The sequence below is a fragment of the Nesterenkonia sp. AY15 genome (assembly GCF_022565855.1).
In the GTDB taxonomy this organism is placed as follows: domain Bacteria; phylum Actinomycetota; class Actinomycetes; order Actinomycetales; family Micrococcaceae; genus Nesterenkonia.
In genome coordinates this window covers 1-56,204 of the sequence record NZ_JAJOYV010000008.1, presented here as the reverse complement: position 1 = coordinate 56,204, position 56,204 = coordinate 1, and the positions used below count along the sequence as shown (strand labels likewise).

The window sequence follows — 56,204 nt, the reverse complement described above, 5'->3', positions numbered from 1 at the left end:
CCGACACAGCCCCGGCCGCCGTCGCCGCATGGACGGTGCCGATGCCGCCGTGATGCACCGCGGCCGCGGCTTCCGGCAGCACTGCGGCGTGGGCCACGGCATCGGTGACCAGGATGTCGTCGTCGCGCAGCTCAGAAGGTACCTCGAGGCCGCCGAGCCCGGTCGCCAACAGCCCACGGAAACCCGCGGCGCGGATCCCGCCGATGACCTCCCGTGCCCGAGCATGTGGGTTCCCGGCCGCCATCGAGCCGAATCCGGCGTAGACGAAGTTGCCCTCGGCCATGAACTCGGCCACCTCCGGAGACACGATCTCCGGACCATCCAGCTTCCACGGCCCGGTCATGTGCACCGTGTCGTCCCAGTTGGCGGGACGGTGGAGCAGCGCGGGACTGATCGGCATCAGCGTGGAGGCGGGCGGTGTGGGGCTCCTGGTGGAGCTGCCGACCATGCGCGACACGTCCTTCAGATCCCTGCGGAACATCTCCTCGCCTGCGCTGGCGAGACGGTAGGTGGAGCGGTTGAACCGGCCGAGATCTCGAGTGATGGTTCCAGCGGCGGGGAACGCGCTGGTGGGTGTCAACGCGGGCACTATCTCGACTCGAATGTGGGGGATCGAGAGTGCGTCCGCGACCAGCCCGGCAGAGAGGATCTTCGGGTGCGCCACGAGGACATCGGGCTCGAAGTCCAAGGCGGCCCTGGCGGACTCGATGATCACCGCCCGCATGAGCGGTTGGATGATCGAACGATAGGAGCGAAGCGCGGCGGCCGCTGAGACCCCCTGCTGGGTGATCATGGCCGTGTAGTCCACGCTCATGCTCACGACATCGAGCCCATTGAGGTCGACTCCTGAGTTATCGGGAACCACCAAACGCACCTCATGGCCCGCGCTCACGGCGCGCCTGGTCAGCGCCGCGAACGGTTCGACGTCGCCGCGCGAGCCAGCGGCAGCCAGAAGCAGTCGCATCGCATCCACCCACCCTTTGGTCTGGCCGATCTAGCCCAGCCGCTGACCCCGCTGCGGCGGAGCAAAGACCGTGGTCACCGCCGGAGCGTAGAGCACCGAATCGGGTGCCCGCGTGCTGAGCCCGGGGAAGCCCGCCGCGGCCAGCAGCCCGTCCTCGAGGTGGACCAGCTCCGCGTGCTGCAACGGCCACGGCTCATGGCTGTTCCTGCAATAGATGGTGCGCCCCAGATGCCGCTCATGGAAGCCCCAGCGGGCGGTCAGAAATTCCGCCACCGGGTCCTGAGCCAGCTCAGCGTCGGCCGCGGGGTCAGGAATAGGACGAACCCGCAGCGTGGAGGCGGCGTCGCGCTGGCCATGCCGGCGCGTCGTGTACTCGACCTCGCCGTCGGAGGCCTGGATCTTCATCGACGCCCACTGATACCGCAGCCCGAACGCCGCCCGCGCGACCAGCACCGGGATCAGGTGGGAGGCTTCCAGGCTGCGGAAGACCACTCCGCGGCGACCGTGCTCGTCGATGGAGTAGAGCCGCACATTGACCTCCGGAAAGTCACCGAGCCACGGAATGCTCGGCCCGCCGAAGAAGGAGCTCTTCGACATCTGGAACCCGATGAGCCCCACCCAGGAGCTGCCATCCAGCACGTCCGGGGAACAGCCTTCAGGCATATACGGCGCGACGGCGCCGGGGTCGACCCGCCAATGCACGAAGGACACCTCGCTCCACCGCTGCCTCAGCACGGCGGGGCCGCCCAGCGGTGGGGCCTCTCGGGAGAGTGCGTTGAAAGCCATCATGAAACCTCATCATCGGCGCAGGGAGGTCGATGCTCGAAAGAGCAGCGGCAGTTCATCAGCATCTTATCCAGCGTGGATCTGCTCAGGGCACGGTGCCGCGCGTCCGGGACTCATACGGCGTAGATTTATCCAGTAGTGCAGGAGTGAGATGTGCTGACTTCTCAAGACGGGCGGCGAGGGCTGCGATCAAGTAAGGGACGGGGCCGATATGAGCATCAACGACGAGAATCTCGACGAGCGCGCAGCGCCGAACACCGCGCCGGTCACCGTGTCGGTGGTCATCCCGGTCAAGGACGACAGCGCAGAACTGACCGTCTGCCTCGCGGCGCTGGCGGCACAGACCCGGACCGCGGACGAGATCATCGTGGTCGACAACGCCTCTGTCGATGACTCCGCCGCGGCCGCCCGCGCTGCCGGCGCGACGGTGCTGAGCTGCCTGCAGCCGGGGATCCCCGCCGCGAGCGCCGCCGGCTACGACGCCGCCACTTCTGAGCTGATCCTCCGGCTCGATGCTGACTGTGTGCCGGAACCGCGATGGATCCAGGATGTGGTCTCCGCCTTCGAGCAGCAGCCCCACGTCGCCGCCTTGACCGGTCCAGCCAAGTTCATCGACGGACCGGTGCTGCTGCGGCGTCCACTGGTGCATGCCTATCTCTTCGCCTACAGAAACTTCTCCCGGCCCGCGCTGGGGCATCGGCCGCTGTTCGGCTCCAACATGGCCATGCGGCGCGAAGCGTGGGAGCAGGTACGGCTCTCCGTGCACCGCGACGACCCCGAGATCCACGACGATCTGGACCTGGCCTTCCACCTCGGAGAGCGTCATCGTCTCGGCGCGATGGGCGGAGAGCCGATGGGCATCTCGATGCGCCCCTTCAGCGACGCCAGAGCCTTCCAGCGCCGGATCAAGCGCGGATTCCGGTCCGTGACGGTGCATTGGCCACACGACTTCCCGCCCTTCCGATGGCGCCGGGCGTCTCTGCGCAGACGCGGTCATGCTTCGGAATCGGGACGCGCACGCACATGAGTGCGCCTGACGCGCACGCGGATCCCCGCCCAACGGCCGTCCACCCAGCCGTCGCCCCTGACGCTGCCCTGATCGGGCCCATGCCGGCCCCAAGGCTCCACGTCATGAGCTGGAACATCCGGCGGCGCACCTTCGCCTTCCATCCGCGCCGAGCCGATCGATGGGAGCGCCGGGCCCCCGGACTGCGCAGCCTGCTGCAGACCGAACGTCCGACTCTGCTCGGCGTTCAGGAAGCCCTCGCCGATCAGGTGAGGTTCGTCGCCGACGTGCTGGGCGGCTCCTACCGATCCGTCGGGCACGGGCGGGGGTCTCAAGGGGGAGGGGAGGCCTCGCCGCTCTACTACGACACAGACCGCCTCGAACTTCTGGACTGGGAGCAGAGCGCCCTCTCGGACACCCCGCACCACCCGGGTTCCCGAACCTGGGGAAATCTCATCCCGCGCAGCCTGGTCTCGGCGAGATTCCGGGACCGTGCCACATCCACGGCCTTCCTCGCGATGAACACCCACCTCGACCACCTCTCCCACCGCTCCCGGCTTCGTGCCGCGCAGAGCATCCGGCGCCGGGTGACCACCAGTACGCTGCCGGTGGTGCTCACGGCGGATATGAACGCTCAGCCCAGCAGCGCACCGATTGCGGAGCTTCTCCGCGGCGAGGTGCTCGCCGACACCTGGGCCGCGGCTGCGCAACGCGACAGCGAGGAATGGGGGACCTTCGCCAACTACCGTGAACCGCGCCTCGACCGCCGCAGGATCGACTGGATCATGGCCTCACCGGAGTTGGGCGTGGCCCGCGCGGCGATCAATCCGGTGCGCCATCGCAGCGGGTGGGCCTCGGATCACCTGCCGGTCCAGGCGGTGCTGCACCTTCCCCGCCCCGGCAGACATCACCATCTCGGTGATTCTGCTGATCGCGGCCTGGAGTAACGTCTTTGACCTCTACACGCGCATCCCGAGCTGGGATCTGCTGGTGCACTTCTTCTGCACAGGTGTCCTGGCCGTTCCTCCTGTCGAACCGACGCGTGTCAGACGTTCGGCCTAGACTGACCACCACGCGACGGGATGGGGACTCATGGACACCGACGTCATAGTCATCGGCGCAGGACTCGCCGGGCTGCAGTGCGCCCGCCGCCTGCAGCGCAACGGACACCGGGTCACAGTGCTCGAAGCCGGGGACGCCGTCGGAGGACGGGTGCGCACCGACCTGATCGAGGGCTTTCGCTGCGACCGCGGGTTCCAGGTGCTGAACCCGGCCTACCCTGCCGTGCAGGATTGGATCGACATCGGTTCGCTCGGCCTTCAAGCATTCGGGGTCGGCGCCGTGATCCGCACCTCCACGACCACCGCCACGCTGGCCCATCCGCTGCGGCACCCGCAGCATGCCCTGTCCACGCTGCGGAGCAGGCACACCCCGCCCTCAGACCTGCTCGCCTTCGCCCGCTGGATCGCCCCGACCCTGCGACAGTCCGCCACCGGGCCGCGTCCCGCGCAGGATCAGACGCTGCACGACTCCTTCGAGGAGGCCGGCCTCACCGGACGGCTGCGACGGGACGTGCTCGACACGTTCCTGGCCGGCGTCCTCGCCGACAGCACCGGGGAGAGCTCGGCGAACTATGTTCGCCTGCTGGTCCGCTACTTCGCCCTCGGCGCCCCCGGGCTGCCCCGCGGAGGGATGCAGGCGCTCCCCGAACAGATGGAGACCTGGCTTCACGAACCGGTGCGGCTGAACACGTCCGCCCGGGACCTGCGGCACAGCGGCGACGGCGTCCAGGTCAGCACCGACGCCGGGCCGCTGCGCGCCCGGGCCGCCGTCGTCGCCGTCGGACCGCAGGACATCCACGAGCTCACCGGCCAGCCGGCGCTGCCCACCCATGGTCTGACCACCTGGTGGTTCCGCGCCCCGGAGCTGCCCCAGCCCGGACCCTTCCTGATGCTCGACGCCAGCCGGCGCGGCGGAGGCCCCGCCGGTCCGATCTGGAACACCGCTGTGGTCTCGCAGGCCGCTCCTTCCTACGCCCCGGAGGGTCAGCACCTGATCCAGGCGACCACGCTGCTGGACCGTCCCGACGGCCTCGCCGAGGAGGCCGCCGTGCGCCGGGATCTGGAGCGGCTCTACCAGGGATCCACCGCAGACTGGGAGCTGCTCACCCATCACCTCGTGGAGCACACGCTCCCGGTCCAACACCCGCCCCTGCTTCAGGCCCGTCCCCAGCAGCTGGGGGATCGCGTGCTCATCGCCGGTGATCACCGCGACCATGGCTCGATCCAGGGGGCGCTGGTCTCCGGCGACCAGGCCGCGCAGTCGCTGACCAGACTGCTCGCCGGCTGAGCCCATGACGAGTCCTCCCGTGCTTCGTCTGGTGCTGCCCCACCAGCTCTTCAAGGAGCACCTCGACGTCGACCCTGACACGGTGTTCGTGCTGATCGAACATGACCTGCTGTTCCGGCAGTACTCCTTCCACGCTCAGAAGCTGGTCCTGCACCGCGCCTCGATGGACCAGTTCGCGCGGCGCCTGCGGGCCCGCGGTCACCAGGTGTCGGTGCTGCGCAGCCAGGCCGACCGCAGCTCCCACGCACAGCTGGTGGAGCTGATCCAGAAACTGGCCCCGGCACGGGTGACCGTCTACGACGTGGTCGATGACTGGCTGGAGCAGGATCTGCGCGCCGCGCTCGATGAGGGCGGATGCTGGCTGCGTGAGCAGGATGTGCTGGAGACGCCGAACTTCCTGACCAGCCGCGCGCAGGTCGATGACTGGTTCGGGTCCCACGGTGCCCGGATGCACGAGTTCTACGTCTGGCAGCGCCGCCGGTTCAAGCTCCTGCTCGACGCCGACGGGGAACCTGTCGGTGGGAAATGGTCCTTCGATGCGGAGAACCGCAAGAAGCTGCCGCGCGGGTACACGCCGCCCACGGTGGGGCGCTTCGCGAGTCATCCGATCCTGCAGCGGGACGGAATGTTCGATCTCGACGCGCTGAGGCGCGATGATGACAGCGGCAAAAGTTCTGAAAGTACTGAACGTACAGTCAGTGCCGAAACAGTCCAAGGGTCTGGCACTTCAGCCGATGACGACGGCGCGGCCGACGACGTCCAGCGGGCCATCGCCTGGGTGCGCGACGAGTTCCCCGACGCCCCGGGGGATCCCGCGCTGTTCGCCTGGCCCGTCAGCGCGGAGGAGGCGCGCGAGCATCTCCGCGAGTTCGTCCGGGAGCGTCTGAACGACTTCGGCCCCTATGAGGATGCGATCTCAGCGGAGCACCCATTCATCGCTCATGGGCTGCTGACCCCGGCGCTGAACATCGGACTGTTGGATCCCCGTGAGGTGGTGCAGACGGTTCTCGAGGCTGCCGACGAGTCCACCCCGCTGGCCTCCGTGGAGGGATTCATCCGTCAGGTCATCGGCTGGCGGGAGTACATGCGCGCCACCTATCGCACCCGGGGGCGTCAGCTGCGCAGCGCCAATCGGCTGGAGCACCACAACACATTGGGAACGGGCTGGTGGGATGCCAGCACCGGCCTGGCCCCGGTGGACCTGGTGATCTCCCGCGTCCTGGCGACCGGGTATGCCCACCACATCGAACGCCTGATGGTGCTGGGCAATGCCATGTCGCTGCTGCGGATCCACCCGGACGCGGTCTACGAGTGGTTCATGGAGCTCTTCATCGACGCCTACGACTGGGTGATGGTGCCCAACGTCTATGCCATGAGCCAGTTCGCGGCGGGAGAGGCGATCACCACCAAGCCCTATGTCTCTGGCAGCAACTACCTGCGCAAGATGTCGGACCTGCCCAAGGGGGACTGGGCACAGGAGTGGGACGGGCTCTACTGGACGTTCATCAGGGACCATCGCGAGATCTTCGAAGCTAACCCGCGCGCCCGCATGGTGGTCTCGCTGCTGGACAAGATGGACCAGGAGAAGCGACGCGCCCATCACGAGCGTGCTCAGCACCTGCTGGAACCCGGGCAGCCCAGCAGGCTGCTCCAACAGCCAGGGTGATGCCGATTCAGCTGCCGTCTGGAGCGGCCCCGCCGCGCTGCGTCCCTTCACGCTTCAGGGCTGCACTCCAGCTGCCGTAGGTGTTGCGGATGCTCGGGCCAGAGGGAAGATCGGTGCGCCCACGCTGCTGCTGGGCCTTCCGCCAGTCCACGTAGCTCTGATAGCTGGTGGTGAAACCCTCCCTGGCTCCTTGGCCGGTGAAGTCCCGCAGCGCCGCGCCGAACTGAGCTGGAGTGAACCGGGCCGTGCCGAAACCGGAGGGCCGCGCTCGGCTCGAAGGGGCCAGCCCGACATTTTTCAGCGCCGCGCTCCAGGACCCATCGGCACGCTTGAGGATCGTGCTCGCGCCGATGGGCCAGACGTTCCGGCCCCTGTTCGGCGCTGCCGACTGGGCGGCGAGGAGATGACTGCGCAGCTCCTCGTACTTCTTCGCCGAAAGGCTCAGCGACGGGTCGCCGGCCACTGCGTCGCGACCTGCCCGCACGGCGTCGAGCACCTCATTGACGCTGTCCCCCGCACCCTGGTCCTGCAACATGCGAGTGACGGTGTCACGCAGATCATCGGCGAGTGCGGGGGACTGGCTGCTCGGAATGCGCCCCACCCCGATCGCATAGAACAGGCTGGCCGTGATGGCGCTCTGGCTCACTGGTGATGCGGCCATACGGTTCACCCTCCACGTTGCTGTTGATCTGCGGACTCCGGACGCTGCGGGATCAGGCGCAGCTGCCATGCGCGGAGTCTATAGGCTGGCCCGATGGTCGAATCAGAGGCGCTCAGCTGGGGCTGCTCGGGTCGGGCGCGGTGCTGCTGATCATGCAGATCCTCAGCATCGTGCTGGTGCTGGTGTCATTGGGCCCCGTGAACCTGCTGCTGTGAAGCGAATCGGTGCTGCACCCCTGAACACGCCCTGGAAGGTTCACTTTGTGGACCCCCTGAGCGCCCGGTAGGTTGCGAGAATGCATCTTTCCCGTCGCACTTTGATAACAGCCGCCGCCGCTGGGGCCACCGCCGCCGGAGTCACGGTCGCCTCGGCACTGCCCGCCTCGGCGGCTCCGGGACGGTTCCGCACTCGGCCGCGCCCGCGCATGCGGCGCCAGCCCACCGACTATGACCGCACGCGGAAGCGGCAGAACCCTTCGAACAACCTCGGCTGCCCGCTGGGGAGGGGATTCTGATCGCCTCCCCGCAGGTCGGCTCCAGGAGCGCTCTGGGAAGCACTGACACCGCGGACCGCTGCTGGGCCTGGGTCGGGGAAAGCAGCGGCGAGTCTGTGACGATCCTCGGCGAATGGTTCTCCGCCAGCGCCCGCACCACCGAACAGCTTCCGGCCCTGCTCGCCGGAGCGCAGCTCGAGCTCTCCGCGCAGGACGCGGACACGCTCACCGCCGTCTCACACGATATGGAGAACTGACCCGTGAAACAGAACGTGATCTGGAAGACCTCCCCGAACTCCACCGTGGGTCGGGGCGGGACCGCCGTGGACCGCATCGTCATCCACTACATCGTGGGAAACCTGGCTGCCTGTGACGCCACCTTCCTGAACCCCAACTCCCAGGTCAGTGCGCACTACGGGATCGGCGAGGGGCGCATCCACCAGTACGTCAGCGTGCACAACACCGCCTGGCACTCCGGGAACTGGGCCTTCAATCAGCGCAGCATCGGGATCGAGCACTCCGCGGACCCCGAGCGCGCGCCCACCACGCAGACGCTGAACATGTCGATCCAACGCTGTGTGACGCTGTGCCGGCAGTTCAACCTGAATCCGCGCACCGCCATCGTCCCGCACGAGTCTGTGGTCCCCACCGCCTGCCCGGGCACCGTGGACTGGGAGTACATCCGGGACCGCACCGCCGCCCTGATCTGAGCGGTGCGGGTGGGCTACAGCCAGTCCTCCCCGGCGTTCACCGACTCCCGATTCAGCAAGGCCAGATTCGCTGACTCTCGAGCCGACGCATCCCGATTCAGAGCTCCCGGATCGGACGCACCCTGGTCGAAGGGTCCCTCACTGACGGCGCCCGGATGGCTGACATTGTGGGTGGCGTGCAGCGCGGCGGCGATCACGTCGCGGGGGTCACCGGCGTGACGGAAGGCCTCCCTCTGGTGGTACGCACCGGTCCCGTTGCGCAGAATCTCGCTGATCAGCGCATCCACCTGGCGGTCCTCTCCGTACTCCGAGAGCACCGGTGCGACGGTGTCGAGCAGGTGGGTCACCACTTCCCCGGCCGGAGCTGGCATCGCGGTGAAGGGATCCACCAGCAGAGACTCGATTCCGCAGCGACTGGCCCGCCAGGTCCACGCCCGCAGCACTGCGGTATCCACCGGCAGCGGGGGAACACCGGCGCGCCAATCTCGCGCAGCAGTCTCCACCAGGGCGCGAGTCAGGGTGGCGATCACCGCGGCGTGGCTGGCGAACAGGCAGACATCGGGGACCCGCACCTCCACCGTGGAATGACGTTCGCAGATTCGGGCGTCGAAATAGATCATGCCGTCATCCAGCGGCACCCGGGAGCGCAGCAGGGATTCGCGCTGCCGGTCGTAGGCGTCGATGGACTCGAAGAGATCGGGTGGCCCGGTGTTCGGCCAGCGGCCCCAGGTCTGATAGCGGTAGCTATGGAATGCGGTGTCGCTGTCGTCCCAGAAAGGGGAGTTGCTGCTGAGCGCCAGCAGCGTGGGCAGCCAGACCCGGATCCGGTCCAGCACCGCCACAGCCTCCGCCCGGGAGTGCACCTGCACATGGACGTGCATCCCACCGGTCAGTTGCTGCAGTGCCGTGATGCCCGCCCATCCAGCCATCTGCTGAAACCTCTGGTGCGGGACCAGGTGTGGAGTCACTGCCCCGGGAGCGGTGGCGAGGGCCACCACACGGCCTCCGACGTCGGCGGCACAGGAGTCCGCCCAGGCGCGGCCCGAGCGGATCGTCGCCAGCTGTTGACTCAACGTGGTCTGCGGCGGGTGGACCACCTCAAGCTGTTCCTGCTGCAGCTCTGAGGCCAGTTCATGCCCGGTCTCGGTCCGGACGCCGTGCCGCTCCGCGACCTGCCACCCCAGCGGCAGGAGCTCCAGCTCAGAGTCGTCCACCAGCAGCAGCTCTTCTTCAACGCCAAAGGTTCGCACGGACAGGTCCCTCACCCTCGAGAGTCATTCGGGTACGGCGACGAGACCGGCGGACAGTCACACCCCCGTGCTGACCGCGCCGGTCTTCGCCCCCGCTGATGAGGCGAGCGTACCTGCGAACCTCAACTCGCAGAAGAGTCGAAAGTACTATGGGAAGGTGGTCCTCGCTAAGGCGCAGGTCAGACCCATTCAGCGGCAGAAACCTGCCACTTTTCAGGCGTCAGTCTCGGCGTGCGCACCTTGCGGCATGCCCGCCAGAAGAGGCGAGGATCATCCCGTGAAGGTATCCGGGTGACCGCCGCGGCGGCCGTCCTCGCCCTTGTCCAGCGTTGCGATGGCGGTCATGTCCTGATCGCTGAGCTCAAAGCTGTGGATGTCCATGTTCGTCGCGATCCGCTCTGCGGAATTGCTCTTCGGGATCGCGACGACGCCGCGCTGCAGGTGCCAGCGCAGCATCACCTGGGCCGCAGTCACCCCGAGCCGCTGCGCGATCTGGGTGAGCACCGGATCACCGAACTGATCCGTGCGGGCCAACGGGCTCCAGGCCTGCACCACGATTCCGCGCTCCTGGCAGAAGCGGCGGGCGTCGTCGTTGGGGAAGTAGGGGTGCATCTCGATCTGGTTCACCGCCGGGGCCACACCGGAGGCTTCGATGAGGCGCTCCAGCTGGGCGGGCTGGAAGTTCGAGACGCCGACGGCGCGGGCTCGGCCGTCCTCGGCGAGCTCTAACATGGCCTTCCATGTGTCCACATAGTCGATGTCCAGCATCGGCATCGGCCAGTGCATGAGGAACAGGTCCACATAGTCGAAGCCCAGCGTCACCAGCGACTCCGTGAACGTCTCCCGGACGGCGGTGGGCGCGTGATTCCCGTTGTTCAGCTTCGTGGTGAGAAAGACCGCGGCTCGGTCGACCCCGGAGCGCCTGACCGCCTCGCCGACCTCCGCCTCATTGCCATACATCTGCGCCGTGTCCAACAGCCGGTAGCCGGCATGCAGGGCGGACACCATCGCTTCGGTGGTGGCCTTGCCGGTGCCGAAGCCGATCTCTGGCATCTGAGTTCCTGAGTTGAGCTCGATCATGCGGCGATCCTACGCTCTCAGCACGCTGCGGAGGTGGCGCTGGCCTGCACCGAGCCGGGTGAGATGAAGCCCAGAACCGCGGCGAAGCCGGTGAGCACTGCCAGCTGCCCGGGGTCGGATTCCGACTCTGGGACACCCGGCGCAGTGCGTGAACGACTTCTCCTGGAGAGTTCACGGTGCCCCGCTCAGCCGAGGCCGTCCCGGAGCGGCTGGTGGCATCGCTGAGGTCGGTCGTGGCCTCGCCCGCGCCCTCGGACTGGAGCTGAGCGTGGCCGGCAGGGATCTGCAGCGGCGCGGAATAGAAACCGCTCACCGGGGGGTTGCCATGACCATGCGTGCAATGAGCTATTCCAAATACGGCGACCCCCAGACCCTCGAACTGACCGAACTTCCGCTGCCCAAGGTGGCGCCCGGAGCCGTCCTGATCAAGATCGAACGCGCCTCGGTGAACCCGGTGGACTGGAAGCTCATGTCCGGCGGGCTGGATCAGCTCATCGACGTCGTCTTCCCGGTGATCCCCGGCTGGGACGTCTCCGGGGTCATCGAGACCACCGGCCCCGACGTGCCGGAGTTCACCGCCGGTGACCGCGTCGCCGCCTACGCCCGCAAGGACTTCACCCACGGGGGGACCTACGCCGAGTACGTCTCGGTGCCTGCCGCCTCCGTGGCACGGGTCCCCGACGGGGTGGACTTCGACTCCGCCGCTGGACTGCCGCTCGCCGGCCTCACCGCGCTGCGCTCGCTGGAGACCCTCGAGATCACCGCCGAGGACACGCTGCTGATCCATGCCGCCTCCGGCGGGGTGGGCCACCTGGCCGCTCAGCTTGCAGTCGAGCGCGGGGCCACCGTGCTGGGCACCGCGTCGGAGCACAACCACGCGAAGCTGCGCGAACTCGGCGTGACACCGCTGACCTATGGCGAAGGCCTGGCCGACCGGGTCCGCGAAGCCGCGCCCCAGGGCGTCACCGCTGTGGCCGACTTCGTCGGGGAGGTCCTTGACGACACGCTGGCAGTGCTGGCCGACGGTGGCCGGCACATCTCCGTGGCCGACCCCTCCGTCGAGGAGCACGGCGGCCACTGGATCTGGGTCCGCCCTGATGGAGACCGGCTGCGCTCGCTGCTGGAGAAGGTCGCCGCAGACAACCTGCGCGTGGCCGTGGATCGCGTCTTCCCGCTGGCAGAATCCGCCGCGGCCATGGAGGCCAACCAGTCGGGATCCAACGGCAAGATCCTCATCGATACCACCCGTTGAAGCGCCGACGGTCGGCACCGCGCCTCACGCGTCGTGCCGACCACCAGCCAGCGGGTCTAGCCTGACCACGCGAGGTCTCATCCCAGGGGGAGAGGGCCAACCGGTTCTTCTGTGAGACCAGCTCTGGTCGAAAACCACAGAGAAGAGTTGCGATGAATGACATCCATATTCCAGGCGCGCCACAGGCCGAACCTCCCACGGAGGGCCAGCCGGTCGAGCCGCGCGAGCCGCTTCCGCCCAAGCAGGACCAGCGCGCGGCAGCACCGGTCAGCCCCACGGGCGCCGAAGTGCCGGGCAGTGACACGGGACGCGTGCAGCAGGGCAGGTACCTGACCACCGCGCAGGGAGCCCGCGTCCGCGACACCGACCACTCATTGAAGGCCGGCAGCCGGGGACCGACTCTGTTGCAGGACCACCACCTGCGCGAGAAGATCATGCACTTCGATCACGAGCGGATCCCGGAGCGCGTGGTCCACGCCCGCGGCGCCGCCGCGCACGGCGTCTTCGAGTCCTACGGCACCGCCGGTCACCTGACCTCAGCGAAGTTTCTGGCGGAGAAGGCCACGACCGAAGTGTTCACCCGCTTCTCCACCGTGCTGGGCAGCCGAGGCTCCGCTGACACGGTGCGTGACACCCGTGGCTTCTCCACGAAGTTCTACACCGACGAGGGCAACTATGACCTCGTGGGCAACAACATCCCGGTGTTCTTCATCCAGGACGGGATCAAGTTCCCGGACATCATCCACGCCGGCAAGCCCCACCCGGACCGGGAGATCCCACAGGCGCAGAGCGCGCACGACACCTTCTGGGACTTCGTCTCGCTGCACACCGAGGCGCAGCACCACACCATCTGGAACATGTCCGACCGCGGCATTCCGCGCTCGCTGCGCATGATGGAAGGCTTCGGCGTCCACACCTTCCGGCTGATCAACGCCGCGGGCGAATCTTCGCTGGTGAAGTTCCACTGGAAGCCCAAGCTGGGCGTGCACTCCATCACCTGGGAGGAAGCGCTGATGACCAACGGCGTGGACCCGGACTTCCACCGCCGGGACCTCGCCGACGCCATCGAGGCCGGCGCCTTCCCGGAATGGGAGCTCGGCGTGCAGGTCTTCCCCGACACCGAGGATCAGATGTTCGAAGGCATCGACCTGTTGGACCCCACCAAGTTCATCCCCGAGGAGCTCGCCGAGGTGCAGATGCTCGGCAAGATGACCCTGAACAAGAACCCGCAGAACTACTTCGCGGAGACCGAACAGGTGGCCTTCCACCCGGGACACCTGGTCCCCGGCATCGAGGTCACCAATGACCCGCTGCTGCAGGCCCGGCTGTTCTCCTACCTGGACACCCAGATCACCCGCCTGGGCGGCCCGAACTTCGCGCAGATTCCGATCAACCGGCCCCGCGCGGCGGTCAATGACATGCTCCGCGACGGCTTCCACCAGAGCGCCGACCACGCCGGAGTGGCCCCATACCACCCGAACTCCTTCGACGGCGGCAACCCATACCCGGTCAAGGACATCTCGGCCGAGTCCGGCGTGCCCAGCGCGCTGATCGACTTCCCGGAACCCGTGGCGGCCAGCGTGAAGGTGCGGGAGAACCCGCAGAGCTTCGATGACCACTACACCCAGGTCACGATGTTCTACCGCAGCCTCACCCGCACCGAGCAGCTGCACGTGATCCAGGCGTACACCTTCGAGCTGGCCAAGTGCTCCGAGCCTAGGATCAAGGAGCGCCAGCTGCAGCAGCTGACCCACATCGACGCGGACCTCGCCGCCGGAGTGGCCGAGGGCCTCGGCCTTCCGGTGCCCGAGCCGCTCCAGACTCCGGTCGAGCCAGAGGTGCTCAGCCCCACGCTGTCCCAGATCGGCGGCACCTGGCCGATCGAAGGTCGGCTGGTCGGCGTGGTGGTCGATGAGTCCAGCGACATCGACGCGATCCAGAAGATCCGCAGGGCCATCGATGCCCAGGACATGGTCCCGCTGGTGGTCGCCCCCACCGGTGCGCCGCTGTCCGACGGCACCCCGGCCCAGCGGACCTACCTCACCGCACGGTCCATCGAGTTCGATGCGATCGTCTTCCTCACCGCGACCGCCGCCGGCGCCGCCGGGGCCAGCCCGGACACCGACCACAAGCTCGGTGACCCCACCGGTGACCCGCAGGTCGATCTGCGGCTGACGCTGATGGCCGCCGAGGCCTATCGCCACGGCAAGGCAGTGGTGTTCCCCGCGGGCACCCCGTTGCTGGCCGCCAGCGGCGTCTCCCCCACGGCGCCCGGCGTCCTGGTGGGCACACCCGAGAAGCTCACGGACGAGCTCTTCACGCTCATGGGCGCCCACCGCGCCTGGGAGCGCTTCGCCTGATCCCAGCTGGTCGTCCTCAGCGACGGCTGCGCTGCATCAGCCTTTCGGCCCCTCCGTGAGACGTCACCGACCTCTCGCGAAGGGGCCGATCTGTCGTGCCCACCACTGGTGGAACTCCGCGATGTGGTGCTCGCTGGGGACCAGCGCCCCGCCGTCGTCGTAGGCCTTCGAGGACATCGACGGCTGGGTCTGCTCGCAGGCCTCGAAGTCCTGGAGGTTGACCCGGTGGAAGAGCTCCACCGACCGGGAGACGTCCAGCTGCTTCTCCACGACCTCGGGCAGGAACAGCCAGTCGCATTCCACGATGGTCTTCGCCGCTGACACCGGGTACATCCGGTGGAAGATCACGTGATCGGGCACGGTGTTGATGAACACCTGCGGGCGCACGGTGATCGCATAGTACTTGCGGTCCTGGGCTTCTGCGATGGCCGGCAGCGCCGCGACGCCGGCGGAGCCGTCCACGGTGAAGCCCTCGACCTGCGCGCCGAAGGAGGCGCCGTGGATCTCGTCCTTGGCCTGGGAGGCCCAGCCCTGCGCGAACTCCGGGATGACCTCGGTGAGCTCGGGGTGGATGGTGGCGCAGTGGTAGCACTCCATGAAGTTCTCGATGATCAGCTTCCAGTTCGCCGCGACCTCGTAGCGCCGGGTCTGCCCGACCCGAAGCTTCTCGATGCCGTAGTTCTCCAAGCTCTGGACCTCTCCGAAGCGCGTGGAGACCTCCGTCATCACGGTCTCCTCGAACGACGGCGGGGCTGAGCTCCCCGCCGCAGGGCTCACACAGAGCCAGATGTAGCCCAGCCATTCGCGCACGTGGACGGTCTTGAGCCCATGTTCTCCGCGATCGACATCGGGCATCGAGGTCAGGTTCGGGGCGGCGACGAGTTCGCCCTCCAGGGCATAGGTCCAGGCGTGATAGCCGCACTGCAGGGTCTTGGACCTGCCCTCCGCGGTGGTGCAGACCCGCATGCCGCGGTGTCGGCAGACGTTCAGATACGCCTTGATCCCGGCCTTGCGGGTGCGCACCACGATGATCTCCTCCCGGCCCACCGTGACCGTGCGCCACTGTCCGGGGCTTGCCAGGCTGTCTGCGCGGAGCACGGCGTTCCACATCTTCTCGAAGATCTCGGCCTGCTCACGAATGAAGATCTCCGGGTCGGTATAGGCGACCCCGGCGGGGGTCGGTTTCAACGAGGTGCCGGTCAGCGGGGTGTCGAGCTGGTCGATGATCATCGGTTCGTCCTTCGTGAGGGGCTCAGCAGGTCGGGGGTCCACCAGGTCAGGAGGGCCCAGCGGATTCAAGAAGATGCGGGAAGCCTCAGGCAGCCAGGACGGCCGGGCGGATGCGGCGGGACTTGCGCCAGCGCACCACCTCGCGCAGCCGGTTCATGCCCAGGATCCCGATCTCGGTGCCTCCGCGCAGGTAGCTCACCAGCAGGTCGTTTCCTTCGATGCTTCCAGCCAGCACCTGGACCTCGTCGGCGAGCGCGAGCATGCCGGCGGCCTGGATGGTCACGTGATGCTGGTCTGACCAGAGGTAGGGCTCCTGCATGGGGGAGGGGGACCCGCCGAGCAGCGCGGCGGCCAGCGCCTGAGCCTGATCCACGGTCTCCTGCCAGTGCCCCACTGGACGCAGCCCGGTGCGCTGGGCCGACCACAGTGCGCAGTCTCCTGCGGTCCAGACCCCCGGGATCCCGGTGAATCCGGTGTCGTCGGCGAGCACCGCCTGAGTGCCGGGATCCAGGGCGAGGGCGCTGCGACTCAGCCACTCGGTGGCTGGACTCGCGCCGATCGCGCTGATCACGACGTCGGCCGGGATCCCTCGGCCGTCACTGAGCGTGACCACCTGATCCGCCTGCGGATCACCGGGTGCCCGAGTCACGCCCAGCGCGCGGGCAGCGCCGGTGAAGCGCACGCCGTGCTGCTCATGCAGACTGTGCAGCGCGCGCGCCACCGGCCGACCCAGTCGGCGCAGCCCGGGCAGATCCTCACCGGCGATGACCGTCACGCTGCCGGCCCCGCGAGTGGTGCACGTGGCGGCGGTCTCCAGCGCCAGGAAGCCTCCTCCGATCACCGCAACCCGGGCGCCGGCCAGTGGAGCTGCGCGCAGTGCGGCGGCGTCCTCCACGCTGCGGATCGCATGACCGCCCAGGCGCCGCGCCTCGGCGCCGGTGGCGATCACCACCGCGTCGCCGAGGTAGAAGGTGCCCGAGGCGGTCTGCACCCCCAGCGGCTCCGTGGAGAGCGCGGTCACCGCATCGGATCTGACCCAGCGCGCATCCAGCGGATCGGAGGGGTCATCGAGGTAGAGATCGCACAGATCCGTGGTTCCGCACAGAAAGGCCTTGCTCAGTGCCGGGCGGTCATAGGCCGGATGGGCCTCCGCGCCGAGGATCGTGATCGGACCGGCGTGACCCTGGGCGCGCACCTGGCGCGCCGTGTGATAGCCGGCGAGGCCGGCGCCGATGATGAGCAGGTGACCTTCTTCAGCGAGACTCATGCGACCTCCACCCCCGGAGGCAGCTTCGGCGCCGCCGTGGAGAGCTCCACCAGGACCTCCCCGTCACGGACGGTGACCTGATGGGCCCGCACTCCACGCTTGGCGGGCGGCTGGTCCACCTCTCCGGTGGTCAGCGAGAAGGTGCTCTCATGCAGCGGGCACTCCACGCGGCAGTCCTCCACCCAGCCCGCCGCCAGCGAGGCGTCCTGATGGGTGCAGGTGTCATCCAGGGCGTGGACGGTGCCCTCCTCGGTGAGGAACACGGCGATCGGTGGACTCACGCTGGTGACTCGCAGGCCTTCGCCGGGAACCAGGTCATCGATGGAACAGGCTCGGAAACTCAATTGCCTTCACCGCCACTCAAGGATATTGTTGCATATAGTGCAACAACGTTCGTGATGCACAACAAAAGTATGCAAGGTCGCCCCGAGGGTGCGTCAAGGGTTTGGCCGAAATTGAAGACGAATTCATCGGAGCGAAACGAAGTCCGAACAACACGACATCAGGCCGACAGGAGTCAGGGGTGCTCACATGAGTGAAGTTCAGTCCGTGGATCGCGCGGCGCAAATCCTGCAGCTGCTCAGTGTCGAATCCCCGCTCAGCGTCAGTGAGATCTCCCGGCGCCTGCAGGTCCACCGGTCCACCGCCTCCCGGCTGATGGCGACGCTGGAGTCCCATGACCTGGTCGAGCAGGAGGGTCAGCGCGGAGCGTACCGGCTCGGGTTCGGGCTGCTCCGCCTGGCCAGCGCGGTGAGCGCCCGGGTGGACCTCTCCCGCGATGCCCAGGTGTGCTGCGACGCCGCTGCGGCTTCGCTGAACGAGACGGTCAACGTTGCGATCCTCGACGCCGGGTATGCGGTGACCATCACACAGACGGTGGGACAGCGGATGGTCGGCGTGGCCCGGCAGTACGTGGGTCAGCGCGCTCCGCTGCATGCCACCTCCACCGGCAAGGTGCTGCTGGCGCATTCCCCGGCCAGCGAGCAGGACCGGGTCCTCGGCGGAGCGTTGGAGGCATTCACCGCCTCCACCATCACTGCGACCGAGGTGCTGGCCGCCGAGCTGACCGCGGTGCGCCAGCGGGGCTGGGCCTCTGCGGTGGCGGAGTGGGAAGAGGGCATCAACGCCTTGGCGGTGCCGGTCCGCGGACCGCAGGGTGGAGTGGTGGCGGCGTTCTCCACCACGGCACCGGCGTTCAGGCTGCCGGAGTCTGCCTTCGTCGAGCATGTGGCGATGCTGCGCGATGCCGCCGGGGAGCTCGAGCATCGACTGGGCTTCCTTCCTCATCCGAACCACCCCTGACGGCACGGCTCCGTTGTGGGGGACGCGTCCCCGGCGGATCAATTCTGACCGACCCCTTGTCCGGGCCTCGAGGTATCCCTAGGCTGGTGCGTAATACACCATAGTGTTGCGAACTAAGCAACAGTAGGTGGCGGCTGAGGGAGCAGGGACATGGCGCAGCACTCCAGGGGTCCGCGCGTGGTGATCGTGGGCCTCGGCGTCGTCGGCGCGGCGGTGGCTGATGAACTGGTGCTGCGCGGCTGGACCGACGTCACCGTGGTGGAGCAGGGGCCCCTGTTCGAGACCGGCGGCTCGAGTTCACATGCTCCTGGCTTCGTCTTCCAGACCTCCCCGAACCGCGCGATGACGCAGCTGGCTCAGCGCACGCTGAGGAAGCTCGACGGCTTGAGCGTGAACGGGGAGTGGGTCTCCAAGCGGGTGGGCGGCATCGAGCTCGCCACCACCGAGGAGCGGCTGCGCGAGCTGCGCCGCCGACAGGGCTTCGCGCAGTCCTGGGGCGTGCCGGCCCAGCTGATCCCACCGGAGCAGATCGCCGCGCTCTGGCCCGGGCTGGACACCACCGGACTGCTCGGCGGGCTGCACACCCCGACCGACGCCGTGGTGAAGGGTGTGCGCGCGGTGGAGTTCCAGGCCCGGCGAGCCGAGGCCGGGGGAGCCACGCTGCTGCCCTGGACCCGGGTCTCTGCGGTGAACACCTCAGGCTCACAGGTGACCGGAGTCCAGATCTGTCCCGTCGATGTCGAGGGATCCGGCGTCGACACGAGCGAGACCCTGCCCGCCGACGTCGTCCTGCTCTGCGCCGGACTCTGGGGACCGGGGATGGCGCGCGATCAGCTGGGGCTGGAGCTGCCGATGCTGCCCGTGGAGCACGGATTCGGGTTCAGCCTGCCCGTCTCCACCGGGGTCGACGCGGCCACCGAGGTCGTGAAGCCGATGCTGCGGCATCAGGACTGCGCGATGTACCTGCGCGAGTGGGGGGATCGGATCGCCGTGGGCGCCTATGAGCATCGACCGCTGCCGGTGACCCCGGATCAGATCGCCGCCGCGGAGGACTTCGCGCGCACCGGGATCCACCCGGCCGTGCACCCCTTCACCGCCGAGGACTTCGCCCCCACCTGGGCCGAGGCGCAGCGCCTGCTGCCCCAGCTGGCCAGGGGCGGGGAGGGTGCGGCGGGACTGGACGCCGCGCGCAGCTTCAACGGGATCTTCTCCTTCACCCCCGACGGCGGTCCCCTGCTGGGGCCCGTGCCGGGCACCGCCGGGCTGTGGATGGCCCAATCGGTCTGGGTCACCCAGTCGGCCGGCGTCGGTGAGGTGATGGCGGACTGGATGACCACCGGAGACCCCGGCATCGACACCCACGGTCTGGACCTGGGTCGCTTCGACCCCGCGGTGGTCTCCTCCCGCTGGGCCCAGGAGCAGGGCGAGGAGTCCTACGACGAGGTCTACGACATCATCCACCCCAAGGCCACCACCCTGCGGATGCGCGGGCTGCGCACCTCGGCCTTCCACCCGCGGCAGCAGGAGCTCGGCGCGGTCTTCGAATCCGCAGCCGGCTGGGAGCGGCCGCTGTGGTTCGAGTCCAACCAGGGACTGGGCGAGGCGCGGCTCGGCGACCAGCCGCTCCCGGATCGAGACGCCTGGTCGGGCAGGCACTGGAGCCCGATCGCGGCCCGCGAGGCCCGGCACCTGCGCGAACACGTGGGGCTGGTGGACATGTCCTCGCTGTCGCGACTGCAGCTGCACAGCACAGGCCACAGCACCGCCGTCGGCACTCAACCCTGCACCGCCGTCGGCACTCAACCCTGCACCGCCGTCGATGCCGACGCTGATCCAGAAGGGCACGGCGCCACCGCCTTCCTGCTGGACCTGCACGCCCGCGGGCTGCTCAGCCGGCGCCCGAGCAGGACCGTGGGCGGCATCGTCTATGCGTTGCTGCTCGATGAGCGAGGACGTGTGCTCTCCGACATCACCCTGGCCCGGACCGGGCCGCAGAGCTATCACCTGGGCATCAACGGCCCCCTGGACACCGCCTGGCTCCGCGCCCGGATCGCGGAGCATCAGCCGGCCGCAGGGGAGACCCTGCAGCTCACCGATGCCGGCACCGGCGCCTGCGGCCTGGGCCTGTGGGGACCACAGGCGCGCACCGTGCTGCAGAAGCTCGTCGCGGAGGACCTCTCCGATGAGGACTTCAAGTTCTACCGTGCCCGGCAGCTGCGGGTGGCAGGGGTTCCGGTGCTCGCCCTGCGGCTGAGCTACGTCGGGGAGCTCGGCTGGGAGCTCTACGCCCCGGCGGAGTTCGGCAGGTTCCTCTGGGACGCGCTGATGGACGCCGGCCAGGCGCAGCAGATCCGCCCCGTGGGGCGGCGCGCGTTCGAGAGCCTGCGGCTGGAGAAGGGCTTCCGACTCTGGGGAACCGACATGACCCGGGAGCACACCCCCGTCGAGGCCGGGGTGGACTTCGCCGTCACCGGGGAGGCGGCGAAGAAGCTCGCCGCGCTCGGGGCTGATGTGCCGCGGCGCCGTCTGCAGTGTCTGGTGCTGGAAGACCCGGCGCAGGTGCTCCTCGGGCACGAACCGGTCTTCGCCCCCGGCGGGACCGACCCGCTGGGCTATGTCACCAGCGCGGATCAGGGCTATACGGTGGGAGAGTCCATCGCCTACGCCTGGCTGGAGGGTTCGGCCCAGGGTGCGGCACGCAGCATCGGAGATCCGGTGGAGATCGCCTGTTTCGGGGAACGGCTGCCGGCCGTCGTCGCCGCGGAGCCGCGCTTCGATCCGGGCAGCACCAGGATGAGGGGATGAGCATGCAGGGTTCAGCCGACTATGACGTGATCGTGATCGGACTGGGATCCATGGGCGGTGCCGCGGCGAACGCGCTCGCCGAACGGGGCGCCCGGGTGCTGGGACTGGAGACCTACCAGCCGGGGCACGACCAGGGGTCCGCCCACGGCGGGACTCGGATCATCCGACAGTCCTATTTCGAGGACTCCGCCTATGTGCCGCTGCTCTTCAGCTCCTATGCCGGATTCCGCAAGCTGGAAGAGGAGTCCGGACGCGACCTGATGCAGCTCTGCGGGGGCATCTACATCGGGCACCCGGAATCCAAGACCTTCGCCGGCTCGCATGCGGCAGCCCTGGAACACGGGCTCGACCATGAGGTGCTCACCGCCGCCCAGATCCGCGAACGCTTCCCGACCATGGACCCCCACGACGAGGCCATGGGCCTCTATGAGGCCAACGCCGGCTATGTGCGACCAGAAGAGACGGTCCGCGCCAACGCCGAGGTCGCCGCACGCAAGGGCGCCGAGCTGCACTTCGAAGAACCGGTCCGCTGGTGGTCCGCCGACGGAGAGGGCGTCACCGTGCGCACCAGCGCGGGCAGCTACCGGGCCGCGCGGCTGGTGATCACCCCCGGCGCCTGGGCGCCAGAGCTGCTCGCCGGGATGCGGCTTCCGCTGAGCGTGGAGCGGATGGTCTTCCACTGGTTCGCCCCCGACTTCGACGCCGTCCCCTACCCCGCCTGGAGCGAGGAACAGCATCCGGTCTACGTGGAGCAGACGTATGAGAACCTGCAGATCTACGGGTTCCCGATGACCGACGGACCCGACGGGGGCTTCAAGCTCGGCTTCTTCCGTGAAGGCATCCCCACCACTGCGAACACCATCGATCGCAGCATCTACCCGGCCGAGAACGTGCGCATGCAGGCCCGCGCGCGGGAGCTGTTCCCGCACCTGAGCGGGGATGTGGTCCAGGCCAAGACCTGCCTGTACACGGTGACCCCGGACGAGCACTTCGTCATCGGCCTGCATCCTGAGCATCCCCAGGTCTCGGTGGCCTGCGGCTTCTCCGGCCACGGCTTCAAATTCGTGCCGGTGGTCGGAGAGATCCTGGCTGATCTGGCGCTGGACGGGCACACCGCGCACCCCATCGGGCTCTTCGACCCGCAGCGCAGTAGTCTGCAGGGATGAGGACCATCGAACTGCCCGCCGCCGGACGCTCCACCTCCCAGCTGGTGCTGGGACTGATGCGGATCGCGGACAAGACCGACCAACAGGTCCGGGAGCTCTATGACCGTGCCCGAGCGGCCGGGGTGGACTTCCTCGATCATGCCGACATCTATGGGGAGACCCCGCACCAGTGCGAACGCCGTTTCGCCGAGGCGGTCAAGCTCACCAGCGCCGAACGCGACGAGGTGCTGATCCAGTCCAAGGTCGGCATCGTCAAGGACGGCCCCTTCTACGACTTCTCCTATGAGCACATCATCACCGAGGTGGAGGAATCGCTGCGGTCGCTGCAGACCGATCACCTCGACCTCCTGCTCCTGCACCGGCCCGACCCCCTGGTCGAGCCCGCCGAGGTGGCCCGGGCCTTCGACGAGCTCCAGTCCGCCGGGAAGGTGCGCCACTTCGGAGTCTCCAACCACACGGTGGGACAGATCGAGCTGCTCCGCACCGCGGTGACCCAGCCGCTGGTGGTCAACCAGATTCAGCTCTCCCTGGTCCACGCCCCGATCCTCACCGAGGGCGCCCAGGCCAACACCCTGGGCCAGACCGGCGCGGTCACCCCGGCCGGGGCCGAGATCGTCGAGTACTGCCGCCGGCACGCGATCACGCTCCAGGCATGGTCGCCGTTTCAATCACCCAGCGGGGTGTTCCTGGACAACCCGGACTACCCCGAGCTCAACACTGTGCTGGAGCGGCTGGCGCAGCAGCACGGGGTCACTCCGACCGGGATCGCCACAGCCTGGTTGACCCGGCACCCCGCCGACATCCAGGTGGTGCTCGGCACCACCCAGGGCAGCCGGGTGGAAGAGGCCGCCGCTGGGTCCGAGATCAGGCTTTCGCGCCGGGAGTGGTACGAGCTGCTGGTCGCGGCCGGGCACCGGCTTCCCTGAGGGCTGGAACCTCTGAGCTTCATCAGCTTCTGAGGACACCGTGTCTCTGCCCGACGCGGGGCGCGGCTCAGGCGCGGTAGCGTCCGGGGCGATGGTTCAGCGCCAGCACCAGGTTCAGCAGCACCGCGCCCAGCGCGGAGTAGAGCACATTCAGCGGGGCGACGACGGTCAGCGCCAGCAGGATGACCACCACGTCCAGGCTCATCTGCACGTATCCGGCGCGCAGACCCAGCCGCTCCTGCGCCACGAGGGCCACGATGTTGAACCCGCCCAGGCTCGCCCCGTGGCGGAAGATCGCGAGCAGCCCCATGCCGATCACGATATTGCCCGCCGGCACCCCGTAGAGCGGGTTGAGCTCGGGCAGGGCCAGCATCGGTCCGTGCAGCAGCGCGTAGCCCGAGACGATCGCGACGGCGGCAACGGTCTTGAGCGTGAAGGTCCAGCCCTTCTTCCAGATGGCCAGCGCGAAGAAGGGCACATTCACCAGCAGGAAGAGCCAGGAGAAGTTCAACGGGGTCGCGTAGGTCAGCAGCAGCGCAAGCCCTGCGGTGCCCCCGGTGACCGCCTCGGACTGCTGGAGCACATAGAGGCCCAGGGACGCGAGGAAGGTGCCGATCAGCACGCCGAAGACGTCTTCGGCGGGTGAATGCGGGATGGTTCTCTCCTCTGGCCAGGGAGGAACGTTCTGGGATCCGGACATGAGCGTCAGCCTATAGCGGGTCAACCCCGGTTCAGCGCGGAACAACGGGCTAAGTGAGCACCGTCACGGCGGCCGGGTGGTTGCGTATGGCATCCATCTGTAGGCGCCGCGCAGCATCGGCGGCGTAAGCTGGAGCTCCAAGACTTCAACGGCGAATCGAGGACATCCCCATGGATCCTGTGACACCTGCGCATGCGGCCCAGTACGGCGAGAACGGCGCAGAGGATCTCTCTTATGATCCCGAGTTCTGCGGACGTGTGGTCTGCGCGCGCGACGTCATCCGCGCGCTGCCCATGGTGGTCTTCGAGTTCCTCGCGGACCCCGCGCTGCAGGTAGAGTTCGACGGCAATGACAACCTCGCGAAGGCCGAGGCCGGCCAGCGGGTGCGCGGCGTCGGCGATGTCTTCCGCATGGAGCTCACCAACGGCAAGGTGCGGGAGAACCACGTGGTGGAGTTCCTCGAAGGGCAGCTCATCGCCTGGAAGCCCTCCACCCTGGGTGAGGCGCCAGCCGGTCATCTCTGGCGCTGGTCGCTGGCGGCCACCGAGGACGGTGGCACCGAGGTCACCCACACCTATGACTGGTCCCAGCTGCATGACGAGCAGCGGCTTGCCCGTGCCAGGTCCACGAGCTCCGCGACTCTGGCCCGATCTGTTGCGCGCCTGAAGACCGTGGTGGAGACCTCCGCCTAAGCTTGGGCTCCATGGAGAGCCAGACCGTCACGCAGTTCACCGAGACCGCCACGCAGTTCAGCAAGACCGTGGTCGCCGCCGCCCTGATGCGTCAGCGGCCCGGTCACGACGTCGAGCTCTTCATCGCCCGCAGAACCGCCCCGGAGCCCGTGGCGGGCATGTGGGAGTTTCCCGGCGGCAAGCTCGAGCCCGGTGAGACGCTGCACCAGGGGCTGCACCGCGAGCTGAGCGAGGAGCTCGGCGTCGCCGTGGCTCTGCATGCGGAAGTCATCGGCAATGGGCACGGCGCCTACTTCGCCGAGGCCGGCTGGTGGCTGAAGGATACGACGGCGATGCGGCTCTTCCGCGGGGAGGTCCTCGCCGGTGAGCCGTTCCCACTTCAAGACCATGACCGTGTGGACTGGGTCCCGGTCACCGCGCGGCTGCTGGACTACCCGTGGATTCCGGCGGACCGACCGATCGTGGAACAGATCATCAGGGACCGAGACTCCTGAGCAAAAACGTATGACGGGCGTCTGAGCAGGACCTTCGCCGCATCTCGCGTGGGGAGATGCGCGCAGAGGCAGTGAGGAGGGCCCCTGCGCGCATCGCGCTTCCCATCGCGCAAGGCCATTAGAACACCTATTCTACGGCCCGGCAAGCGTCCAGGTTGAAACGTCGAAGTTCTGTTCTATCGACGCTTTCTGTGAGAAATCTGTCAGAACGCAGGTTCGATGCGAACGCGCTGTCCCGAGTTCCGGCCGGCACCCCGACCGGTGTCTCGGGCGCCGTTCCAGACGGTGTTCCAACCGGATCTCCAGCCGGTCCCTGAGCCGGTCCTTCAGGCGGAGCCTCGACCCTCGCGCCGGTCCCTGACCCGCCGGGCCCGCTCCAGCCGGGGGAGCACGCGCAGGGCCAGGATGATCGCCCCGGGCAGGGTGGAGGCCAGCGCCAGCAGGCCATAGCTGATCGAAGCCGTCACGCCGAGGTGCGGGGCGAATCCGGCGAGCGAGAATGCCCATGCGGCCGCGGCTTCACGGGGTCCCCAGCCGCCGAATCCCAGCGGGACCGACATTCCGGCGATCGCGACTGCCGCCAGTCCGGGGGCCCAGGCCAGCGGAATCGTGGGGGTCACCACGAGAATCGTCAGCGCGAACAGTGCGGCGAAGGCCGCCCATCCGGTGGCGGAGAGCAGCACCACCTGAATGAGGTCACCACGAGAGAGCGGCTTCAGCCAGCGCCAGGCCACGACGACGGCGGCGGTCGCGACGCCCAAGGAGGCGAGCCCCGCGAGCGGCGCCAGCACCAGGAGGGTCAGTCCAGCAGCGATGAACGCCACCGCGGTGCCCATCAGCCGCTCAGCGGCCATGGCCGCGAACGCCCGGCGCAGCGCGCTGCCGCCAGCCTCGACCTCGGCGTCGCTGCTGTCGTCGGCCGCCCGCAGCGCGTCCCCTGCCAGCCCCCCGGGGAGCACCCCGTTGAGGAAGGCCGCCTGCCAGCAGCGTGCGATCGCGGGGCCGACGCCGATGCTGATCCGGTGGTGGCGGGCGATCACGCGCCAGCGCAGGGCCTGGGTGAGCACACCGATCCCGCCGAGCAGCGCTGCGGCGGGGAAGATCCACACCGGGAGCAGCCTGAACGCGTCCATGAACGGGGTCATGCCCCACTGGGCGGCGAGGAAGCCGAAGATGCCCAGCGTGATCGCGACCTGCAGCCCGGCGAAGAGGAAGGTGTGTCCCCTGCGGACGGTCTGGCTGCGCTGGTCGAGGCTCATCGCGTCACCGGGTGGAGGTGCCTGGCAGACTCAACAGGTCGAGATGTCCCACGCTGACCCGCAGCTCGCCCTGCGACAGCTGCGACTCGCGCGCCGAGAGCCAGTCCTGAGCGACGCCTGCCAGCGACGGGTCATGTTCCACAGCCACAGCGGCGCGATCGCGGAGATACCGCTGGATCAGCGCCGCCTCCGTGGAGTCCAGCGCCCAGTCGGTCGCGATCAGTGTGACCTCTGCGCCGCGATCGCGCAGCAGCTGCGCCACGGTGTGGGCGGCGTCGGGCCCCAGCAGGCCGTCTCGGCGCTGGTGGGCGTCGAAGGCGTCGGTGATGACCGCGTCGCTGGGGTGGCCGGGCTGGATCTCCACGTTCCCGGTCACGGTGAGGCTCAGCAGCGCCGAGACGTGAGCCCCGGCCGCGGGGCCGGCGATCGCGTCGGCGAGCACCTCGGCCTCGCTGGGGCTGAGCAGGTCCAGCAGTGCCGAGCAGGTCACCAGCTGGACCTGCTCGCCACGGGTCAGGCGCGGGAGGTCCTCGATGGTGCCCAGCACCCGGGTGGTCTCACCGGGACCGGCGGCGGAGGGGTCCTCCGCGGCGACCTCGAGGAGATCCGCGTCATGGTCGAGCAGCGTCCAGTGCTGCGCGACGGACAGTCGTGGGGCCAGCCAGGCCTGGTTGGACCCGGTGCCGGCCCCGACGTCGATGACGTGCACGGAGGAGGGTGGCGGCACGGGTGCCGGGGCGGGCACGGAGCCGGCGTCGTCGGCATCTGAACCGGCGGTGTCCGAGCCGGTCGCAGCTGAGCCGGTGGGGATGGGCAGCAGCTCGTCCAGCCGTGCGATCAGCGTCTCGATCAGCGGGGCGGCCTTCTCGCGGGCCTGGTGATCGGCGCGGCGGCGCTGACCCAGCCAATCGGCGGGCACCGGCCGCGTCACCATTCGATCGCCGTTCTGAGATCCTGCGCTGCGTGTGACCATGTCCGAAGTCTAGCCCGGTGCGCCTGCGCGGCGCGGCGCCATTGCTGGCGCAGATGCACATCGCTGGACCAGGCGCGCAGCAGGTCTGACCAGGCGCTGGGGTCGTATGGATCCAGCGCGGCCCCGGGGGTCGGGAGCTCGGACCGAGGCCCCGTCGGGTCACCGCACAGGGCCTCCTGCGCACCGGTCCCGGCTCCCACCAGTGCGGGGATCCCGCGGGCGAGCGCCTCGGTGACCACCATCCCGTAGGTCTCGGCCAGGGAGGGAAGCACCAGGAGGTCCGTCTCACCCCACAGGGTCTCCAGCTGCTGCCCGGACACGGGGCCGATCATCGCGGCACGTCCGTCGGGCAGTGCGTCGGCGGCGGCGCGGACCCGCCCCGCATAGCCGGGATCCTGACCTTCCGGCCCGGCGATCACCACGCTCCAGGGCAGTGCGGTGAGCTCTCCGAGGGCCTGCAGCAGGCCCAGCGGGTTCTTCCGCGGGGTCACCGCTCCGAGGAAGAGCAGCCGCGCCGGCAGGCTGCCCGCCGCCAGCGCAGCAGGGTCGACCCCGGGCTCCGCCACCGAGACCTGTCCCAGTCCGTAACGAGACTGCAGGTCATCGTGCGCCCACCCGCTGGTGCACACGACGACGTGCGCGGCGCTCACCGCTGCGGCCTCGCCGGCGGCAAGTTGCTGCTGCTCGCCGGGGGTCAGCCCCGACTCGGCCGGCAGCGGCAGATGCACCAGCATCGCGACCCGCGTGCCCGCAGCGGCGGCGACGCGGAGCTCCTCCGGGGCGGCGGAGGCGATGATCCCGTCGATCAGCACCCGCCGGTGGTGCCGCAGGCGCTGCGCCAGGATTCGACGGTCCGCGGGGGCGGGTCGGGGCCAGGCTCCGGGGACTGGGACCTCTTCGACGTCGAGGCCCATAGTCCGCCATTGTGCGAGCACCCGCTGGTTATAGGCCAGCCCGCCGCTGGGTCCGGGAAGGTCGGCGGGCACGATGAACGCGTATCGCGCCATCAGCGCGTCTTCCCGGTGCGGGCGGAGCGTTCCAGGCCGATGGTGTCCCGGGCGAAGGAGAGGACCAGCAGGGTCAGCGCGATCGCGGTCACGGCCGCGGCGAAGGGGACAGGGGTGATCGGCAGCAGCGCGACCCACAGCACCGAGGCCTGGATCGCGGCCACGGTCCGGCGGAACAGGCTGTAGCGCAGCTCCCCGCGCAGCGCCGGGCGGATTCGGGCAGCGGCTGCGAAGAGGTAGCGCATCGCGCCGATCGCCACCGCCCACCAGCCCACGGTGGCCGCCGCGATGAGCGACACCACCAGGAGCGCGGCCGCATCGGCCTCCATGTCCAACCGCGCACCCGAGGCGCTGGAGCTGCGCGTGTGCCGGGCCACCCAGCCATCGACGGCGTCGAGCAGCAGTGCGACACCGATGACCACCGCCAGGACCCAGCTGCGGGCGGGGATCGCCTCGGCGAATATCAGCACCGCGGCGGCGGTGAGCACTCCGATCAGTCCCACGCGGAGCAGGGTCACCCGGTCAGCGGTGGTCACCGCGCGGGGCCGGCGCCGCAGCAATGAGACGGCCGCGACGGCCGGGGCGATGAGCGCGACGGCCATGATCACCACGGCGGTCCCCGCATTCGGAGCGAGAGTCAGGGCCAGCACCAGCGCGACGGCACCGGGGGCGAGGATCAGGACGACGGCGTCCCACGCCACCCGGCCGCGACCGGTGCCTCGCGCAGATGCGCCCGCATCAGGTCCTCCGGCGGCTGAGGACCCAGCTCCAGGCGTCCGGCCCCCGTGTCGATCGGGGCCGCGCCCTGTCTTCTCCATGTCAGATAACCTAGCCGGGATTCGGACCACCGGCAGGGACTCTGCGCTCAATGCCCAGGTCCGCTGTTCAACGCCCGGTCCTGTATCCGGTCCACCGCGAGCCGGATCGCTCCACGCCGGACCGCGTCGGCCCCGAGCGTCGAAGCTTCGATCTGCAGCCACGGCGCATAGAGGTACTGGGCGAGCTTCTGCTTCGCGAGCGCGGCCACGTCGGTCAGCGCCGGAGCGATGGCTCCGGAGACCAGGATCCGATCCAGATCGAGCAGGCCGGAGAGCACCACGCAGATCCGCGCCAGCCGGTCCGCGAGCTGGTCGATGATCTCCCGCGCGAGCGGATCCCCCTGCGCCGCCGCAGCGAAGACATGCTCCGAGGTCACCGCCTCGGCAGTCACCTCACCCAGCGGACCGGCAAGCTCTGGGGTCTTCTGCAGGGCCTCTCGGGCGAGGTGGCGGGCCCACCAGCCCAGCCCGTTCGCGGACTCGACGCCGTGCACCAGATCGAGCATGCCGAGCTCGCCGATGCCGCCGCGCGGCTGGTGCAGCAGACGCCCCTCCATCACGATCCCGGCGCCGAGGCGCTCCCCGGAGAGGATCACGGCGAAGGAGTCGTGCAGGGAGCTGGACTGCAGGTCCAGCTCCGCCAGGGCGGCGAGATTGGCGTCATTGTCCACCGCGCAGTCCCAGCCGTGCTCGGCCCCCAGGGAGATCAGCTCGGGGTTCATCAGGCTCCAGAAGGGATTCAGCCCCTTGGGGGAGTGCCCTGACGAGTCCACCGGCGCGGGCACTGCGATGACCAGGCACGCGACGTCGGCGTGGGCGAGCCCGGCCTGCGCCAGGGCCGCGTCGACCGTGTCCAGGATCGTGCGTCGTCGCTCCTGGGCCGGCTGCGGCGGGGCGTCGGATCCCTGTGGATTCGACTCTCGGGTGGCGCAGCCGACCTCGACGCCGCGCAGGTTCGCCACCGCCGCGGTGACCTGGTGCAGGCCGGCGTCGACGCCGATCACATGGCAGGCATCTTCACGGAAGGCGTACCGCAGGGCCGGGCGGCCCTTGGTGTACTGACCGGCCTGGCGGGAGTTCTCGGACACCTCCAGCCAGCCCTGCTCGGTGAGCTCTCGGCACAGCGTCAGGATCGTGGCCCGGGTGAGTCCGGTCGCGTGCATCAGCTCCGTGGCGGTGCTGGGCTCGCGGCCCCACATGCAGCTCAGCACGCGCTGCGCATTGAGCTGGCGGATCAGCTGGGAAGAACCAGCCGGCGCAGGAGGACGCGTCTGACTCATGGGTGGCCTGCTTCCGAACTGTCTTGTCGAGGAGGAATCCTCCGCACATTATTGCATCGCTTATATTAAGTCTTTATATTAAAGCGGGATTGGAGTTGCCAGGGTTCGACAGCACATGGCTGCGCGCTCTCCGGGCTCACCCAGGGCGCCGTCCAACGATCTCCTCGCAACCTGGATCCAGGTTGCGAGACCCACCCGAAACAACGAGAGGACGAGAACCCCTTGTCATTCGCCTCCACCGCAGAATCGCCGACAGCAGCCGCCGGACTCGGCAGCGACCCCCAGTGGTGGCGCCAGGCCGCGGTCTACCAGATCTACCCGCGCTCCTTCGCCGATGCCGACGGCAACGGCATCGGAGACCTGCGCGGCATCACCTCGCGGGTGGGGTATCTGCAGGACCTCGGGATCGACGCCGTCTGGCTCAGCCCCTTCTACCCCTCGGCGCTGGCCGACGGCGGCTACGACGTGGACGACTACCGTGACGTCGACCCCAAGATCGGCACGCTGGAAGACTTCGACACCATGATCGACGCGCTGCACCGCGCGGGGATCCGACTGATCGTGGACATCGTGCCCAACCACACCTCGGACCGCCACGAATGGTTCCTCGAGGCGCTGAAGTCGCCGAAGGGATCGGCCGCCCGGGAGCGCTACATCTTCCGCGACGGCACCGGCGCAGCGGGAGAGCAGCCGCCGTCGGACTGGACCTCGATCTTCGGCGGGCCCGCCTGGACCAGGATCACCGAACCCGATGGCTCTCCAGGTCAGTGGTTCCTGCACAGCTTCGCGAAGGAACAGCCGGACCTGAACTGGCACAACCGGGAGGTCCACGAGGACTTCCTGCAGACTCTGCGCTTCTGGTCCGACCGCGGCGTGGACGGATTCCGGGTCGACGTCGCACACGGATTGTCCAAGGACCTGCCGGCGAACCTGCCCAGCCAGGCCGAGCTGGACGCCACGCCGAAGGACGGTGCCCACCCCATCTGGGACCGGGACGAGGTCCACGAGATCTACCGCGAATGGCGCGGAGTCTTCAACGAGTACGACCCGCCGAAGATCGGCGTGGCAGAGGCCTGGGTGGATTCGGCCCGCCGGCCGAAGTACGCCTCCGCCGAGGGGCTGGGCCAGGCATTCAACTTCGACCTGCTCGAGGCCAGCTTCGACGCTGCGCAGTTCCGCGAGACGGTGACCTTCAACCTGGAGCTGGCGGCCAAGTCCGGGTCCTCCAGCACCTGGGTGCTCTCGAACCACGACGTGGTGCGCCACGCAACCCGCTACGGACTCCCGCCCAAGGCGCCGCAGGAGGACAAGGCCGGCACTCACTGGCTGCTCACCGCCGGCACCTCTCCGGAGCTGGAAGCCGAGGCCGGGCTGCGTCGGGCCCGGGCCGCCTCGCTGTTCGAACTTGCGCTGCCCGGCAGCGCCTACCTCTACCAGGGGGAGGAGCTGGGGCTGCACGAGGTCGCCGAGATCCCTGACACCGACCGACAGGACCCGACGTTCTTCCGCAGCCCCGGGTTCAGCGTCGGCCGCGATGGCTGCCGGGTCCCGATGCCCTGGTCCAGTGCAGGGGGGAGCTTAGGGTTCGGTGAGGGCGATGCCCATCTGCCCCAGCCAGAGTGGTTCGCCCGCTACAGCGTGCAGGCTCAGGACACGGTCGAGGACTCGACCCTGAACCTCTACCGGCGTGCGCTGCAGCTGCGCCGCGAGCTGCAGGGCGAGGACGCGCTGGAGTGGATTGAGCTGCCCGGTTCTGAGGTGCTGGCCTTCCGGCGCCCCGGGGGATGGCTCTGTGTGACCAACTTCGGCGACGAGGCGGTCCCGCTGCCCGACGGGGAGGTGCTGGTGAGCTCCCAGCCGCTCGCTGTGGACGTGCTGCCGGGGGAGACCACGGTCTGGCTGCGTGAGCACTGACCTCTCCGGGCATCCCTCGATCGCTGTGCGACAGACGCGTGGGCCCTGAGTCTGCGTGCTGTGCGGCGGTTCCGCTGCGCAGCCCCGATGCGAGGGCCGCAGCCCTTCACCGGTAGCGTGAAAGTCATGGACGCCACCGCCTGGACCTCCCAGACCCGGCGCCCGGGCCTCATGCTCGGTGCCATGCTGCTGGCCGTGACACTCCCGGCCTGTGGCTCGAGTGCCGGGGCGCCGGAAGATGCCTCCTCCGAGCAGTCTGATGTCGCTCCCGAGGGGGATGACGCCGGAGATGCCGCCGAGGCAGCTGACGCGGATGCGGAAGGCGGGGCGGATGAAGACTCGACCGGCGCTGCAGACCCAGCGGACGGGGAAGACTCAGCCGACCAGGAAGACTCAGCAGCAGCCGACGCACAGGCCGACGCACAGGCCGAGGCCGAGCCGGCCGAGCTCCCCGGTGGGGGCGACACGCTCTTCCCCGACCGGCGCTTCCTCGCCGCCTATGGTGCCCCCGGGATCCCCGCGCTCGGGGTCCTGGGTGAGGGCGAGCCGGAGGACGCCGCCGAGCGGGTGAAGTTCTACGCCGAGCAGTACCAGGAGCACTCCGAGGAGCCGGTCCAGCCGGCCTTCGAGATCATCACCTCCATCGCCACCAACGAGCCCGGGCTGGACGGCAACTACAGCAACGCCCTGGATCCCGAGGTCATCGAGCCCTGGGTGGACCTGGCCGCCGAGGAGGACATCTACGTGGTCCTCGACCTGCAGCCCGGCCACGCCAGCTTCCTGGACCAGGCCCAGAGATATGAGGAGTTCCTGGCCCAGCCCCACGTGGGCCTCGCCCTGGACCCCGAATGGCGGCTCAGCGAGGGACAGCGGCACATGGAGCAGATCGGTTCGGTCAGCGCCGAGGAGATCAACGAGGTCGCCGACTGGCTGGCCGGACTGACCGCGGAGCATGAGCTTCCGCAGAAGCTGCTGGTGCTGCACCAGTTCAATCACGCCATGATCTCCAGCCGCGAGGAGATCGACACCTCCCACGAAGAGCTGGCCATCCTGCTCCACGCCGACGGCCACGGCACCCCTCAGATGAAGACCGAGACCTACGAGACCCTGCAGCAGGGTCTCAGCGAAGACATCTGGCTCGGCTGGAAGAACTTCTACGACGAGGACTCACCGACCTTCACCTCGGAGCAGACCTTTGACGTCGACCCCAAACCGTGGTTCGTCTCCTACCAGTGACCCGCATAAACTGACCGGGATTGTTTCCACCCACCTGACCCGGGAGCAGAATGTCCACGCCCGAAACACCGCATCCGCTGGATGAATCCGCCATCGACCATGCTGTGCAGCAGGCCGTCGACGCCTTCGCCGCAGCCCGCGACCTCGACGAGCTCAAGGCCGCTCGGCTCGCGCACACCGGAGACAAGGCACCCCTGGTGCTGGCCAACCGGGCGATCGGATCGCTGGAGAAGACCGAGAAGGCAGCCGCGGGCAAGCTGCTCGGCGGCGCTCGCGGGACGATGCAGAAGGCCCTCGCCGCGCGCACCGAGGTGCTCGAGGTCGAGCACGCGGAGCGGATCCTGGTGGAGGAGACCGTCGACGTCACCGCAGCTCACCGTCGTCGTCCCCTGGGTGCCCGGCACCCGCTCTCGGTGCTGCAGGAGCGGGTCTCGGACGTCTTCATCGCCATGGGCTGGGAGATCGCCGAGGGCCCCGAGGTGGAATCCGAGTGGTTCAACTTCGATGCGCTGAACATCGCGCCGGACCACCCATCCAGAGAGATGCAGGACACCTTCTTCGTGGAGCCCCCCGAGGCCCACCTGGTGCTGCGCACCCACACCTCCCCGGTGCAGATCCGGTCGCTGCTGAGCCGCGAGCTGCCGGTCTACGTGCTCTGCCCCGGCAAGACCTTCCGCACCGACGAGCTCGATGCCACCCACACCCCGGTGTTCCACCAGTTCGAGGGCCTCGCCGTGGACAAGGGCCTCACCATGGCCGATCTCAAAGGCACCCTGGAGCACTTCGCCCGGCAGATGTTCGGCCCCGACGCCGCCATCCGGCTGCGCCCGAGCTACTTCCCCTTCACCGAACCCTCCGCGGAGCTCGACGTCTGGCACGCGCAGGCCAAGGGCGGCCCGCGCTGGGTCGAATGGGGCGGCTGCGGCATGATGAACCCCGCCGTGCTGCGCGCCGCCGGGGTGGACCCGGAGGAGTACACCGGCTTCGCCTTCGGCATGGGCATCGAGCGCACCCTGATGTTCCGCAACGGCGTCCCCGACATGCGCGACATGATCGAAGGCGACATCCGCTTCAGCCAGCACTTCGGAATGGAGGTCTGAGACATGCGCATTCCGCTTTCTTGGATACGTGAATACACCCGGTTCCCCGCGTCGGGCACCGCCGAGGACCTGATGGCCGAGCTGGTCAAGGTCGGGCTCGAGGAGGAGGACGTACACCGTCCCACCGATGAGCTGAGCGGCCCGATAGTCGTCGGCGAAGTGCTGGAGAAGATCCCCGAACCCCAGTCCAACGGCAAGACCATCAACTGGTGCCAGGTTCGCGTGGTCCCCGAGGGGGCCGCCCAGACCCTGACCCACGAGGGCATCGACCCCTCGGGCGTCCAGGGCGTCGTCTGCGGCGCGCACAACTTCGAGGTCGGCGACAAGGTCGTGGTGACCCTCCCCGGAGCGGTGCTCCCCGGCGATTTCCGGATCGCCGCGCGCAAGACCTACGGCCACGTCTCCGCCGGCATGATCGCCTCGGTGCGCGAACTGGGCATCGGCGAGGACCACGACGGGATCCTGGTGCTCTCCACCCTCGGGCTCGACCCGGAGCCGGGCACCGACGCCATGGAGCTGCTGGGCCTCTACGACTCCGCCGCGGAGATCAACGTGACCCCCGACCGGGGCTACGCCTTCTCGCTGCGCGGGATCGCCCGCGAGTACTCCCACGCCACCGGCTCGCCGTTCATCGACCCCGCTGCCCAGATCAGCACGGGGAAGATCAACACCGACGACGACGCCGCCCGTCCCGGTCACGAGGTCACGCTCACCGATCACACCCCCATCTACGGGGTGGACGGCTGCAGCCGCTTCGTCACGCACAAGGTCACCGGGATCAACCCGGAGGCTCCCACCCCGCCGTGGATGGCCTCCCGGCTGCGTCTGGCCGGAATGCGGTCGATCAGCATCGCCGTGGACGTCTCCAACTACGTGATGCTTGAACTGGGACAGCCCAACCACTGCTACGACGCGGCCAAGCTCGACGGCGGCATCGAGGTCCGCCGCGCCGCGCCCGGCGAGAAGCTCACCACCCTGGACGAGAAGGTCCGCACCCTCAACGCCGAGGACCTGGTGATCACGGATCAGTCCGGCCCCATCGGGATCGCCGGCGTGATGGGCGGAGCCCGCACCGAAGTGGACGCCACCACCTCCACCGTCATCGTCGAAGCCGCGCACTTCGACCCGATCAGCATCAGCCGCAGCAAGCGCCGGCACAAGCTGCCCTCGGAGGCGTCGAAGCGCTTCGAACGCGGCGTGGACCCGCTGCTGCCCCCGCTCGCCGCGCAGCGCGTGGTGGACCTGCTGGTGCAGCTCGCCGGCGGCACCGACACCCGTGAGGTCACCGATGCGGGCGCCCCCGTGCTGCCGCAGCCCATCCGCCTGGACCCGGCCCTGCCGGAGAGGCTCACCGGGGTGCCCTACACCCGGGAGCAGATCAGCTCCACCCTCGGCGCCATCGGCGCCGAGCTCCGCCAGGAGGGGGAGCACCTGCTGGTGACCCCGCCGAGCTGGCGACCAGACCTGACCATCCCCGCAGCCCTGGTGGAGGAGATCGCCAGGCTCGTCGGCTATGACCAGATCCCCTCCCGGCTTCCGGTGCCGCCGGCCGGCCGCGGACTCACCACCTCCCAGCAGCGCCGACGCGGCGTCTACGCCGGGATGGCCGCCGCAGGGTTCACCGAGGTGCTCAGCTACCCCTTCTACTCCGAGGCCGCCAACACCCGCTTCGGGCAGGCCGAGGACACCGGGAAGCCGATGCCCATGCTGCGCCTGGCGAACCCGATCGCCAGCCAGCACCCGGCGCTGCGCACCACCGTGCTTCCCGGGCTGCTCGAGGCGCTGCGCCGCAACGTCTCCCGCGGCTTCACCGACGTCGCCCTCTTCGAAGCCGGAGCGGTCTTCCACCCGAAGTCCCAGCTCGGCTCCGCCGCCATCCCTGACCTGGGGGTCTACCCGGGCGAAGAGGTGCTGGCAGAGCTCGACGCCGGCATCCCCGATCAGCCGCTGCACATCGCGGCCGCGCTCAGCGGCGCCGAGGCGGCCGAGCTGCCTGGTGTGCCGGGGCGCCGTCGTGATTGGGCAGACGCGGTGGACGCCGCGCAGAAGGTCGCTGACCTGCTGCGCGTGCAGCTCGAGGTGGTGCAGGGCCAGCATCAGGCCTTCCACCCCGGCCGCACCGCCGAGATCCGGTTCAACGGAGAGCGCGTCGGCCATGCCGGTGAGCTGCACCCGAAGGTCATCGAGGAGCTGGACCTGCCCGCCCGCACCTCGGTGATGGAGCTCGACCTCTCCGCGCTGATCAACGGCTCCCCGGCACAGATCAGCGCCGAGCCGATCTCCACCTTCCCGCCCACCACCCAGGACGTGTCGCTGATCGTGGCTCACGCGCTTCCGGCCGCCGAGCTCGAGGCCACCCTGACCGAGGGTGCAGGCGAGCTGCTGGAGAACATCGAGCTCTTCGACGTGTACTCCGGTGAGCACATCGAGGCTGGACACAAGTCGCTGGCCTTCGCACTGCGCTTCCGCGCCGAGGACCGCACGCTCACCGCCGAGGAGGCCTCCGAGGCTCGCGCCGGCGCCGTCGCACTGGCGCAGCAGCGCCACAGTGCTGTTCAGAGATAGCAGCGCCGTCCAGCGGCAGCCACAGGCGGTTCGTTCCTGATGTCGCAGATGGTCCGGCAGGCGCTCAGTCTGCCGGGCCATCTCGCTGTGGAGCACCCGAGCCTGGTCCGTCGAGCCACTGGCCCCGGTGCATCACCTCGCGCACCGTCCACGCCTGATCCAGCAGCACCAGGTCCGCACGTCCACCGGGGAGCAGCCTGCCGACGTCGTCGATCCCGATCATCTCTGCGGGGTTGGCGGTGGCGGCCATCAGCGCCTGGGCCGGGGTGATCCCGGCGTTCAGGATGCTGCGGCGCACCGCCTCGGCGAGTGTCACGGCCGAACCCGCGATCGCGCCCAGCGTCCCGTCGGGCTCCACGAGCCGGGCGACGCCGCGCGCGACGTCCACAATCGCAGCGCCCAGGGCGTAGCGGCCCTCCGGTGCGGCAGCGCCGGCCATCGCGTCGGACACCAGGACCAGCCGCCGGGACCCGCCGTTGCGGGCCGCCGAGTGCCAGACATAGCGGACCATCTCCGGGTCCAGGTGCACCCCATCGTGGATCAGCTCCAAGAAGGCCGTGGGGTCTTCGAGCAGCGCCAGCGCCGGGCCGGGGTCGCGGTGATGCAGCCCCGACATCGCGTTGAACAGATGAGTCGCGGCGCTCGCCCCGGCGGTCAGGGCGGCCCGGGTCTGCGCGCCGTCGGCTCCGGTGTGCCCGATTCCCACGGTCCACCCTGCGGCCCGCAGTCGGGCAGCGGCCCCGGTGGCGCCGGGCAGCTCGGGCGCGAGGGTCACGTATCTGATCAGATCCGCCGCAGCGTGCTCAAGCACCGCCGAGACGGCCGCGGGCGTCGGATCGCTGAGCATGGACGCCTCATGGGCGCCACGGTGGGCGATGCTCAGCCACGGCCCCTCCAGATGGACCCCGGCCAGCTCGTCAGCCTCCACCAGAGGGCGCAGCTGCTCCGCCTGGTCCAGCAGCGTCGGGATCGGCGCACTGACCAGGGAGGCGAGCATGGTGGTGGAGCCCCGCCGGCGGTGCGCCGCCAGGACCGTCCGCGCAGCCCCAGCGCCCTCGGTGAAGGCCGAGCCGCCGCCGCCGTGGGCATGGACGTCGACGAACCCGGGTGCCAGCACCTGGTCGGTGAGGTGCAGATCCGGGCGCGCAGGAGGGTGGCCGTGGCCGGCGTCGAGGATTCTCCCCTCGGCCAGGCGCAGCCAGTACGGCCCGATGGACCCCTCCGGGGTCAGCGCCGCCTCGGCGAAGAGCAGCCGGGTCACCGAAGGATTCCCGGGATCAGCACGGTGAGCGCCGCTTATGGCTTCAGCAGCAGCTTGCCGGTGGTCCGGCGGTTCTCCAGGTCATCGTGCGCCCGGCCCGCCTCGGCGAGCGGGTAGCTGGCGCCGATGCTGAGCTTCAGATCGCCGCTGGTCAGTGCGCGGAAGAGCTCTGCGTAGCGCCAGGTGCGCTCCTCGGCGTTGCGCAGGTACCAGTGCGTGGCCGGACGGGTGACGTAGAGCCCGCCGCGGCGGTTGAGCTCCTGCGGATCCAGCGGGGGCACCTGGCCGGAGGCGCCGCCGTAGAGCACGAACATCCCGCGGATCGCCAGGGAGTCCAAGGACCCGAGGTAGGTGTCCTTGCCGACGCCGTCGAAGACGGCGGCCACACCCTCGCCCTTGGTGATCTCGCGAACCCGCTCGGCGAAGTTCTCATAGCCCATCACGTAGTCCGCTCCGGCGGCCTGAGCGATCTGGGCCTTCTCCTCGGTCGAGCAGGTGGTGATCACCCGTGCGCCCTTGGCCTTGAGCAGCTGGGTCAGGATCTGGCCCACCCCTCCGGCACCGGCGTGGGTCAGCACGGTCTCCCCGGGGGAGACCCGGTAGGTGGAGTTGACCAGGTAGTGGGCGGTGATGCCCTGCAGCGGCAGAGCCGCCGCCTGCTCATCGGTGACCTCATCCGGGACGCGCACGGCCTTGCCTGCATCGACCAAGAAGTGCGAGGCGTAGGTGCCGGTGGAGGCCTCCAGGGTGGTGATCCGCTGCCCGACGGAGAGTGACTCCACGCCCTCGCCGACGGCGAGGACGCGGCCGGCGCCTTCGGTGCCAGGGGTGAAGGGATACTCCACCGGATACACACCGCTGCGCTGGTAGGTCTCGATGAAGTTGACCCCTGCTGCGGCAGTCTCCACCAGCACCTGGTTCGGTCCAGGCTCAGGCAGCGGCGCCTGAGCCTCGACGAGCACCTCGGGGCCCCCTGCCTGCTCGGCATGCACCACTCGTGCTCTGTCGGGCAGATCTTCTGGGAAAACGCTCTGTTCATTCATGGCGGCAAGCGTACCCAACGCAGGCCCGGAGCGGCGAAGTCGGCGGGCCCGACTTATGCATAATTATTGGAGATGACGCATATATCTGCCTAGACTGCTGGGCATGACCTATTCGATCGCTGTCTCCGGAGCCTCAGGCTACGCCGGGGGAGAAGTCCTGCGGCTGCTGGCCGGCCACCGCGAGGTGGAGATCGGCGCAGTCACCGCCCACTCGAGTGCGGGGGAGCGGCTGGGAGCGGTGCAGCCGCACCTGGTCACGCTGGCGGACCGGGTGCTCATCGACACCACCGCGGAGAATCTCGCCGGACACGACGTCGTCTTCCTGGCCCTGCCGCACGGCGCCTCGGCGGAGATCGCCGCCCAGCTCGGCGAGGACACCATCGTGATCGACGCCGCCGCTGACCACCGGCTGGAATCGGCTGCCGCCTGGGAGAAGTTCTACGGCTCCGCCCATCAGGGGACCTGGCCCTACGGGCTGCCCGAGCTGCCCGGACAGCGGGCCAAGCTCGCCGGCGCCCGGCGCATCGCGGTGCCCGGCTGCTACCCCACCACCATCATGCTCGGCCTCGCCCCGGCCCTGGCCGCCGGACTTCTCCAGCCCGATGACATCGTGATCGTCGCGGCCACCGGCAGCTCCGGTGCAGGCAAGGCGCTCAAACCACACCTGCTCAGCGCCGAGGTCATCGGCGGGATGAGCCCCTATGGTGTCGGCGGGGTGCACCGGCACACCCCGGAGATCGAGCAGGGCCTCGGCCACGCGGCCGGTGTTGAAGTCCAGGTCTCCTTCACCCCCACCCTGGCCCCGATGGCCCGCGGCATCCTGGCCACCTCCACCGCGAAGCTCGCCCCCGGCACCACCGAGGCCGCGCTGCGCGCGGCCTACCGCGAGCACTACGACGGCGAGGCCTTCGTCCACCTGCTGCCCGAGGGCCAGTGGCCGGCCACCAAACAGGTGGTGGGCTCCAACCACGTGACGCTGCAGCTGGCGGTGGACGAACACGCCGGGCGCGCCGTCGTCGTCTCGGCCGCGGACAACCTGACCAAGGGCACCGCCGGCGGCGCCGTGCAGTCCATGAACATCGCCCTGGGTCTCCCCGAGACCACCGGGCTCAACCTGCTGGGAGTCTCCCCATGAGTGTCACCGCCGCGACAGGATTCAGCGCCGCAGGCGTCGCCGCCGGGCTGAAGTCCGTCGATGCCCAGGGCGACCCGCCGCGCGACGTCGCGCTGGTGCTCAACCACGGGCCGGACAAGCATGCCGCGGCGGTGTTCACCACCAACCGGGTGGCCGCCGCACCGGTGCTCTGGTCCCAGCAGGTCATCGCCGACGGTCGCGCCGACGCCGTGGTGCTGAACTCCGGCGGCGCCAATGCCTGTACCGGGGCACCGGGCTTCGCCGACACCCACCAGACCGCCGAGGTGGTGGCCGAGAAGCTCCAGGCCACCGGGGCGGACATCTCCGCCGGAGACGTGTTGGTCTGCTCCACCGGACTCATCGGGGTGCGCCTGGACATGCCCGCACTGCTGGGCGGGATCGACGCTGCGGTGGCCCAGCTCGAAACCGCCGACGCCGCCGGGCAGCGGGCGGCGCAGGCGATCATGACCACCGACTCGGTCATGAAGATCTCCACGGCTTCCGCCGTGGACTTCACCGTGGGCGGGATGGCCAAGGGTGCTGGCATGCTCGCCCCCGGAATGGCCACCATGCTCTCGGTGGTCACCACCGACGCCGTCATCGCCCAGCCGGACCTCGACGCGGCGCTGCGCGAAGCGGTCCGGCTCAGCTTCAACCGTGCGGACTCCGATGGCTGCATGTCCACCAATGACACGGTGATCGCCATGGCCTCCGGCGCGCACCCGCAGGCAGACCCCTCCGGGGTGGACCTGACAGAGTTCCAGGCCGCGCTGAACCAGGTGTGCCAGGACCTCGCGACCCAGCTCATCGCCGACGCCGAGGGCGCCCACCACGAGATCGCGATCACCACGATCAACGCCGCCACCGAGGAGCAGGCCGAGACCGCCGGGCGCTCCGTGGCCCGCTCCAACCTCTTCAAGACCGCGATCTTCGGACAGGACCCCAACTGGGGCCGGATCCTCTCCGCGGTCGGCACCACCGACGTGGACTTCGACCCCTCCACCATCGACGTCAGCGTCAACGGCGTGTGGATCTGCCGCGCCGGCGGGATCGGCGACGACCGGGAGCTGGTGGACCTGAGCGGCCGCCACGTGAAGGTGGTCATCGATCTGAAGGCCGGTCCGGCCGAGGCGACGATCCTCACCAACGACCTGACCCATGACTATGTGCATGAGAACTCTGCCTACTCCAGCTGAAGAAGGACCCCGATGACCTCCAGCATGAAACCGCGCGACGCCGGGAGCCTGAGCTCCGCCGGTGAGAAGGCCTCCGTCCTGGTCGAGGCGCTGCCCTGGATCCAGAAGTTCGCCGGAGAGACCATCGTGATCAAGTACGGCGGCAACGCCATGATCAACGACGAGCTCCGCCGCGCCTTCGCCGAGGACGTGGTCTTCCTGCGCCACGTCGGGGTCAACCCGGTGGTGGTGCACGGGGGAGGCCCGCAGATCAACGCGATGCTGGAGACCCTCGGCATCGAGTCCGAGTTCCGCGCCGGGCAGCGGGTCACCACCCCCGAAGCCATGGACGTGGTCCGGATGGTGCTCACCGGGCAGGTCGGGCGCGAGCTCATCGGACTGATCAACAGCCACGGCCCCTACGCGGTGGGCCTCTCCGGCGAGGACGCCGCGCTGCTGCGCGCCACCCGCACCACCGTGGAGATCGACGGCGAGACCGTGGACCTCGGCCTCGTCGGCGAGGTCAGCGGGGTCAACCCCGATGCGATCACCGACCTGCTCGCCGCCGGGCGGATCCCGGTGATCTCGACCATCGCCCCTGAGTTCGACTCCACCGCCGCCGACGCCGCTCCCACCGGCGAGGTGCTCAACGTCAACGCCGATCTCGCGGCGGCCGCCGTCGCCTCGGCGCTCGGTGCGGCCAAGCTGGTGATGCTCACCGATGTGGAGGGCCTCTACGCCAACTGGCCGGACAAGTCCTCGCTGATCTCCTCACTCAGCGCCACCGACCTGCGTGCCATGCTGCCCAGCCTGGAATCGGGGATGATCCCGAAGATGACAGCGGCGCTGAAGGCCGTGGAGGCCGGCGTCCCACGTGCCCACGTGGTCGATGGCCGGGCGCCGCATTCGATGCTCCTGGAGATCGTCACCACCGAGGGCGTCGGCACCCAGATCGTTCCCGACGGGGAGGCCCTATGAGCCAGCAGAACACGCCCGAGCCGAACACCGCTGACCTCAGCACCGCCGATCTCAGCAGCGGCGATCTCAGCAGCGCCGACCTCAACAGCGCCGCGCTCGCCGTCGAGGACGGTGATCAGCTGCTGGCCCGGTACACCGAGTCGCTGCTCGGGGTCTTCGGGACCCCGCAGCGGGTGCTGGTCCGCGGCTCAGGCGCCACCGTCTTCGACGCCGACGGCCGGGAGTACCTCGACCTGCTCGGCGGCATCGCGGTCAACGCCCTGGGCCACGCCCACCCGCTGATCACCAGCGTGGTCTCCTCCCAGCTGAGCACCCTGGGGCACATCTCGAACTTCTTCACCAGCCCCACCCAGATCGCGCTCGCCGAGAAGCTGCGGCACCTCGCCCAGGCACCCGCCGGCTCCAAGGCGTTCTTCACCAACTCCGGCGCCGAGGCCAACGAGGCCGCGTTCAAGCTTGCACGCCGCCATGGCGGCAGCGAACGGCCCCGGATCATCGCCCTGGAGCACGGCTTCCACGGACGCACCATGGGTGCGCTGGCGATGACCCACAAGCCCAGCTATCGCGAACCCTTCGAGCCCCTGCCCGGCGGAGTCGAATGGGTCCCGGCCGGAGACGCCGACGCGCTGCGCGCGGCGGTGGATGAGACCGTGGCCGCCGTGATCATCGAACCCGTCCAGGGCGAGGCCGGAGTCCACGGCCACCCGGCCGGATACCTGGAGGCGGCACGCGAGATCACCCGCGCCGCCGGGGCGCTGTTGATCTTCGACGAGGTGCAGACCGGCATCGGCCGCACCGGCTCCTGGTTCGCCTCCGCGCCGGCAGATTCGACCCCGGTGCTCCCGGACGCGATGACCCTGGCCAAGGGCCTCGGCGGCGGGTTCCCGATCGGGGCGATGCTCACCTTCGGGGAACACCCCAGCTCGCTGCTGAACCCCGGCCAGCACGGCACCACCTTCGGCGGAAACCCCGCCGCCACCGCGGCCGCCCTGGCCACCCTGCACGTCATCGAGTCCACCGACCTGCTCCGCCATGTCCGGGAGGTCAGCGCCTACACGGCCAGCCGGCTCGCCGCGCTGGACTTCGTCACCGAAGTGCGCGCACACGGGCTGCTGATCGGATTCGACCTCGCGGCCGCACCGGGTGAGACGCTGGCCCCCGCGATGGTCGCCGCGGCCCTGGAGGCCGGGTTCATCATCAACGCCACCGGCCCTTCGACGCTGCGCCTGGCCCCGCCGCTGATCATCACCGCGGAGCAGATCCAGCTGTTCATCGACGCCCTTCCCGAGATCCACCGCAGGAGCACCTCATGACCGTCCGCCACTTCCTCACCGACCTGGACCTCAGCCCCGTCGAGCTGGACCAGGTGCTGACCCTCGCCGGACATATGAAGGCCAACCCCTATGCGATCAAGGCACTGGCCGGCCCGCAGACGGCCGCGGTGTTCTTCGACAAGACCTCCACCCGGACCCGCTTCTCCTTCGTCGCCGGGATCTCCGCGCTCGGCGGCGCCCCGCTGGTGGTGAACCCCGGCGAGTCCCAGCTCGGGCACAAGGAGACCATCGCCGACACCGCCCGGGTGCTCGACCGCATGGTCAGCCTGATCATCTGGCGCACCTACGCCCAGTCAGGCCTGGAGGAGATGGCCCAGCACAGCGCGGTCCCGGTCATCAACGCGCTCTCCGACGACTATCATCCCTGCCAGCTGCTCGCCGATCTGCTGACCCTGCGCGAACACCTCGGCACCACCCAGGGCCGCTCCCTGGCCTACCTTGGAGACGCGGCGAACAACATGGCGAACTCCTACCTGCTCGCCGGGGTCAACGCCGGCATGGACGTGCGCATCGCCGGCCCCGAAGGCTTCCTGCCCGAGCAGCACATCATCGACGCCGCACAGGCCCGCGCCGCGCAGACCGGCGGCAAGGTGCTGATCACCACCGATCCGATCCAGGCGCTGGACGGCGCCGACGCGGTGGCCACCGACACCTGGGTCTCCATGGGGCAGGAGGAGGAGAAGCAGCAGCGGCTCCAGCTCTTCGGGGACTACCGGGTCGACGCCGCCGCCATGGCCCACGCCGCGCCGGGCGCCGTCGTCCTGCACTGTCTCCCGGCCTACCGTGGGGTGGAGATCAGCGCCGAGGTCATCGACGGGCCGCAATCGGTGGTCTGGGACGAGGCGGAGAACCGGCTGCACGCGCAGAAGGCGCTGATGGCCTGGCTGCTGGTGCGCTCCGGGCTGGCCGACGAACAGACCGCGGAACTGGTCCGCGCGGGGGAGCGCTGAGATGTCGCCGACCACCAAGACCGCCCGGCACGCGAAGATCCGCGAGCTGATCTCGCGCTCCCAGGTCCGCTCTCAGGCCGAGCTCGCCGAACGCCTCGCTGACGCCGGCGTCACGGTCACCCAGGGGACGCTCTCGCGTGACCTGGTCGAGATCGGAGCCGCCCGGGTGCGCGGAGTCCAGGGCGGGCTGATCTACGCGGTGCCCTCCGACGGCCACGACCGTGAGCTGCAGGCCGACCAGACCGAGGCGACGACGACGGCGCGGCTGATCGCGCTGTGCAAGGACCTCTTGGTCTCTGCCGAGCCCAGCGCGAACCTGGTCATCCTGCGCACCCCTCCCGGAGCGGCCCAGTTCCTGGCCAGCGCGGTGGACCACGCCGGGATCCCGGAGGTCCTGGGGTGCATCGCCGGAGACGACACGATCATGGTGGTCACCACCGAGCCGGACGGGGGAGCGGCGGTCGCGCGGCGCTTCACCGGCTTCGCCGAGGGCCGCAGCTGAGGCAGCCCCGGGCGGAGGCGCAGCGCCGGTCGGCGGCACAGGGGCCCCTCGGCTGCTCAGCCTGAGAGGGGCGACTCAGCGCTGGTGGCTGTCCAGGATGGCGCGCATCGAGTCCAGGCCGAAGATCTCGGCCACCGCGTAGGCGCTCTGCCGCCCCAGGCGGGGGTCTGAGCCGGCGTCGAGCAGCGCCTTCGTGGCCGGTACGTTCTGTCGGAACACCGCGCAGCCCAGAGCGGTCTGACCTTGATCGTTGATCCGGTCCACATCGGCGCCGCGGGCCAGGAGCCCTTCGGCCTGCTCGGTGTGGTCGTTGTAGACGGAGAGGATGAGCAGCGTGTCACCCTTCTCGTTGCTCAGGTTCACCGGCAGGCCGCGATCCACGAGGTCAAGCAGCTCCTCGGTCTTGCCCGCCCGGGCGACGCCGAACATCGAGGCCAGGAACTCCATCTGCTCCTCGGTCAGCTCAGGCGCCCCGCCTGTGGAAGGCTGCTGGTTCGCCGGGAGATCGGCCGAGTGCTGGGAGTCCTGTGACATGGCCGCAAGTCTATCTGAGACAGGGCCGGCGACCTGATCCGCTGGGGGCGCGGAGAGGATAACCTGACGGGGACCCCGAACCTCACCGACACGTTTATGCAGACCTGCGAATAATTATGTAGGCTGTCGTCGAGCCAAAGTTCCGTTCCCCAAGGAGATTCGTTGTGACTGATCGTATTGTTCTCGCCTATTCCGGCGGCCTCGACACCTCTGTGGCCATCGGCTGGATCGCCGAAGCCACAGGCCAGGAGGTCGTCGCCGTCGCCGTCGACGTCGGCCAGGGCGGTGAATCACTGGAGACGGTGCGTCAGCGCGCCCTGGACTGCGGCGCCGTGGAGGCCTATGTCGCCGACGCCCGTGACGAGTTCGCCGATCAGTACTGCATGCCCACGCTGAAGGCCAACGGCCTCTACATGGACTCCTACCCGCTGGTCTCCGCGATCTCTCGTCCGGTGATCACCAAGCACCTGGTCGCCGCCGCCCAGCAGTTCGGCGCCACCACGGTGGCCCACGGCTGCACCGGCAAGGGCAACGACCAGGTCCGCTTCGAGGTCGGCATCCAGACCCTGGGCCCGGAGCTCAAGTGCATCGCCCCGGTCCGCGACCTCGCCCTGACCCGCGAGCTGGCCATCGAATACGCCGAGAAGCACAACCTGCCGATCGAGACCACCAAGAAGAACCCCTTCTCGATCGACCAGAACGTCTGGGGCCGCGCCGTGGAGACCGGCTTCCTGGAAGACATCTGGAACGGACCCACCAAGGACGTCTACGAGTACACCGAGGACCCCTCCTTCCCGCCCTCAGCCGACGTCGTCACCATCACCTTCGACCAGGGCGTCCCGGTGGCCCTCGACGGACAGACCGTGACCGCGCTCGAGGCCATCGAGCAGCTCAACCGCCGCGCCGGTGCGCAGGGCGTGGGCCGGATCGACATCGTCGAGGACCGCCTGGTGGGGATCAAGTCCCGCGAGATCTACGAGGCCCCCGGCGCGATGGCGCTGATCGCCGCGCACCGCGAGCTCGAGAACATCACCCTGGAGCGCGAGCAGGCCCGGTTCAAGAAGACGGTGGACCAGCGCTGGACCGAGCTGGTCTATGACGGCCAGTGGTTCTCCCCGCTCAAGCGCAACCTCGACGCCTTCATCGACGAGACCCAGAAGTACGTCTCCGGCGAGATCCGGCTCGAGCTGCACGGCGGCCGCGCCACCGTGCAGGGCCGCCGCTCCGAGACCAGCCTGTATGACTTCAACCTGGCCACCTACGACGCCGGCGACGCCTTCGATCAGTCCAGCGCCCGCGGATTCATCGACATCTTCGGCCTGTCCTCCAAGGTGGCCTCCCAGCGCGAGCAGCGCATCCACGGCAAGCCGGACTTCTCCGGCCTCGGCAACCTGGACCGCTGAGCATGAACCCGGAGAGCACCAAGCACGGCACCAACGAGGGCGCGCTCTGGGGCGGAAGGTTCGCCTCAGGGCCGGCAGATGCGCTGGCCGCGCTGAGCAAGTCCACGCACTTCGACTTCCGGCTGGCCCGCTATGACATCGCCGGATCCCGCGCGCACGCCAGGGTGCTGCACCGCACCGGTCTGCTTGACGACGTCGAGCTGCACGGGATGCTTTCTGCCCTCGACCAGCTCGAGGCCGACGTGCTCTCCGGGGACTTCACTCCGGCGCAGAGCGACGAAGACGTGCACGGGGCGCTGGAGCGCGGACTGCTTGCACGCGCCGGCGAGGACCTGGGCGGGAAGCTGCGCGCCGGACGCTCGCGCAACGACCAGATCGCCACCATGGGGCGGATGTTCCTGCGTGATCATGCCCGGGTCATCGGCGCCGGGGTGCTCGGCACCATCGAGGCGCTGATCACTCAGGCCGAGGCCCACCCGAATGCGCCGATGCCGGGCCGGACGCATCTGCAGCATGCGCAGCCGGTGCTGCTGAGTCACCACCTGCTGGCCCACGCCTGGGCGCTGCTGCGTGATCTGCAGCGGATCGTGGACTGGGACCGGCGGGCGGCCACCTCGCCCTACGGCTCCGGCGCCCTGGCCGGATCCTCGCTGGGTCTGGACCCGCAGCGCGTGGCCGAGGAGCTCGGCTTCGGCCAGGCGGCCTGGAACTCCATCGACGGCACCGCGGCGCGCGATGTCTACGCGGAGTTCTCCTGGGTCAGCGCCATGATCGGCGTGGATCTCTCCCGGATCAGCGAGGAGATCATCTTCTGGGCCACCAAGGAGGCCGGCTTCGTCACCCTCGATGATGCCTTCTCCACCGGCAGCTCGATCATGCCGCAGAAGAAGAACCCCGACGTGGCCGAGCTCGCCCGCGGCAAGTCCGGTCGCCTCATCGGTGACCTGACCGGGCTGCTGGCCACGCTCAAGGGCCTGCCGCTGGCCTATAACCGGGACCTGCAGGAGGACAAGGAGCCGCTCTTCGACGCGGTGGACACCCTGGAGCTGCTGCTTCCGGCGGTCTCCGGGATGATCGCCACCCTGGTCTTCCACACCGACCGGATGGCCGAGCTGGCCCCGCGCGGCTTCGCACTCGCCACCGACATCGCCGAATGGCTGGTCCGCCAGGGCGTGCCCTTCCGAGTGGCACATGAGCTCTCCGGCGAAGCCGTCCGGGTGGCTGAAGCGCGCGACGTCGAACTCTGGGACCTCACCGACGAAGAGCTCAGCGGCATCTCTGTCCAGCTGACTCCGGCGGTGCGTGAGGTGCTGACCACCTTCGGATCGCTGAACTCACGATCCTCCCGCGGCGGCACGGCGCCGTCAGCGGTGGCCGAGCAGCTCGAGGAGCTCACGCTGCAGCTGAGCCCGATCAAGGAGTTCATCCGCTCCGCGGGCAGCAATGTCGGTCCAGACAGCGTCAGCTGAGCTGTTCGCTGAACCGGGCGCTGGAGTGAACCCCACATGACCCAGGCCGCTTCGAGGCGGCGCAGAGCCGTCCCGGCCGTCCTGGCCGGGGCGGCTCTGCTTGCGCTCACCGGATGCGCCGAGCCTCGGCAGGCCCCGGGCCTGGAGTACCCCAGCGCCCCCGCTCAGCGGCTCCCCGAAGCGGCCGCGCCCGCCGAGGCCCCCGCGCCCGGGCAGCCATGGGCCCCCATCGCCGGGCTCGCCGACGAGCAGTGGCTCGAGGCGGTGGCGGACCGCACCGGCATCCCGCAGCGCGCCCTCGCCGCCTACACCGGAGCGGCGCTGCTGGTCGAGCAGACCCGACCCGAATGCGGACTGGGCTGGAACACCCTGGCCGGCATCGGGCAGGTCGAATCCCAGCACGGCACCTACGCGGACGCCCAGGTTCAGCCAGACGGTCAGGTCGCCCCCGCCATCATCGGCATCCCGCTGGACGGATCCCCGGGCCTGGCCGAGATCCCCGACACCGACGGCGGCGCACTGGACGGGGACGCCGAGTGGGACCGGGCGGTGGGGCCGATGCAGTTCATCCCGGCCACCTGGGAGCTCTACGCCCAGGACGGCTCACGCAGCGGAGCCTCAGATCCGCATCAGTTCGACGACGCCGCGCTCACCGCCGCCGTCTACCTGTGCGAGAGCGGGGAAGACCTGACCAGTGACGAGGGCTGGGTGGATGCCGTCGTCGCCTATAACCAGTCGATGGAGTACGTCAACGACGTCGCCGCCCACGCCCAGGACTACGTCAGCCCTGACGGGCCTTCAGCCGCGGATTCTTCTTATTGATCACGTAGGTGCGCCCCCGGCGTCGCACCACCTGTGATCCCGGCTTGTTCTTCAATGCACGCAGTGAATTGCGGACCTTCATTATGACCTCCTAGTGAGAATGAGTAGCATTAGCGTTAACAATACTCGAAGGGAGTCGGCGATGACGATGTCAGGCGAGGTGCCAGCTGTGCAGGTGGTCGCGGTGATGGGGGCCTGCGGTCCTGAGCGGAAGGACTTCGCCGCAGCACTGGCCCAGCGGCGCGGCGCCGTGCTGCTGCAGGCTGATCGCCTCGCGACGGATGAGACGGCGCTGGATTCTGCGCTGCGGCTGCTGCGGCTCGTGCCCGACAGGCCCGAGCTGGTGGTCGAGTATCCACTGGCCAGCGCCATCACCGAGGTCATCGGCTCGCTGACGGCGTCAGACGGGCTGAGCGGTCTGGACCGTGACCACGGGCCGCAGCCCCAGCTCACCGAGGTCATCTGTGTCGTGGATGCCGCTCACCTGCTCGACGACCTCGCATCCGATGACTACGTGGTGCTCGAGGCTGACCAGCACGGGAGGCACCCGGGGGAGCTGGCCTACGTCTGCCGCGCCGAAGTCATCGTCAAGCAGATCGAATATGCCTCCACGGTCATGATGGTGAACTGGCGCCTGATCGACCCGGGTGAGCTGGCCATTCTGGTGGCGCTGGTGGCCCACCTGAGTCCGCACGCGCAGGTGCGGTTCAGCGGAGATCCTGGGGCTCGGACTCTGCGTTCGAAGGTGCCCGGCTATTCGGGGGAGGAGTCCCGTGCCGGTTGGACCTGCCTCTTGAACGGCGACTTCCAGCCACGCCATCGGCACGCCCGCGTCTCGGCCTTCCGCTATGAACAGCTCCGCCCCTTCCACCCCGGCCGCCTCAAACAGCTGTTGGATCTGCGCGTCGAGGTCGAGGAGTTCGGCCGCGTGATCCGCTCCGCAGGATTCGCCCGGCTCGCCACCCGAGGCCACATCACCGCGCAGTGGGAGCACATCGGGCAGATCATCTCGCTGGCTCCGCTGGCCTTCGATCATCAGGTCGAGGACCCCGAGGAGATGCTCGCCTTCGGTCAGGACATCGCCTTCATCGGGATGGACCTCGACGCCGAAGGACTCACAGCGGCCTTGGACGAGGCCACGCTCACCGATGTTGAGCTCACCGACGGTCCGCAGCTCTGGCGCACCTTCAGCGACCCCTTCCCGGTCTGGGAGTCGGTCACCGAGGCCGAAGACTGAGCCGAGCACCGGCCCGGGACCAGGTCTGCCATCATGGGCAGATGGACTCTGCGCGACTGAACGCCCTCTTCGACGCCCACGCCACCGAGCTGGCTCCGGCGCTGCTGGGCTGTGAGCTCACCGTGCTGACGGAGGGCGGGTCCGTGCGGGTGCGGCTGACGGAGGTCGAGGCCTACGGGGACCAGGGCGAGGATCCTGGCGCGCACAGCTACAACGGCAAGACCGCTCGCAATGCGGCGCTCTTCGGACCTCCCCGGCACACCTACGTCTACCTCAACTACGGGATCCACCGCTGCCTGAACTTCGCCTGCGCCGACGAGGGCACCGCGGGAGGCGTGCTGCTGCGCGCCGGCGAGGTCCTTGCCGGCCGTGAGCTGGCGATCGAGCGCCGCGGCGGCCGCGACACCGGAGCGAAGCTGCTCTCAGGGCCCGGCCGGCTGGGCCAGGGACTGGGCATCACCCTGCCGATGGACGCGCTGCCCGTGCACCTGAGGAACTCCGCCGCCAGCGCTGACCCCGCACGGTTCACCCTGACCCCGCCCGCCGAGCCGGTGAACCCCGAGCAGATCCGCAGCGGCGCGCGCGTCGGAGTCTCCGGGGCCGGCGGCAGCATCGGCTATCCCTGGCGCTACTGGCTCGACGCCGACCCCACGGTCTCGGCCTACCGCCCCGGACGCAATGTTCCTGCGGAGGTCAGCCCCTGACCCGGCTGGAATCTCGACAGATTCGGTTCAGCGGAATAGAGGTATGCTTGGTGGTCAGCAAATTCGCGACGGAGAGCTGCGCTGCTTGATGAGTGATTCACAGTCCTCGGCCACGGCCGAGATCATGCCTGAAGACGACGACGTTCCGGTGCCCGGCCTCGAAGCCGGAGTGGAGGAGGAGCGCGAGTACGTCGGCGTGCTCTACTCCCGGCTCGATGAGCTCCGCGCGGAGAAAGAGGTCCAGCTCGCCAAGGTGCGCCGGGTCGGCTCCAGCGGCACCATGCAGAACGCCTCCGAGCGCGACGCCTTCGCCGCGATGTACGAGGACCGGCTCGCGCAGCTCAATGCGGTCGACGATCGGCTGGTCTTCGGCCGCCTCGATCACGACTCGGGAGAGTGCCGCTATATCGGGCGCATCGGACTGACCTCCGCGAGTCACCAGCGGCTGATGCTGGACTGGCGCGCCCCCGAGGCCGGCGTCTTCTACCAGGCGACCGCCTTCGAACGCCAAGGCGTGCGCCGTCGTCGACATCTGATGCTCAAGCGCCGTGAGGTGCACGGGGTGGAGGACGACATCCTCGACGCGACCATGTTGGAGGAGGCCAGCCACAACCATGGCGACGGCGCCCTGCTGGCCGCGCTGACCGCACGACGCACCGGGCAGATGGGCGACATCGTCGCGACCATCCAGTCCGAGCAGGACCGCATCATCCGCGCCGAGCTGCCCGGCGTCATGGTGGTCCAGGGCGGACCCGGCACCGGCAAGACCGCCGTGGCGCTGCACCGTGCGGCCTACCTGCTCTACAGCCACCGCGACCGGCTGAAGTCCGCCGGCGTGCTGATCGTGGGCCCGAACTCCACCTTCATGTCCTATATCGACCGGGTGCTGCCCTCCCTGGGGGAGACCGGTGTGGTGCTGTCCTCCCTCTCAGAGCTCTTCCCCGGGGTGCGCGGCACCGAGGAGAGGGACTCGCGGGTCGAAGAGATCAAGGGACGCCTGGACTGGGTCCAGATCATCGACGCCGCCGTCACCCACCGCCAGCGCACCCTCCCGGATGTCCGCGACGTCACCGTCGACGGCACCCGCGTCGGGGTCACCCCGAAGATGGTCAATCGGGCCCTCGAGCGGGCCCGCGCCACCGGCAAGCCTTATAACGAGGCGCGCACCACCTTCGTCAAGGTTCTGGTCAAGGAGATCGCCGAGAAGCTCGAACGGATCATCGAGAAGCGCTCCGAGGGCAACGACGCCGACCGGTCCTACCTGCTCGAAGACGTCCGCAGCGCTCGCGACGTCCGGGTGCTGCTGAACCTGTGCTGGATGCCGCGCAGCCCGCAGGGACTGCTCGAAGATCTCTACGCCAAGCCGAAGTACCTGGCCGACGTCGCGCCCGAGCTCACCGCTGCGGAGCGGGACCTGCTGCAGCGCCAGCCCGGCAGCCCGTTCACGAGTGCAGATGTTCCGCTGCTGGATGAGGCCGCAGAGCTGCTGGGCACCCTGGATGAATCGGCCGGGCGCGAGGCCGCACGACAGAAGGCCGCTGCGGCCCGCTCGTTGGACAACGCCCAGCGCGCAGTGGAGAACGCCACCCCGCAGCTCGAGGAGATGGGCATCGAAGGGTTCCTCGACGCCCAGGCAGTGGTGGACATGAACGCCGAGTCCGGCCCCCGGCTGACCGCGGCCGAACGCGCCCAGGTGGACCGCAGCTGGACCTACGGCCACGTGGTGGTCGATGAGGCGCAGGAGCTCTCGCCGATGCAGTGGCACGTGCTGATGCGCCGCTGCCCGCTGAAGTCCTTCACCATCGTCGGTGACATCGCCCAGGGCTCCTCGCCGTCGGCCGCGTCGAGCTGGCAGGAGGCCATGGCGCCCTTCGTGGGCAAGCGGATGCGCGTGGAGGAGCTCACGGTCAACTACCGCACTCCCGGCACCATCGTGGAACTCGCCGAGCGGGTCGCCCAGGCCAATGGGCTCCAGACCACCTCGCTGCGCACCGTGCGCGAAGGGGACTACCCGCCGGTGATCGAGAAGGTCCAGGCCGATCAGCTCATCACCGCCGCCACCGCCGCGGTGCGCGCAGAACATGAGCGAGTGGGGGAGGGGCTCGTCGCGGCGATCGTGCCGCAGCGGCTGCTCGCCGCCGCCCGCCGCGCACTGGTGACCGAGTTCGGTCCACGCGTGGGTAGGGGCGCCGGTTCATTGACCGAGGACATCCTGGCGCTCTCCGCCGACGAGGCCAAGGGCCTGGAGTTCGACGCCGTGGTGCTGATCGAGCCGGCAGAGATCCTTGAGGAGACCGCCGGACGGGTGGGCAGCCTCTACGTCGCCCTCACCCGACCCACCCATGCGCTGCACGTCCTGGCCGCCCGGGAACTCCCGGCCGGGTTCTGACCGATTCTGCCGGGTTCTGACGGACCAGGCCCGAGATGATTGGTAACGTACCTGCTGTGACCCAGATGAGCCTCGAATCCACGAACCCGGCGCTGGCCGCTCAGCGCAACGACGACAGCTTCGAGTCGCTCTGGCAGGAGCTGAACTGGCGGGGACTCGTCCATGTCTCCACCGATGCAGACGCGCTGGAGCAGGCGCTCTCGGGTGAGCCCATCGTCTATTACTGCGGCTTCGACCCCACGGCGGCCTCCCTGCACCTGGGCCACCTGGTGCAGCTTCTGACCATGCGCCGCATCCAGCTGGCAGGGCACAAGCCGCTGGCGCTGGTGGGCGGTTCCACCGGTCTGATCGGAGATCCGAGGCCGTCGAGCGAACGCACGCTGAACACCCCCGAGGTCGTCTCCGGCTGGGTGGATTCCCTGCAGCAGCAGATCAAGCACTACATCTCCTTCGACGGGGAGAGTGCGGCCACCATGGTGAACAACCTGGACTGGACCGAAGGTGTGAGCGCGATCGAGTTCCTGCGTGACATCGGGAAGTACTTCCGTGTGGGCACGATGATCAAGAAGGACATCGTGGCCAAGCGGCTGAACTCCGATGAGGGCATCTCCTACACCGAGTTCAGCTACCAGATCCTGCAGGGCTTCGACTACCTGCAGCTCTTCCGCCAGTACCGCTGCACGCTGCAGTTCGGCGGCTCGGATCAGTGGGGCAACCTGACCTCCGGCACCGAGCTGGTCCGCCGCGCCGAAGGTGCCCAGGTGCACGCACTGGGCACACCTCTGATCACCAACTCCGACGGCACCAAGTTCGGCAAGTCCGAGGGCAACGCCATCTGGCTCGAGCCGCAGCTGTGCTCGCCCTATGCCTTCTACCAGTTCTGGCTCAACCAGTCCGACGCCGATGTGATCGACAGGCTCAAGGTCTTCACCTTCCGGACCCGGGAAGAGATCGCCGAGCTTGAGCGCTCGGTGCAGGATGCACCCTTCAAGCGAGAGGCCCAGCGAGCACTCGCCTGGGACGTGACCTCCCTGGTGCATGGCGAAGATGCCACAAGGAAGGTGATCGACGCTTCCGGTGCGATCTTCGGCAAGGGGGAGTTGACCCTGATCGATGAGCCCACCCTGCAGGCGGTGGCCTCCGAGCTTCCCCATGCACACGTGCCTGCCGGGGAAGCGACTGCAGTCCGACTGCTGGTGGACACCGGCCTGGTCAAGTCCAATGGAGAGGCGCGTCGGGCGATCAGCGACGGCGGCGCCTACGTCAACAACGAGAAGATCACCGATGCCGATGCGCCGGTGGCCGACTCGATGTGGCTGCACGAGAAGTTCCTGCTGGTCCGGCGCGGCAAGAAGAACCTCGCGCTGGTCCATCGGGGGTGAGTCCGGGTTCGATGTGAAAACCGCCAGGTCACGGGGATCCAGGGGTGTGATGCAGGTCGCACTGGTTTTGGTTTGCGGACTCGGCGGGGCGTGTGTAAAGTTCTATCTCGTGCTCAAGGGGGCACGGCGGGAAGCTGAGGCGGACCGCGAAGATCCCCGGATTTGATAACCACATAGCTTCTCCCCACACAGGATCTGTTCCTTGTTGCGGTGCGCTGGCCCTCTGGGCTGGTCATCGGCTCAAGCGAGGTGTTCCCGGGGGGTTCGAGACCACGGTTTGTGTGGTGTTCATGCAGAGTTGACCTCGAGTTGACGAAGGCGAACACCGCGACGTAGAGTTGAGAACCGCGCAGACGACGAGTTCGAGTCGTTCGCAGCGAGTATTCGCTGGGAATGATTCATTCGAAGTCGGGTCAGGACGGCGGAAACGCTGAATTGACGAAGCGGAAGCTTGTTGGTAAGCTTACAAAGTTGCTTCGGAGCGATTCAGAGAAAAACTTCTGATGGTGCCGGTAGCGGTTGTTGTTTGAGAACTCAATAGTGTGCCAAGTTTGTTGATACCAAATTATTTATTT

At 68.9% G+C, this 56,204-nt stretch carries 51 protein-coding genes (1 of these 51 running past the window's edge); 33 read left to right on the top strand and 18 right to left on the bottom strand.

The features are described 5' to 3' along the window. Positions 1–865, bottom strand: the 5' portion of a protein-coding gene (locus LSI54_RS13220; protein WP_241478418.1) for a glycosyltransferase. Its footprint begins 224 nt before the window's first position; the window shows 865 of its 1,089 coding nt (coding positions 1–865); it begins with the start codon at positions 863–865; the stop codon falls past the left edge of the window. A 129-nt stretch (positions 866–994) separates the two neighbouring features. Next, a complete protein-coding gene (locus tag LSI54_RS11385; protein WP_342357822.1) occupies positions 995–1,750 on the bottom strand; it encodes a YqjF family protein in 756 nt (251 codons plus the stop codon). A 211-nt stretch (positions 1,751–1,961) separates the two neighbouring features. On the opposite strand from LSI54_RS11385, the gene LSI54_RS11380 reads away from it, so the two are divergent. From LSI54_RS11380 to LSI54_RS11365, 4 genes are all read left to right on the top strand, one after another. Then, complete coding sequence (locus LSI54_RS11380; protein ID WP_241478417.1) at positions 1,962–2,777, top strand: glycosyltransferase family A protein; 816 nt, start codon at positions 1,962–1,964, stop codon at positions 2,775–2,777. 104 nt (positions 2,778–2,881) lie between these two features. Next, positions 2,882–3,703, top strand: a complete 822-nt coding sequence (locus tag LSI54_RS11375) for an endonuclease/exonuclease/phosphatase family protein (RefSeq protein WP_241478416.1) — start codon at positions 2,882–2,884, stop codon at positions 3,701–3,703. Positions 3,704–3,848: 145 nt separating this feature from the next. Then, positions 3,849–5,105, top strand: coding sequence for a flavin monoamine oxidase family protein (locus tag LSI54_RS11370; RefSeq protein ID WP_241478415.1), 1,257 nt, complete (start codon positions 3,849–3,851; stop codon positions 5,103–5,105). Positions 5,106–5,109: 4 nt separating this feature from the next. Continuing rightward, positions 5,110–6,771, top strand: coding sequence for a cryptochrome/photolyase family protein (locus tag LSI54_RS11365; protein WP_241466237.1), 1,662 nt, complete (start codon positions 5,110–5,112; stop codon positions 6,769–6,771). Between the two features lie 7 nt (positions 6,772–6,778). Here the strand turns inward: LSI54_RS11365 and LSI54_RS11360 are convergent, their stop codons facing one another. Then, positions 6,779–7,432, bottom strand: a complete 654-nt coding sequence (locus LSI54_RS11360) for a hypothetical protein (protein ID WP_241466239.1) — start codon at positions 7,430–7,432, stop codon at positions 6,779–6,781. Between LSI54_RS11360 and LSI54_RS11355 the strand changes: the two genes are divergently transcribed. The 4 genes from LSI54_RS11355 to LSI54_RS11340 all read left to right on the top strand — a co-directional run bounded on the left by LSI54_RS11355 (position 7,420) and on the right by LSI54_RS11340 (position 8,635). Further along, entirely contained in the window at positions 7,420–7,647 is a 228-nt protein-coding gene (locus LSI54_RS11355; protein WP_241478414.1) for a hypothetical protein, read from the top strand. The genes LSI54_RS11360 and LSI54_RS11355 overlap by 13 nt on opposite strands. An 80-nt stretch (positions 7,648–7,727) precedes the next feature. Next, positions 7,728–7,946 carry a hypothetical protein gene (locus LSI54_RS11350; RefSeq protein WP_241466243.1) on the top strand — a complete coding sequence of 73 codons (219 nt, stop codon included), beginning with the start codon at positions 7,728–7,730 and terminating at the stop codon, positions 7,944–7,946. A 95-nt stretch (positions 7,947–8,041) separates the two neighbouring features. Next, a complete protein-coding gene (locus tag LSI54_RS11345) occupies positions 8,042–8,182 on the top strand; it encodes a hypothetical protein (protein WP_241466245.1) in 141 nt (46 codons plus the stop codon). Between the two features lie 3 nt (positions 8,183–8,185). Then, positions 8,186–8,635 (top strand): N-acetylmuramoyl-L-alanine amidase, encoded by a 450-nt coding sequence (locus tag LSI54_RS11340; RefSeq protein ID WP_241466247.1) that lies wholly within the window; start codon positions 8,186–8,188, stop codon positions 8,633–8,635. A 14-nt stretch (positions 8,636–8,649) separates the two neighbouring features. Here LSI54_RS11340 and LSI54_RS11335 read toward each other — a convergent pair whose 3' ends face one another. Then, positions 8,650–9,885, bottom strand: a complete 1,236-nt coding sequence (locus tag LSI54_RS11335; protein WP_241466249.1) for a glutamate--cysteine ligase — start codon at positions 9,883–9,885, stop codon at positions 8,650–8,652. A gap of 270 nt (positions 9,886–10,155) precedes the next feature. After that, positions 10,156–10,965 (bottom strand): aldo/keto reductase, encoded by an 810-nt coding sequence (locus LSI54_RS11330; RefSeq protein WP_241471119.1) that lies wholly within the window; start codon positions 10,963–10,965, stop codon positions 10,156–10,158. Positions 10,966–11,305: 340 nt separating this feature from the next. On the opposite strand from LSI54_RS11330, the gene LSI54_RS11325 reads away from it, so the two are divergent. Together LSI54_RS11325 and LSI54_RS11320 are read left to right on the top strand one after the other, a co-directional pair. Next, on the top strand, positions 11,306–12,217 hold the full coding sequence (locus LSI54_RS11325; RefSeq protein WP_342357761.1) for an NADP-dependent oxidoreductase: 912 nt from the start codon (positions 11,306–11,308) through the stop codon (positions 12,215–12,217). 152 nt (positions 12,218–12,369) lie between these two features. Then, positions 12,370–14,577 carry a catalase gene (locus LSI54_RS11320; protein ID WP_241478413.1) on the top strand — a complete coding sequence of 736 codons (2,208 nt, stop codon included), beginning with the start codon at positions 12,370–12,372 and terminating at the stop codon, positions 14,575–14,577. A gap of 63 nt (positions 14,578–14,640) precedes the next feature. Here LSI54_RS11320 and LSI54_RS11315 read toward each other — a convergent pair whose 3' ends face one another. From LSI54_RS11315 to LSI54_RS11305, 3 genes are all read right to left on the bottom strand, one after another. Then, positions 14,641–15,807, bottom strand: a complete 1,167-nt coding sequence (locus tag LSI54_RS11315; protein ID WP_241478412.1) for an aromatic ring-hydroxylating oxygenase subunit alpha — start codon at positions 15,805–15,807, stop codon at positions 14,641–14,643. A gap of 85 nt (positions 15,808–15,892) precedes the next feature. Beyond that, on the bottom strand, positions 15,893–17,074 hold the full coding sequence (locus LSI54_RS11310; protein ID WP_241466258.1) for an NAD(P)/FAD-dependent oxidoreductase: 1,182 nt from the start codon (positions 17,072–17,074) through the stop codon (positions 15,893–15,895). Then, positions 17,071–17,418, bottom strand: a complete 348-nt coding sequence (locus tag LSI54_RS11305; RefSeq protein WP_241466260.1) for a bifunctional 3-phenylpropionate/cinnamic acid dioxygenase ferredoxin subunit — start codon at positions 17,416–17,418, stop codon at positions 17,071–17,073. The genes LSI54_RS11310 and LSI54_RS11305 overlap by 4 nt, the downstream gene beginning before the upstream one ends. A 187-nt stretch (positions 17,419–17,605) precedes the next feature. On the opposite strand from LSI54_RS11305, the gene LSI54_RS11300 reads away from it, so the two are divergent. The 4 genes from LSI54_RS11300 (at position 17,606) to LSI54_RS11285 (ending at position 23,273) form a co-directional block, all read left to right on the top strand. Further along, a complete protein-coding gene (locus LSI54_RS11300; protein WP_241466265.1) occupies positions 17,606–18,376 on the top strand; it encodes an IclR family transcriptional regulator in 771 nt (256 codons plus the stop codon). Positions 18,377–18,526: 150 nt separating this feature from the next. Next, positions 18,527–21,181, top strand: coding sequence for a GcvT family protein (locus tag LSI54_RS11295; protein ID WP_241478411.1), 2,655 nt, complete (start codon positions 18,527–18,529; stop codon positions 21,179–21,181). Beyond that, positions 21,178–22,347: an N-methyl-L-tryptophan oxidase gene (gene solA, locus LSI54_RS11290; RefSeq protein ID WP_241478410.1), complete on the top strand. Its 1,170-nt coding sequence runs from the start codon at positions 21,178–21,180 to the stop codon at positions 22,345–22,347. Before LSI54_RS11295 ends, solA begins: the two co-directional genes overlap by 4 nt. Beyond that, the gene (locus tag LSI54_RS11285; protein ID WP_241478409.1) at positions 22,344–23,273 is read left to right on the top strand and encodes an aldo/keto reductase; all 930 of its coding nucleotides are present in this window, start codon (positions 22,344–22,346) and stop codon (positions 23,271–23,273) included. Before solA ends, LSI54_RS11285 begins: the two co-directional genes overlap by 4 nt. Positions 23,274–23,340: 67 nt before the next feature. Here LSI54_RS11285 and LSI54_RS11280 read toward each other — a convergent pair whose 3' ends face one another. Then, complete coding sequence (locus LSI54_RS11280; RefSeq protein ID WP_241466269.1) at positions 23,341–23,973, bottom strand: YitT family protein; 633 nt, start codon at positions 23,971–23,973, stop codon at positions 23,341–23,343. A 170-nt stretch (positions 23,974–24,143) separates the two neighbouring features. On the opposite strand from LSI54_RS11280, the gene LSI54_RS11275 reads away from it, so the two are divergent. Together LSI54_RS11275 and LSI54_RS11270 are read left to right on the top strand one after the other, a co-directional pair. Then, positions 24,144–24,665, top strand: coding sequence for a polyketide cyclase (locus LSI54_RS11275; protein WP_370642760.1), 522 nt, complete (start codon positions 24,144–24,146; stop codon positions 24,663–24,665). A gap of 11 nt (positions 24,666–24,676) precedes the next feature. Continuing rightward, the gene (locus tag LSI54_RS11270; RefSeq protein ID WP_241466270.1) at positions 24,677–25,159 is read left to right on the top strand and encodes a (deoxy)nucleoside triphosphate pyrophosphohydrolase; all 483 of its coding nucleotides are present in this window, start codon (positions 24,677–24,679) and stop codon (positions 25,157–25,159) included. 326 nt (positions 25,160–25,485) lie between these two features. On the opposite strand, the gene LSI54_RS11265 is transcribed toward LSI54_RS11270, so the two are convergent. From LSI54_RS11265 to LSI54_RS11245, 5 genes are read right to left on the bottom strand one after another with little or no spacing between them, the layout of a single operon-like run. Further along, entirely contained in the window at positions 25,486–26,418 is a 933-nt protein-coding gene (locus LSI54_RS11265) for a lysylphosphatidylglycerol synthase transmembrane domain-containing protein (RefSeq protein WP_241471125.1), read from the bottom strand. A 4-nt stretch (positions 26,419–26,422) separates the two neighbouring features. After that, positions 26,423–27,391 carry a class I SAM-dependent methyltransferase gene (locus LSI54_RS11260; protein WP_241478408.1) on the bottom strand — a complete coding sequence of 323 codons (969 nt, stop codon included), beginning with the start codon at positions 27,389–27,391 and terminating at the stop codon, positions 26,423–26,425. Further along, positions 27,346–28,398 (bottom strand): glycosyltransferase family 4 protein, encoded by a 1,053-nt coding sequence (locus tag LSI54_RS11255; protein ID WP_241478407.1) that lies wholly within the window; start codon positions 28,396–28,398, stop codon positions 27,346–27,348. Before LSI54_RS11255 ends, LSI54_RS11260 begins: the two co-directional genes overlap by 46 nt. Further along, a complete protein-coding gene (locus LSI54_RS11250; protein ID WP_241478406.1) occupies positions 28,398–29,216 on the bottom strand; it encodes a CDP-alcohol phosphatidyltransferase family protein in 819 nt (272 codons plus the stop codon). Before LSI54_RS11250 ends, LSI54_RS11255 begins: the two co-directional genes overlap by 1 nt. Positions 29,217–29,263: 47 nt before the next feature. After that, positions 29,264–30,496 carry an ROK family protein gene (locus LSI54_RS11245; RefSeq protein WP_241478405.1) on the bottom strand — a complete coding sequence of 411 codons (1,233 nt, stop codon included), beginning with the start codon at positions 30,494–30,496 and terminating at the stop codon, positions 29,264–29,266. 222 nt (positions 30,497–30,718) lie between these two features. Here LSI54_RS11245 and LSI54_RS11240 point away from each other — a divergent pair, with 222 nt between their 5' ends. The 4 genes from LSI54_RS11240 to pheT all read left to right on the top strand — a co-directional run bounded on the left by LSI54_RS11240 (position 30,719) and on the right by pheT (position 37,311). After that, complete coding sequence (locus LSI54_RS11240; protein WP_241471130.1) at positions 30,719–32,410, top strand: glycoside hydrolase family 13 protein; 1,692 nt, start codon at positions 30,719–30,721, stop codon at positions 32,408–32,410. Positions 32,411–32,536: 126 nt separating this feature from the next. Continuing rightward, positions 32,537–33,646, top strand: a complete 1,110-nt coding sequence (locus LSI54_RS11235) for a hypothetical protein (protein ID WP_241471131.1) — start codon at positions 32,537–32,539, stop codon at positions 33,644–33,646. A 50-nt stretch (positions 33,647–33,696) separates the two neighbouring features. After that, positions 33,697–34,746: a phenylalanine--tRNA ligase subunit alpha gene (gene pheS, locus LSI54_RS11230; protein WP_241466278.1), complete on the top strand. Its 1,050-nt coding sequence runs from the start codon at positions 33,697–33,699 to the stop codon at positions 34,744–34,746. Positions 34,747–34,749: 3 nt separating this feature from the next. Beyond that, positions 34,750–37,311: a phenylalanine--tRNA ligase subunit beta gene (gene pheT, locus LSI54_RS11225; RefSeq protein ID WP_241478404.1), complete on the top strand. Its 2,562-nt coding sequence runs from the start codon at positions 34,750–34,752 to the stop codon at positions 37,309–37,311. Positions 37,312–37,375: 64 nt separating this feature from the next. Here pheT and LSI54_RS11220 read toward each other — a convergent pair whose 3' ends face one another. Both LSI54_RS11220 and LSI54_RS11215 read right to left on the bottom strand, forming a co-directional pair. Next, complete coding sequence (locus LSI54_RS11220; RefSeq protein ID WP_241466280.1) at positions 37,376–38,572, bottom strand: N-acetylglucosamine-6-phosphate deacetylase; 1,197 nt, start codon at positions 38,570–38,572, stop codon at positions 37,376–37,378. A gap of 35 nt (positions 38,573–38,607) precedes the next feature. Continuing rightward, positions 38,608–39,615 carry a quinone oxidoreductase family protein gene (locus LSI54_RS11215; protein WP_241466281.1) on the bottom strand — a complete coding sequence of 336 codons (1,008 nt, stop codon included), beginning with the start codon at positions 39,613–39,615 and terminating at the stop codon, positions 38,608–38,610. A 103-nt stretch (positions 39,616–39,718) separates the two neighbouring features. Between LSI54_RS11215 and argC the strand changes: the two genes are divergently transcribed. The 6 genes from argC to LSI54_RS11185 are packed head-to-tail and all read left to right on the top strand — an operon-like array spanning position 39,719 to position 45,689. Next, the gene (gene argC / locus LSI54_RS11210) at positions 39,719–40,750 is read left to right on the top strand and encodes an N-acetyl-gamma-glutamyl-phosphate reductase (protein WP_241478403.1); all 1,032 of its coding nucleotides are present in this window, start codon (positions 39,719–39,721) and stop codon (positions 40,748–40,750) included. Continuing rightward, on the top strand, positions 40,747–41,946 hold the full coding sequence (argJ, locus tag LSI54_RS11205; protein ID WP_241478402.1) for a bifunctional glutamate N-acetyltransferase/amino-acid acetyltransferase ArgJ: 1,200 nt from the start codon (positions 40,747–40,749) through the stop codon (positions 41,944–41,946). Before argC ends, argJ begins: the two co-directional genes overlap by 4 nt. 12 nt (positions 41,947–41,958) lie before the next feature. Then, entirely contained in the window at positions 41,959–42,903 is a 945-nt protein-coding gene (argB, locus tag LSI54_RS11200) for an acetylglutamate kinase (RefSeq protein WP_241466284.1), read from the top strand. Beyond that, complete coding sequence (locus LSI54_RS11195; protein ID WP_241478401.1) at positions 42,900–44,216, top strand: acetylornithine transaminase; 1,317 nt, start codon at positions 42,900–42,902, stop codon at positions 44,214–44,216. Before argB ends, LSI54_RS11195 begins: the two co-directional genes overlap by 4 nt. After that, positions 44,213–45,187, top strand: a complete 975-nt coding sequence (gene argF, locus LSI54_RS11190) for an ornithine carbamoyltransferase (RefSeq protein ID WP_241478400.1) — start codon at positions 44,213–44,215, stop codon at positions 45,185–45,187. The genes LSI54_RS11195 and argF overlap by 4 nt, the downstream gene beginning before the upstream one ends. A 1-nt stretch (position 45,188) precedes the next feature. Beyond that, positions 45,189–45,689 (top strand): arginine repressor, encoded by a 501-nt coding sequence (locus tag LSI54_RS11185; RefSeq protein ID WP_241466287.1) that lies wholly within the window; start codon positions 45,189–45,191, stop codon positions 45,687–45,689. 75 nt (positions 45,690–45,764) lie between these two features. On the opposite strand, the gene LSI54_RS11180 is transcribed toward LSI54_RS11185, so the two are convergent. Continuing rightward, entirely contained in the window at positions 45,765–46,223 is a 459-nt protein-coding gene (locus LSI54_RS11180; protein WP_241466288.1) for an ankyrin repeat domain-containing protein, read from the bottom strand. 164 nt (positions 46,224–46,387) lie between these two features. Here LSI54_RS11180 and LSI54_RS11175 point away from each other — a divergent pair, with 164 nt between their 5' ends. The 3 genes from LSI54_RS11175 to LSI54_RS11165 are packed head-to-tail and all read left to right on the top strand — an operon-like array spanning position 46,388 to position 49,917. After that, a complete protein-coding gene (locus LSI54_RS11175) occupies positions 46,388–47,626 on the top strand; it encodes an argininosuccinate synthase (RefSeq protein ID WP_241466289.1) in 1,239 nt (412 codons plus the stop codon). Positions 47,627–47,628: 2 nt separating this feature from the next. Then, on the top strand, positions 47,629–49,095 hold the full coding sequence (argH, locus tag LSI54_RS11170; protein WP_241471139.1) for an argininosuccinate lyase: 1,467 nt from the start codon (positions 47,629–47,631) through the stop codon (positions 49,093–49,095). A gap of 36 nt (positions 49,096–49,131) precedes the next feature. Then, positions 49,132–49,917, top strand: a complete 786-nt coding sequence (locus LSI54_RS11165) for a lytic transglycosylase domain-containing protein (RefSeq protein WP_241471140.1) — start codon at positions 49,132–49,134, stop codon at positions 49,915–49,917. Here the strand turns inward: LSI54_RS11165 and ykgO are convergent. Next, positions 49,877–49,999, bottom strand: a complete 123-nt coding sequence (gene ykgO, locus LSI54_RS11160; RefSeq protein WP_084479720.1) for a type B 50S ribosomal protein L36 — start codon at positions 49,997–49,999, stop codon at positions 49,877–49,879. The genes LSI54_RS11165 and ykgO overlap by 41 nt on opposite strands. 60 nt (positions 50,000–50,059) lie before the next feature. Here ykgO and LSI54_RS11155 point away from each other — a divergent pair, with 60 nt between their 5' ends. The 4 genes from LSI54_RS11155 (at position 50,060) to tyrS (ending at position 55,629) form a co-directional block, all read left to right on the top strand. Next, positions 50,060–51,154 carry a GTP-binding protein gene (locus LSI54_RS11155; protein WP_241478399.1) on the top strand — a complete coding sequence of 365 codons (1,095 nt, stop codon included), beginning with the start codon at positions 50,060–50,062 and terminating at the stop codon, positions 51,152–51,154. Between the two features lie 41 nt (positions 51,155–51,195). Beyond that, on the top strand, positions 51,196–51,858 hold the full coding sequence (locus LSI54_RS11150) for a DNA-3-methyladenine glycosylase (RefSeq protein WP_241466293.1): 663 nt from the start codon (positions 51,196–51,198) through the stop codon (positions 51,856–51,858). Between the two features lie 124 nt (positions 51,859–51,982). Continuing rightward, positions 51,983–54,247 carry a HelD family protein gene (locus LSI54_RS11145; protein WP_241466300.1) on the top strand — a complete coding sequence of 755 codons (2,265 nt, stop codon included), beginning with the start codon at positions 51,983–51,985 and terminating at the stop codon, positions 54,245–54,247. A 65-nt stretch (positions 54,248–54,312) separates the two neighbouring features. Continuing rightward, entirely contained in the window at positions 54,313–55,629 is a 1,317-nt protein-coding gene (gene tyrS, locus LSI54_RS11140; RefSeq protein WP_241478434.1) for a tyrosine--tRNA ligase, read from the top strand. Positions 55,630–56,204 lie beyond the last annotated feature (575 nt).

What these genes read in the sequence shown, in the direction of transcription:
- LSI54_RS11385 (WP_342357822.1), bottom strand. Translation starts at nt 1,750, where the DNA reads ATGGCTTTCAACGCACTCTCCCGAGAGGCCCCACCGCTGGGCGGCCCC.
- LSI54_RS11380 (WP_241478417.1), top strand. Translation starts at nt 1,962, where the DNA reads ATGAGCATCAACGACGAGAATCTCGACGAGCGCGCAGCGCCGAACACC.
- LSI54_RS11375 (WP_241478416.1), top strand. Translation starts at nt 2,882, where the DNA reads ATGAGCTGGAACATCCGGCGGCGCACCTTCGCCTTCCATCCGCGCCGA.
- LSI54_RS11370 (WP_241478415.1), top strand. Translation starts at nt 3,849, where the DNA reads ATGGACACCGACGTCATAGTCATCGGCGCAGGACTCGCCGGGCTGCAG.
- LSI54_RS11365 (WP_241466237.1), top strand. Translation starts at nt 5,110, where the DNA reads ATGACGAGTCCTCCCGTGCTTCGTCTGGTGCTGCCCCACCAGCTCTTC.
- LSI54_RS11360 (WP_241466239.1), bottom strand. Translation starts at nt 7,432, where the DNA reads ATGGCCGCATCACCAGTGAGCCAGAGCGCCATCACGGCCAGCCTGTTC.
- LSI54_RS11350 (WP_241466243.1), top strand. Translation starts at nt 7,728, where the DNA reads ATGCATCTTTCCCGTCGCACTTTGATAACAGCCGCCGCCGCTGGGGCC.
- LSI54_RS11330 (WP_241471119.1), bottom strand. Translation starts at nt 10,965, where the DNA reads ATGATCGAGCTCAACTCAGGAACTCAGATGCCAGAGATCGGCTTCGGC.
- LSI54_RS11325 (WP_342357761.1), top strand. Translation starts at nt 11,306, where the DNA reads ATGAGCTATTCCAAATACGGCGACCCCCAGACCCTCGAACTGACCGAA.
- LSI54_RS11320 (WP_241478413.1), top strand. Translation starts at nt 12,370, where the DNA reads ATGAATGACATCCATATTCCAGGCGCGCCACAGGCCGAACCTCCCACG.
- LSI54_RS11315 (WP_241478412.1), bottom strand. Translation starts at nt 15,807, where the DNA reads ATGATCATCGACCAGCTCGACACCCCGCTGACCGGCACCTCGTTGAAA.
- LSI54_RS11310 (WP_241466258.1), bottom strand. Translation starts at nt 17,074, where the DNA reads ATGAGTCTCGCTGAAGAAGGTCACCTGCTCATCATCGGCGCCGGCCTC.
- LSI54_RS11300 (WP_241466265.1), top strand. Translation starts at nt 17,606, where the DNA reads ATGAGTGAAGTTCAGTCCGTGGATCGCGCGGCGCAAATCCTGCAGCTG.
- LSI54_RS11295 (WP_241478411.1), top strand. Translation starts at nt 18,527, where the DNA reads ATGGCGCAGCACTCCAGGGGTCCGCGCGTGGTGATCGTGGGCCTCGGC.
- solA (WP_241478410.1), top strand. Translation starts at nt 21,178, where the DNA reads ATGAGCATGCAGGGTTCAGCCGACTATGACGTGATCGTGATCGGACTG.
- LSI54_RS11285 (WP_241478409.1), top strand. Translation starts at nt 22,344, where the DNA reads ATGAGGACCATCGAACTGCCCGCCGCCGGACGCTCCACCTCCCAGCTG.
- LSI54_RS11280 (WP_241466269.1), bottom strand. Translation starts at nt 23,973, where the DNA reads ATGTCCGGATCCCAGAACGTTCCTCCCTGGCCAGAGGAGAGAACCATC.
- LSI54_RS11275 (WP_370642760.1), top strand. Translation starts at nt 24,144, where the DNA reads ATGGATCCTGTGACACCTGCGCATGCGGCCCAGTACGGCGAGAACGGC.
- LSI54_RS11270 (WP_241466270.1), top strand. Translation starts at nt 24,677, where the DNA reads ATGGAGAGCCAGACCGTCACGCAGTTCACCGAGACCGCCACGCAGTTC.
- LSI54_RS11265 (WP_241471125.1), bottom strand. Translation starts at nt 26,418, where the DNA reads ATGAGCCTCGACCAGCGCAGCCAGACCGTCCGCAGGGGACACACCTTC.
- LSI54_RS11260 (WP_241478408.1), bottom strand. Translation starts at nt 27,391, where the DNA reads ATGGTCACACGCAGCGCAGGATCTCAGAACGGCGATCGAATGGTGACG.
- LSI54_RS11255 (WP_241478407.1), bottom strand. Translation starts at nt 28,398, where the DNA reads ATGGCGCGATACGCGTTCATCGTGCCCGCCGACCTTCCCGGACCCAGC.
- LSI54_RS11250 (WP_241478406.1), bottom strand. Translation starts at nt 29,216, where the DNA reads ATGGAGAAGACAGGGCGCGGCCCCGATCGACACGGGGGCCGGACGCCT.
- LSI54_RS11245 (WP_241478405.1), bottom strand. Translation starts at nt 30,496, where the DNA reads ATGAGTCAGACGCGTCCTCCTGCGCCGGCTGGTTCTTCCCAGCTGATC.
- LSI54_RS11235 (WP_241471131.1), top strand. Translation starts at nt 32,537, where the DNA reads ATGGACGCCACCGCCTGGACCTCCCAGACCCGGCGCCCGGGCCTCATG.
- pheS (WP_241466278.1), top strand. Translation starts at nt 33,697, where the DNA reads ATGTCCACGCCCGAAACACCGCATCCGCTGGATGAATCCGCCATCGAC.
- pheT (WP_241478404.1), top strand. Translation starts at nt 34,750, where the DNA reads ATGCGCATTCCGCTTTCTTGGATACGTGAATACACCCGGTTCCCCGCG.
- LSI54_RS11215 (WP_241466281.1), bottom strand. Translation starts at nt 39,615, where the DNA reads ATGAATGAACAGAGCGTTTTCCCAGAAGATCTGCCCGACAGAGCACGA.
- argC (WP_241478403.1), top strand. Translation starts at nt 39,719, where the DNA reads ATGACCTATTCGATCGCTGTCTCCGGAGCCTCAGGCTACGCCGGGGGA.
- argJ (WP_241478402.1), top strand. Translation starts at nt 40,747, where the DNA reads ATGAGTGTCACCGCCGCGACAGGATTCAGCGCCGCAGGCGTCGCCGCC.
- argB (WP_241466284.1), top strand. Translation starts at nt 41,959, where the DNA reads ATGACCTCCAGCATGAAACCGCGCGACGCCGGGAGCCTGAGCTCCGCC.
- LSI54_RS11195 (WP_241478401.1), top strand. Translation starts at nt 42,900, where the DNA reads ATGAGCCAGCAGAACACGCCCGAGCCGAACACCGCTGACCTCAGCACC.
- argF (WP_241478400.1), top strand. Translation starts at nt 44,213, where the DNA reads ATGACCGTCCGCCACTTCCTCACCGACCTGGACCTCAGCCCCGTCGAG.
- LSI54_RS11185 (WP_241466287.1), top strand. Translation starts at nt 45,189, where the DNA reads ATGTCGCCGACCACCAAGACCGCCCGGCACGCGAAGATCCGCGAGCTG.
- LSI54_RS11180 (WP_241466288.1), bottom strand. Translation starts at nt 46,223, where the DNA reads ATGTCACAGGACTCCCAGCACTCGGCCGATCTCCCGGCGAACCAGCAG.
- argH (WP_241471139.1), top strand. Translation starts at nt 47,629, where the DNA reads ATGAACCCGGAGAGCACCAAGCACGGCACCAACGAGGGCGCGCTCTGG.
- LSI54_RS11165 (WP_241471140.1), top strand. Translation starts at nt 49,132, where the DNA reads ATGACCCAGGCCGCTTCGAGGCGGCGCAGAGCCGTCCCGGCCGTCCTG.
- ykgO (WP_084479720.1), bottom strand. Translation starts at nt 49,999, where the DNA reads ATGAAGGTCCGCAATTCACTGCGTGCATTGAAGAACAAGCCGGGATCA.
- LSI54_RS11155 (WP_241478399.1), top strand. Translation starts at nt 50,060, where the DNA reads ATGACGATGTCAGGCGAGGTGCCAGCTGTGCAGGTGGTCGCGGTGATG.
- LSI54_RS11150 (WP_241466293.1), top strand. Translation starts at nt 51,196, where the DNA reads ATGGACTCTGCGCGACTGAACGCCCTCTTCGACGCCCACGCCACCGAG.
- LSI54_RS11145 (WP_241466300.1), top strand. Translation starts at nt 51,983, where the DNA reads ATGCCTGAAGACGACGACGTTCCGGTGCCCGGCCTCGAAGCCGGAGTG.
- tyrS (WP_241478434.1), top strand. Translation starts at nt 54,313, where the DNA reads ATGAGCCTCGAATCCACGAACCCGGCGCTGGCCGCTCAGCGCAACGAC.